Here is a 57,671-nt window from a genome sequence, read left to right on the forward strand (position 1 = left end):
AACCCATGCGAAAGTTGCCATGGTTACGCGTCGTGAAGGCAAATCTACCCGTACCTATGTGCATTTTGGGACAGGTAACTATCATCCGATTACCGCATTGATTTATACAGATTTATCCATGTTTTCCTGCGATCCTGTATTTGCCAATGATGCGGCAGCGTTATTTAATTTTATTACTGGATATGCAAAACCTAAAGACATGCAGGCATTACGCTATGCACCACATACATTGCGTGATCAAATCCATGATAATATTGAAGCTGAAATTAAGAATGCAAAGGCAGGTAAACCTTCTGGTATTTGGTTGAAAGCGAATAGCTTGGTAGATGATCAGATTATTGATGATTTATACCGCGCTAGCCAAGCGGGGGTGAATATTGAGATTATTGCTCGTGGTATTTGTTGTTTGCGCCCAGGTGTACCCGGTTTATCGGAAAATATTAATGTACGTAGTATTGTTGGTCGTTTCTTGGAACATAGTCGGATATTCTGTTTTGCCAATGGCAAGGAGATGCCTTCTCTAGACGCAAAAGTGTATATTTCTTCTGCTGATTTGATGCCGCGAAATTTAAATCGTCGTGTTGAAACAATGGTGCCTATTTTAAACTCGACAGTGAAAAGACAGATTTTAAATCAGGTAATGTATGCTAATCTTGCGGATGAAGAGCAAAGCTGGTTCTTAGCACCGGATGGTTCCTACACCCGTCCTGAGCTTAAAAAGGGAGCTTTCAATGCACATCGTTTCTTTATGACTAATCCAAGTCTATCTGGACGTGGTAAGGCCTTGAAGAAAGATAAAAAGAAATCTCAGCGAGGGTCAAAATCTTCATAGAAGACGTTGGTTCTGAAGAGTATCATAAGGAATAAGAAACAGGATGACCAAGCATCCCTTATGGGCAGAAACCCAGGAAAATAATTCATCTCCAATCGCAGTTGTTGATATTGGGTCAAATTCTATCCGATTAGTGATTTATGAGGGGCGTGTGCGTGCACCCATCCCCGTATTTAACGAAAAGATTTTATGTGGATTGGGACGAGACCTAGATGCAACGGGACGTTTGCATGAAGATGGGGTCGAACGCGCCTTAAGTGCATTGCCTCGTTTCGCAGATATAGCCCGTAGTATGAAGGTTTCCAAGATTACTGTTTTAGCTACAGCTGCGGTCAGAGAAGCGGAAAATGGCCCTGAATTTACCCGTCGGGTGAAAGAGCTTAGTGGCTTGGAAATTAAAACCATCTCAGGCCACGAAGAGGCACGATTATCAGGCTTGGGTGTGGTTTCTGGAATTCCTAAAGCAAACGGCTTTATGGGGGATCTTGGCGGCGGCAGTATTGAATTAGTTGAGCTGAATAAATCTAAAACGGGGCGATTTGAGACGTTACCTCTTGGCCCTATTCGGATGTCGGACAAGTTAAATAGTTCAAAGAATAAGCTCATAAACATAATTGATCCGATGCTTGAGAAAGTGGAATGGTTATCTGAGTTGAAGGGTAAAGAGTTCTATGTGGTTGGTGGTGCTTGGCGTGCTATCGCGAAAATACATATGGAGGAAGTTGATTATCCATTACATGTTTTACATGGATATGAGATGAATGCGGAATATGTGAAAGAATATTGCGATCATATCTTTGCTATGGGGGATAAAGAGCTTGCTAAAAGATATCAAGATAGCACAAGGCGCGTAGAAACATTGCGTTATGCAGCATTGTTAATGCAGCGTGTAATTCGATATGCAAAGCCCAGCAAGCTTGTCTTTTCAGCCAATGGTGTTCGGGAAGGGTGTTTGTTTGATAAATTGAATGAGGAAATGCAGGAAGAAGATCCACTTTTAGCGGCATGCCATCGTATGCCATGGGCGCAAAGTTTTGATCGGGTAGACGGCGAAAAATTGTTTAAATGGATCAATCCTATCTTTGAATCTGATGATAAATCGTGGGAAAAGCGTATTCGTGAAGCTGCATGCCTGCTTTCTGAAATCGGTCGTTTGGAACACCCGGATTATCGTGTGGATCATGCGTTGAACCGGGTGATGCGTTTTCCGATCGTTGGTGTCACACATCAAGAACGTGTTTTCTTGGCGCTGGCTGTTGCAACACGTTATGGAACCGTTATTGGTGCAGCACGTGGATTAAAGACGATTGAACGTCTTTTAAGTAAACGTAATATCAACCGCGCGAATGCGACTGGTTGTGCAATGCGTTTGGGATATGCGTTAACTGGCGGGGTATCCAAACATCTGAAAGATTATGACTTAAGTATTCAGGGGCAAAAACTGATATTAAACGGGCCTACACATAAGTCTTACATGGCGGGTGAAATTGTAGAGAAACGCCTTGAAAATTTAGCAGTAAGTCTTGGTTTAGATCATGAAATTCATATGTCTGGTGTGTCAGTTTTATAGATGAAAAGATAAGGAGACAGAAAGTTATTTGATTTCTGTTTTCGCACTTTCCTTAATCAGTATTGTAGGTTTTCCATCTATCATCCGACTATAGGTTAATTCGCCACGATATGTACCTTTAGGCCAATTCTTACCGTTATTTTTACGTCCGGCGGAAATGAGTTCAAAGGCCAGATCTTTTTCACGAATGGCTTCTTGATCATAAAATGGTTCAGCAGCATCATTGTGATAAATTTTTACATGTACTTTATCACCTTGACGAACCCCAGCAATAAAGGCGTTTAAAATCATTCCTTTTGCCGAAGGGCGTAAACGCGCATTTTCATAAAGTTTATGTTCCATCGCATGAATAGATAAGCGATTGGAAAACATACCAATGCCGACCAGATGTACAGGCTTATATGGTAAATCTACAGCCCAAAGGGATTTATCTTCACCTTGACCGCAGGATGTTTTTACAGAGTCACCGGTAAAAGGATCTAGTCGTTGGTTACCCTTCAGGACTTCAAAATGTAGATGCGGATATTCTGTCAGGCCACTTAAGCCTATTTGTCCCATTGGCATACCTGCTTTGACAATATCGCCGATTTTTACCTTGATGCTATTACGTTTCAGATGCGCATAAACAGTACGATAATTATTCTTATGCTGTAACACTATCATATTGCCGTAACCGCGGTTAAATACTGCTTCTTTGCCAACAAGTTTGGCATTTACATCAGGCATATAATCACGTGTTTCAATGACTTTGCCATCTACGGCAGCCAGAACATCAACCCCTTGTTCTAGTTGAACATAATCATTTAGTCGAAAATCGGTGCCTTTGTGATCGTCATTGGTCAAAGTGCCACAATTATAATCTTTATAATCCGGCCCTTTAACAGCATCTGCATATTTCTGGATGTAGCAGGTTTTATTAAACTCGCAATCCACAGGGATTTGTAGAAAGCCTGTTTGAGCGGAAACAGAATTAAAAAAAGCCCCCATTGTTAAAGCAATGGAAGAAATTGACATTAACTTCAATAGCTTGAAGGAGGGTTTTTTCATATTCTCTTAATCCGGATTAGTCTTCATCATCCTCAATTTCGATGATTTCGATATCTTTCCCTTTGGCAGTGATAGCAAGCTTACCGCTTTTTAATTCCATTGCACGTTTGCCGAAGACTTCCCAACGCCATCCAGACATGGCAGGAATATCAGGATCGTCTTGAGAGGCTAGTTTTTCCAATTCATCAGATGTTGCCACGACACGTGCCGCGATTAAATGACGCTCGCTTTGACGTTTCAATAATACCTTCAACAAATCAGTTAGAGGCCCAATACCATCGGGCAGGCGGGGACGACGTGGCAGACGTGGTAAATCTTCGTCTGGCAAATCTAATGCTGTTGCAATTGCCTTTAAGATACCATTCCCCATCTTACCGTCAGCAAAACCGTCGGAAACCCCGCGGATTTTCTTTAAGGCTTTGACATCTTGGGGCTTTGTGCCTGCGATATCCAATAAAGCTTCATCGCGTAAGATACGATTTTTGGGGATATCACGGGCTTGTGCTTCGCGTTCTCGCCATGCTGCAACTTCGCGTAAAACACCTAGGAAGCGAGGTTCTGTGCCACGAGATTTAATACGACGCCAGCATTCTTCGGGAATAACCGTGTAGGTGGCTGGATCCATCAAATACGCAGTTTCATCATCCACCCAGCTGGTTCTGTTCATCTCAGCAAGTTGTTGCGCGAATTTCTCATATATATCGCGTAGGTGTGTGACATCACTTTGCGCATAAGAAAGTTGTTTTTGGTTCAATGGACGCATGGACCAATCTGTAAAACGTGCAGATTTATCCACCTGACGGTTAAGAACTTTATTTACCAAAGTCTCATAACCAGCTTGGTCACCATGACCTAAAACCATTGCTGCAATTTGTGTGTCAAAAATTGGCTTTGGTACGGAATTCATCTTCTGGAAGAAAATTTCCATATCCTGACGTGCCGCATGAAAAACCTTCAAGATGCTCTCTTTTTGCATCAGATCATAGAAAGGCGCCATATCCAACCCATCTGCAAGCGGGTCGATAACGGCTTCAACTTCTGTGCTGGCAACCTGTATCAGGCATAGCTTTGGCCAATAGGTTTTTTCGCGCAGGAATTCAGTGTCTACGGTGATATAGTCGGCCTCTGCAAGCTTGTTACACAAGGTCAATAAAGGGTCGGATTCTGTAATTGGTGTAATTGTCATGTCTTTGTGAATAGACGAGTCTGTATTAAGAGTCCAAGATAAAGGCGAATAGGGGATGGATTTATGTCATTTTGGTTGACAAATGGCGTAAAACATAGTCTTTCCCGTTGCAGAAAATAAGTTGCCACTTCGGTAACGTTGATAAGATTTTAAGCATCGCATTGTTGGAGATTTCCATGCATCAGTATCGCACGCATACTTGCGGCGCGTTGCGTCAAAGTGACGTAGACGCAGAAGTTCGTCTTTCCGGTTGGGTTCACCGTAAGCGTGACCACGGTAATCTGCTTTTCGTAGACTTGCGCGACCATTATGGTTTGACACAAATCGTGGTGGATACTTCTCATGAAGTATTCCCTATCTTGGAAGGTTTGAGTAACGAATCTACCGTTTGTGTAACTGGTAAGGTTTTGAAACGTTCTGATGAAACCATCAATCCAAACATGGAAACTGGTGAAATCGAAGTTGTTGCAGAAAAAGTAGAAGTTCTTTCCCGTGCAGATCAACTTCCAATGCCTGTAAACAAAGATGCGGGTTATCCAGAAGATATCCGTTTGAAAAACCGTTTCTTGGATTTGCGTCGTGAAGATATGCAAAAGAACATCATTTTGCGTTCTGAAGTTATTTCTTCCGTACGTCGTCGTATGATCGACCAAGGTTTCCGTGAATATCAAACACCGATTTTGACTGCTTCTTCTCCGGAAGGTGCGCGTGACTTCTTGGTGCCATCCCGTTTGCATCCTGGTAAGTTCTATGCGTTGCCACAGGCACCTCAACAGTTCAAACAATTGTTGATGATGGCTGGCTTTGATCGTTATTTCCAAATTGCACCTTGTTTCCGTGATGAAGATGCACGTGCAGATCGTTCTCCGGGTGAGTTTTATCAGCTCGACTTTGAGATGAGCTTTGTAACACAAGAAGACGTATTTGAGGCGATTGAACCTGTCTTACACGACCTATTTGTTGAATTTGCAGATGGTCGTGAAGTAAGCCCAATGCCGTTCAAACGTATTCCTTACAAAGAATCCATGGAAAAATATGGTAACGACAAGCCTGACTTGCGTAACCCATTGATCATCACAAACGTGTCTGACGTATTTGCCGGTTCTGACTTTAAAGTCTTCGCGGGTCTTGTTGAAAAAGGCATGGTGGTAAAAGCGATCCCGGCACCTAACGTATCTGATCGTCCACGTAGTTTCTTTGATAAGTTAAACAGCTGGGCACAGTCTGAAGGTCAAGCTGGCCTTGGTTATATCAACTTCAAGGAAGAAGGTCCTGCTGGTCCAATCGCGAAAAACTTGGATGAAGCACGTCTAGAGAAGATCAAAGAAATCACAGGCGTAAAAGATGGCGACGCTGTCTTCTTCGTCGCTGGTAAAGAAAAAGATGCGGCTGATTTCGCTGGTATCGTTCGTACCAAGCTTGGTAACGATCTTGAATTGATCGACGAAAACAAATTTGATTTCTGCTGGATCGTTGATTTCCCAATGTTCGAATATGACGAAAAATTGGGTAAAGTTGACTTCTCCCACAACCCATTCTCTATGCCACAAGGCGGTATGGATGCGTTGGAAAACCAAGACCCGCTTACAATCAATGCATATCAGTATGACATCGTGTGTAACGGTATTGAGCTGTCTTCTGGTGCGATCCGAAACCATTTACCGGAAGTTATGTATAAAGCGTTTGAAATCGCTGGATACGGTCCAGAGGTTGTTGACGAACGTTTTGGCGGTATGATCAACGCGTTGAAATTGGGGGCCCCTCCGCATGGTGGGTCTGCACCGGGTATCGACCGTATCGTGATGTTGTTGGCAGGCACAGAAAACATCCGCGAAGTCACTGCCTTCCCAATGAACCAAATGGCGCAAGATTTGATGATGGGCGCACCTGCTGCTGTTGACGATCATCAATTGGAAGATGTTCATATCAAAATCCAAATGCCTGTAGAAGCTTTAGATAACTAAGTTTCTAATTAAGATATACAAAACTTCTGGGAGGCCGCATTTATGCTGCCTCCCTTTTTTCTAATTGTTTATTTCTTTCAATCTCGTAAGCATTTAATATAAGTTTATATCGAGATGATAATAGTTGTTTTTCGTTACCTATGAGTTGGTAATCTATTAAACCATAAGATCTTGCGTGTAATACATCAAAAAACCGGAATGAATTTGCAGGGACGTTAGGAAATGCTTCTTGCATAATCCACAAGGCAATTCTAGCACCTTCACTTGAGATCATGGTTCTTGGGCTGAAGCATGAGTAAATTATTTTTTTTTGTTCATTATTTAGTTTAATAGCAAGAAAATCCTCATTTTTTAATTTTATTGGATTTTCTTGACCTAGATGGAAGCTAGTGAACGTATATTTACTTTTATCTTCGGTAAAATCTTCATTTCTCCAACGTCGTTTTTCATCGTACCATTTTAGGAATTGATTTGCGGCCCTATTATAGGGTTCACGTTTTTTATAACTACTTGGAAATTCTTTGAAAAACTCGTTTAGCGCCTTGTTTAAATCTTTATAACCATAAACATGCCTTTTAGCTCTGGACCAAAAAGCTCTGTAGTATGGAATTGGCAAAGGATATTCACATAAACCTTGGAGCGCGTCAGCATGTTTAAATTCCAGCTCAATGTCTTTTTTTATATCAAAGATAAGTTCTTTATCTGAATGTGAATAGAACTTAATTAATTTCCCTAGATTAGGTCTTAGAATACTCATCTCAACTCCCTTCAAATTAGATATAATGGGTATAATGAAAGGAATAGAATAATTTTTGGTAGATGAGTTTTATAATATCAATTTATAATAGAGGTGATTACTCAAATGTAGGGAGAATTGGGTGCATCGTTTAAGTGCAAAAGTTCGTGACAAAATCGCTTGTAAGCTCAACGTAAGTAGATTCAAAGCCGATATTTTATGGGGATTTTTTATTGTTAGCATGAATTTGCTACTTATATACGGGATTGGTCTGGCTAATATGGAAATCTCAAGGCTTTTGTTCTTAGGGTTGGGCTTTTATGTATTCTATTTATTTGTGATTTTTATCATTGGATTTAGCATTTATGGTAGAGATTACATCGAAAGAATAGATACATACGAAGATTGAATTAAGAAATTTAACTCAATCTTTGATTTTATTTGAAAAATAATGATTATCATAAGTAGTGATTTATGATAGTATCAATTTTAAATGGTTGCAAAAATAGATATGGATAGGCTGCTAGAGAGGGGGATTTGTTATGAATCGTCACAAAGCAAAAGTTCGCGATTATATCGCCCGAAGATTGAATACCAGTCGGATGCAGGCAGATATTTTATGGGGCGGCATTCTAATTGGACTTAATTTTTTATTATGTAGCGTCGCAATTGATAATATCAATTACGCCAAATTTGTAGGCTTAACTTTTGGTATTTATGTTGCCTATGTGGCGCTGTTTTTAGCCATAGGTTTTCGCAATTTTGGGCGAAATTACTTTGAAAAAATAAATGCTTATGAAGATGGTTGATTATAAAAAAGCTGCTTCAAATAGAAGCAGCTTTTCTTTATGATGATTTTAAGGTGAGTTCTAAATCACCCCTGCAATCATATTCATCACTCCAAGTACCTGTAATGACGTTATTTTCAAGTTGCGCTTTCGCTTCTCCTCGAACTTGAGATCTTGGATGGACTAGAACCTTTAACTTACCATCTGTAAAGATATAACCGGAGAAATGTACAATCGGTGTAATGGACACCATATCAGGTGTTCCTCTTTTAACTGTGCCTTCGAAATATCCTTCGTTCACTTCCAACTCGACAACAGCTTCCTTGCAAATGCTTGGGCCAGAGGTTGGTGTTAATGTACCAAAGAAACCTCCATTCATTTCAGATGCCACCATCTTAGTGTTTGGCGGTGTACATGCTGTCAAACCTATAAGACTGAAAATAGCAACAAATGAATATAAACTATGCTTCATTAGTTTACGCACCCGCGATGGTCATGCCTTCAATGCGAAGGGTCGGGGCATCAGTACCATAACGGAAGGTCAGATTATTGGCTGGGGTCATTTCAAGGAACATGTCTTTTAGATTACCTGCGATAGTCATCTCATTCACCGGATAGACGATTTCGCCATCTTCAATCCAGAAACCAGCGGCACCTTGGCTGTAATCACCTGTGATCATATTAGCGCCATGTCCCATAATGCTGGTCACATAGAAGCCGGATTTGATATCCTTGATCAATTCTTCCGGGGAAAGCTCGCCTGCTTCGATATAGGTATTTGTTGTAGATGGTGATGGGGCAGAAGCCGCACCGCGGCTGGCATTTCCTGTGGATTCCATACCCAATTGACGGGCTGTGCGTAAATCCATGATCCAAGTCGTTAGCATACCTTCATCAACGATGTTTTTCTGATTGGTCGGTAGGCCTTCTGCATCAAATGCTTTTGATCCATAGCCACGTAAGCGATGCGGGTCTTCTTTCAAGGTGATAGCTTTATTCATCACTTGCGTGTTCAGACTGTCTTTTAAGAAGCTTGTACCACGGGCGATGGAGGACCCATTAATCGCACCAAGCAAGCTTCCCACCATGCGCATGGAAACGCGTGTGTCGAAAATAACGGGTGCTTGGATAGTTGGGCCTTTACGTGGATTGAGCTTCTTAATTGCACGATCCCCGGCAGATTTACCAACTTCGGCTGGGTCGGCCAGATCACTTCCCCAAACCTTTGAAGAATAATCATAATCGGTTTCCATACCTGTGCCTTCACCGGCAATGACGGATACACCAACAGAGCTGCTGGAACTTTTAAAACCTGCGGAAAAACCGTTACTTGCTGCCATAAAGATATCGGCAGAAGACCAGCTTGCAGAGGCACCTTCGGAATTGGTTACACCTTCAACAGCCAATGCTGCATTTTCACAGGTTTTTGCACGTTCTACCAAGGTTTCCGCTGATGGTTCTTCGGGGTCAAAAGTTTCATAATCCGGCACATCTCCCGTGAATAACATGTCCGGATCAGCCAAGCCGATATAAGGATCTTCCGGGACAGTTTTCGCCATGGAAATCGCACGGTCCACTAATTCATCCAAAGCTTTTTCCTTCCAGTCATTGGAAGAAACGATGGCTTGGCTTTTACCAATAATGACGCGAAGGCCAAGATCATGAGCCTCTGATCGCTCTAGACTTTCCATTTTACCAAGGCGTTGTTCATGGCTAAGCGAAATGGCAGTTGCTGCAACTGCATCTGCTGCATCTGCACCTTTAGCTTTCGCTTTTTTCAACATGTCATCAAGGATATTTGCGATGTCTTGGTTTTGGCTCATGGATGGATCCTTAAAGGAAAGATTATGATTATTAATTTGAATTGGTTAGATGCTATGCATGATTGCAATAAAGGTAAAGCCAATGATTGCAATTGCCGAAAAGATTATTTGAAGTCTTGTGCGCCAAATGGTCGTGCGCCAATCTGGAAGATTGTCTGGGTCCTTATAGCTCACTTCGTTTTGTTTCACTTTTCTACGATGCCATTTGGTCCATTTGCCTGAACCTTTCAAGAGCAACGAGATAAAAACCAGACTTCCTAAGAAGAAAAGCAACTCAATCGCACCAAAATTTCTTAAAGTTTCAACAAAAGCATTCATAATTTAAGCGATCATTATTAATGGAAAGCTCTAAGCTTCTTCACGGGCCACAGCACGCCAGCCGATATCGCGACGACAGAAACCATTATCCCAATCAACTTTATCAACGGCTTCATAGGCAATAGTTTGTGCTTCTTTAACAGTGTTTCCACGGCCAACTACGTTTAACACACGACCACCTGTTGCAAGGATTTCACCTGCCTCAGATTTCGCAGTGCCTGCATGGAAGATGGTTGTAGCCTCATTATTCGCAGCGATATCCAGATTTTTAATGACGGTGTTTTTCTCATAAGAACCGGGATAGCCATTGGCTGCCAACACAACATTTAAGGCTGTCATATCATGCCAATCAAGTTCATGCCCTTTTAATTCACCTTTTGCCGCAGCTTCCAGAACCGGCACAAGATCAGATTTAAGGCGCATCATCAAAACCTGACATTCAGGGTCACCAAAGCGTGCATTAAATTCAATAACACGGACACCTGTTTTAGTGATCATCAATCCAGCGAAAATAACGCCAATATAAGGTCGACCCTCTGCAGCTAATCCGTTTGCCAAAGGTTGGATAACTTTTGCCATCACTTCCGCTTCGATCTCAGCAGTTGCAACAGGTGCCGGGGAATATGCCCCCATACCACCTGTATTTGGACCTTTGTCACCATCAAAGACAGCTTTGTGATCCTGGGCAGAAGCCAGTGCCAACGTATTTTTACCATCACATAACGCAAAGAAGGAAAGTTCTTCACCTTCCATAAATTCTTCAACAACGATTTCGGAACCTGCATCACCAAAGACACCACCTGTCATGGTATCATCCACTGCTTGTAAGGCTTCCTCCAATGTCATGGCAACGGTTACACCTTTGCCAGCTGCAAGGCCGTCTGTCTTTACAACGATAGGGGCACCTTGTTCTTGGATATAGGCTTTTGCGTCTTCTGGATTGGTGAAACGTGCATAGGCGGCGGTATCAATACCATATTTGGCACAGATATCTTTCATAAAGCCTTTTGAACCTTCAAGCTCTGCGGCTTTCGCGCTTGGTCCAAAAGCCAAAATGCCCGCATCGTGCAATTTATCTGCAAGGCCAAGTACTAACGGAGCTTCCGGTCCAATAACAACCAAATCAATAGCATTTTCTTTCGAAAAATTGACGATTCCATCTACGTCTTCGGCTTTGATGGCGACGCATTCTGCCACATCTTCGATACCTGCATTGCCGGGTGCACAGTAAAGTTTGTCACATTTTTCGGATTTGGAAATTGCCCAACAAAGTGCATGTTCACGACCACCGGAACCAACCATCAAGATTTTCATGTATCAAAGACTCCCAAAAGGATAAGGCGCTAAAATTATTTGCAGCTTTCTTTAACATGTGAGTCGCGATTTGACCATGATTTAACAACCCTTTTCGCTTGGCGAGAAAGGGGGATCACTTTAGACTGGGTGACATGAGTGATCTTTTTTCAAAACCCGCCGCTAAACCTGTTTCCAATGTGCCTGAATTTTCGGTCACAGAATTAAGTTTTGAGCTGAAAAGAACAGTGGAAGGCGCCTTTTCCCATGTGCGTGTCCGTGGTGAAATTTCTGGCTTTAAGCGGGCGGCATCCGGCCATATGTATATGGCCCTAAAAGATGCAGGCGCGGTCATGGATGCGATTTGCTGGAAAGGCAATGCCAGCCGCTTGGCGGTGCAACCCGAAGATGGGCTTGAAGTTGTCGCAACAGGTAAATTAACCACTTATCCCGGCCGATCAAAATATCAGATCGTCATTGAAACCATGGAAATGGCGGGTGAGGGCGCACTTTTAAAGTTATTAGAAGAGCGTAAGAAAAAGCTTGCTGCTGAAGGTTTGTTTGATCCAGATCGAAAGAAAGAAATCCCGTATTTACCAGAAGTTATCGGTATTGTGACTTCCCCGACAGGTGCTGTTATTCGTGATATCTTACATCGTCTGCAAGATCGTTTTCCACGTCATGTGTTGTTATGGCCAGTAGTGGTACAAGGGGATGGAGCTGCGGAAAAGATTGCAGCTGCGATTGATGGGTTTAATCAAATAAGTATAGATGGTGATGTACCGCGTCCTGATTTATTAATTGTCGCACGTGGTGGTGGTTCCCTTGAAGATTTATGGAGTTTTAACGAGGAAGCCGTTATACGCGCCACAGCAGCTAGTGATATTCCTGTTATTTCGGCGGTAGGGCATGAAACAGATACGACCTTAATCGATTTTGCCTCTGATCGTCGCGCACCTACACCGACAGGGGCCGCAGAAATGGCTGTGCCAGTGCGTGTAGATTTACTTGCGACGGTAAAGGATTTGGAACGTCGCCTTCTATCCGCTCAATACAGAAGCTTGGATATGAAAATGCGCCATCTGGAAGGATTGTCTAGAGGACTTCCTAAGCCGGATGCGTTATTACAAAATGTAACTCAGCGTCTGGATGATGTGGCTGATAAGCTGGATATCGGTTGGCGTTCCCGTCTACAATCTAGTCAACATAAGTTAGACCAATTGTCGGGCCGCTTGCGCAGTCCCGCGCAGCTATTGGATAGCAAAACTGATAAATTAAATTCGATTAATCAGCGCCTTATTCAAGCCACAAAAGCTCTGCAATCTCGAAAATCTGATCGGTTCGAGGCTATGCGCCTTGGGGATCGATTAGATCAAAGTTTTGAGCGTTTACAAGAAAAACAGAAAAGCCGTTTGGATCAATTGGCAATTCGCCTAGAAAATTTAAGCCATAAAAAGGTTTTGGAACGTGGCTTTGCTGTTATTCAGCGCTCTGATGGCAGTTTATTATCGTCGGTGAAAGCAGTTGAAGCGGGTGAAGCAGTAAAAGTGCAATTTGCAGATGGGCATGCAGATGCAGTGTTAGGTGTTGGAAGCTTTACTCAAGCAATGGAAGCTGTACGTCAGCCGGATGTGAAGAAACGTAAAAAGAAAGAAAAGCCAATTGAGGCTGTAGAAGAAAAAGAAACTTTAAAGAAAGCAAAGAAAAAGGATATCACAGATGACCGTCAAGACAGCTTGTTTTAAAGCCGTAACGTCAATTTTTGCAGGTGCGATGCTTTTTGTATCTGTTTCGACGCAAGCAGCGGATCGAACAAAGCTTGATGGTAAGTTTATTCAAGGTGGTATGGTGATTGGTCAGACTGAGAAGGATGCGAAGGTTACTTTTCAAGATCATGAATTACTATTGACTGATGAGGGGCAGTTTGTTTTTGGATTTCACCGTGATGCACCGGAAAGTCAAAGTCTAACGATCACCTATGCTGATGGTAGTTCGGAAACCGTTCCAATGGCGATTGAACAAAGAGACTATAATATTCAACGGATTGATGGTTTGCCCAGCAATCAGGTCTCACCACCTGAAGAAATTATGGTACGCATTCGTGATGATAACCGTCAAATAGGTGAGGCACGTGCCAATATTACTAATGAAAATTGGTATTTAGAAGATTTTATTTGGCCTTCCGTTGGGCCCATTTCAGGTATCTATGGATCTCAACGTATCTTAAATGGTCAACCTCGTCAGCCACATTATGGCATTGATATAGCCTTACCAACAGGATCACCTGTGGTTGCACCTGCATCTGGTATTATTCGCCTTGTTCATGATGATATGTATTTTTCCGGAGGCACGTTATTTCTGGATCATGGGGCAGGTTTGATGTCTGCGTTTTTACATCTCAGCAAAATCCATGTGAAAGAAGGGCAATTTGTAAAACAAGGTGAGTTGATCGCAGATATCGGCGCGACGGGTCGTGTGACAGGGGCGCATCTGGATTGGCGGATAAACTGGTTTGAAAATCGTATCGATCCAGCTTTGCTTGTTCCACCAATGCCAAAGTAAGTTAGTGATCTTATTCAATTGAACTTGAAAGAATTTTTGTCCCCGCGGCACCAAATGCAAGGGCAAAAAAGGCCTCAAACCATCTTTTCAGTTTGTTATAGGTAAGTACCATCGGTTTGCTCGAAAACAATAAGGCATAGGTGATGAAGATGGCAAACCCTTGTGTGCATACTGCACCAATTACAATCAAAATTGTTTCAATTGACGGATTTGCAGGTAAGCCGATTGAAAAAAGGGAGCCAAAAAATAACACGGCTTTTGGATTTGTTAAATGAATAGCCAATCCTTTGGCATAGGCTTTTTTCGGCAAAATATATTTGTTACTAGTTTCAAACGCCTTTGAGGGCGATATAGCAGATCGTGCAGATTTATAGGCAAGATATAATAGATAACTTGCCCCCACATATCTTGCGATATCAAAAGCCCAGGCATTAGCATGCATTAAGGCGCCCAATCCAAGTGCTGCTGAAAATGCCCAGGTTAAGGAACCTGTTGAAATACCAAAGGCAAGCGCTAATCCGGATTTACGACCTGAACTCATTGATGCATTAGCAATGGCAAGTGTGGCAGGGCCGGGGCTTGCCGCGGCGATAACTGAGGCTGCCAGAATGAGTGTAAGGTTTAATTCTTCAGGCATATCTTTTCATTATCCCATCAACATAAAAGGTACTGTCGCAACAATTAAGGTCGCCATGATATAGTTGAAAATACGTAAATGTTTTTCATCTTTCATCCAGCGACGTAATGCTGAACCGAAACTTGTCCAGATCAAGATGCAAGGTACGCCAAAGAATAATACAATCAGTAAAGTTACAGCTGCGTCATTGGCTAGATTGTCCGATTGTAACCCAAATGCAGAAGAAAAAGTAACCGCCATCATCCATGCTTTTGGATTAATCCATTGGAATAGGGCGGCTTCAATGAAGGTAAGCGGTTTTGCTTTACTTTCTAATTTACCCACACCTGCGGCTGTTCCGATACGATAGGCAAGATAGAGTAAATAGGCGCTACCTGCATAGGTCAGGATGCTTTGCAACAATGGGAAAATAGTAAAAAGCTGCCCTAATCCCATGCATGCCATCAACACCATGAATAAAAATCCAAGTGCAACACCTGCTGCATGGGGAACTGTGCGTTGTAAACCAAAGTTTAACCCAGATGCCGCAAGCATCAGATTATTTGGACCCGGTGTGACAGAGGCGACGAAGACAAAATTCGCCAATGGTAACAACGCAACATTTGTAAAACTGCTGAAATCAATAGCCATCATTTGTCTCCTTTTAGCTGTCCTTAATGCATCAATTTGATGTGGAAAGGATCACCGCAAAGCAGATGTTAGTCAATTATGCTGACCATATTTTATTGCACCCATACAATAACTTAGCTGATTTTACAGTTAGTTAGATTTCAACTTTTTTAACGTGCGAAGGAAATTTTGAGTGATTTTTTCTTCGCTTGCATGTTGTCCATTCTTAATCAACTGTCGTCCCGCAACGAAGGTATCGCGGACGAGGTTTTCATTTCCGTTAAAGATGAAGGCATCCAGAATGGTATCACTCTCCAACTCGTATAGATCAGGTTTTTGATCATTAAGAACGAGGAAGTCCGCACGTTTTCCAACTGCTAACTCACCAGAGTTTAGAGCTAAAGCTTGTGCTCCACCCTGTGCAGATTCACACCATAGTTTGCGTCCAACAGAAGCGGTGTTCTCATCGGCACAAACGGTACGTGCTTGATGTATCAAGCGTTGTCCATATTCAAGGAGCCGAATTTCTTCAACAGGAGAACGGCTTACATGGCTATCGCTGCCAACTCCGTAACGCCCATCTTGCTCGAGAAAATCGACCATCGGATAAATACCATCACCAAGATTACCTTCTGTGGTTGGGCAGATGCCCGCAACGGCCTTACTTCTTGCGATGTGGGTGACTTCCTGATCGGTTAGATGAGTGGCATGGATTAAGCACCAACGTTCATCGACAGGTAGTTGATCATATAGCAATTCAACAGGCCGCTTACCTTTAGAAGAAATACAATCATTCACTTCCTTCATTTGTTCAGCGATATGGATATGAATTGGCGCGTTTGGATTATGTTGATGCAGCATATTTTGCATATCTTTCAGCATAGATGTGCTGACTGCGCGCAAGCTATGAGGGGCAACACCCACATGGGTATTATATCTATATTCTTCTTGTGTTGCTGCCTTTTCTGTTTCCATGATGATCTTCATAATCATCTCTGGGTCTGTTTTAAAGCGCGCCTGCGCCGGAGCTAAGTCATTTTCGTCAAAACCTGCATAGGCGTAAAGAACAGGCAGATGGGTCAGGGCAATTCCGGTTGATTTAGCCGCATTTACAATTTGATGGCTATGTTCGGCAAGATTATCATAATGTTTTCCACCTATGGCATGATGCAGGTAATGAAATTCTCCCACACTTGCATAGCCATATTTTAAACATTCAAGATAAAGCTGTGCTGCAATAGCTTGAACGTCCTCAGCGGTGATTCTAGCTAAAAAGCTATACATGATCTCACGCCAACTCCAGAAAGACTCTTTTCCTTTTTCTCGACGTTCACTTAAGCCCGCCATGGCACGTTGAAAAGCATGTGAGTGCAGATTATGCATGGCTGGAATAACCGGACCAGCTGCTGTGCTTTTAGAAACCTTACTAGTTTCTTTATCTATTGAGGTTATGACGCCATTTTGATCCCATGATAGCGTGACATTTTTTGCCCAACCGTCTGAGAGCAAAATTGTTTCGGCAAAGATAGAATTGACAGTCATAAGATGAACCTTTGTAAACATGCGATATAATTTAGTTGTATAGACAAGTTAAATTCGATTGCAAGACAAAATAAAAGCTCCCCCTTCATTTTATAGAAGGTGGGAGCTTCATTGTGTTTCTAGCGACTATTAATGTGCTGGAAACTAGCAGGTATTCTTATCCGAAGGCTTTGCCATCTTCACGACGAATCGCAATGACTGCTGAACGCGGCACAGCATTACCACCTTCTGGGAAATGGCTATCACCTTTTTCACCAGGATGTTGGATGCCAACAAACATTGTAGATTTATCAGCACTCCAGGTTGCACCTGTTACTTCGCATTCTTTTGGACCAACCATGAAACGTTGGATTTCACCTGTTTCAGGGTTACCTACCAACATTTGGTTGTTACCCATGCCAGCAAAGTCGTCCTTGTTACTGTATTTGCCATCTGTTTGGATCCAAAGTTTGCCTTGGCTGTCAAATGTCAAACCATCTGGGGAATTAAACATATTTTCAGATGTGATGTTTTTAGACCCTGCATATGCATCTGAATGAACGGTTGGGTTGCCAGCGATGGCAAATAATGTCCATTTAAAGTCCGCATCTGCATGGTTACCAGAAATTGGTTCCCAACGAACAATTTGACCATAGTTGTTTTTTGCGCGCGGGTTTGGACCACCAACCGGTGTTTCATCACCACCTGCATTTGGTTTAACACCACGGTTTTTGTTATTGGTGAGGCAACAGAAAGCTTCTGCTTTAAGTGGGTTTGCTGCCACCCATTCCGGGCGATCCATTGTTGTTGCACCAACTTTGGAAGCTGCGATACGTGTGTTGATTGCGATTTCTGCTTCGGTCATGCCAGTTGCTTCTGGTGTTAAGGCAACCCATTGACCTGTGAAATCGTCAGCGAATTTAGCGACATATAGTTGGCCTTCTTCCAACAGGTCTGAGTTATTGCCACCTTTAGAATATTTGTTCTTAGATACAAATTTGTATAAGAATTCGCCGCGCTCATCGTCGCCAAGATAAACGACAACATGGTTATCTTTTGAAATAACAACCTCTGCGTTTTCATGTTTGAAGCGGCCTAGAGCAGTACGTTTCTTTGGGGTAGAGGATGGATCAAATGGATCGATCTCAACGATGTAACCTGCACGGTTAGGCTCATTCGGGTTCTTGGAAATGTCGAAACGCTCATCTTGTTTCGCCCAGGCATAACCCCAATCTTTACTTTTAACACCGTAACGCTTCATTTCGGCGCTACGTTCATAGTTTTCATCACTACTGGAGAAATAGCCGTTGAAGTTTTCTTCGCATGCCAAATATGTGCCCCAAGGTGTGCGACCATTACCACAGTTGTTCCATGTACCAAGTGATTTGGTTCCTGTTGGATCTGCTTTGGTTTTCAAGAGGTCATGACCGCGTGCAGGCCCTGTGATTTCCATAGGGGAATCGGCGGTGATACGGCGATTATATTTAGAATCTTTTACAATTTTCCAGTCATCGCCATTTTGCATGATTTCCACAACTGACACGCCATGTGCGTTTTTACCTTTCAAGATGTCATCTTGAGTTTCCGGTAATTTGCTTTCGCGATTCCCATACATGATGCTGCGGTTTGTGTATTCGTTATTTACAACAAGGATGTCTTTACCATCATGTTGGAAAAGGGACATGCCGTCATTATTGTCACCGAAACTACGCGCCTGACTTGCAGCAGTACCACGTGTTGTATGATCAAAGTCAACCGCATCTGACCATAATGGGTCCCCCCAACGAGCGACAACCTGCCATTTAAAACCTTCAGGCACTGTGACTGTATCTGCGGTGGAGATACCAACTGGTTTAAAGCCCATTGCATGATGTGCAGCGTTGGAAGTCGCAGGGGTTAGAGCTGTGCCGCCCATAACAAAAGCCGTTGCGCCAAATGCCAAGCCGCCTTTTAGGAAGTCACGGCGAGATGCTGCCGCTTCTACCACATAGTCAAATCCGGTAACTTCGGGGCCCGGATTGTCAATTTCATCAAATTCATCAAAGGAAAGATCATCGTTTTCGATAATAGACATCTTATAGATCCTGTATAAGTATTTTCGTTAATATCGCATATTTGCGTTTGAGGCATGAAATTAGGCAGAGATTGTTACAATTATGTTCAAGTTTTGTGATATTCAAAATTTTGATTGAAAAAGTAATCAATAAAATTTACTTGTATATACAAGATAATATTTAACGTTAAGGTATCTCAAATGTGGCAGGATTTATGGATTAACATTTCTATCGCAACCATGACTGAAGCACCTGATAATTCAGGTTTTGGTCAAGCATATGGAATGATTGAAGATGGTGCATTTGCTGTTCATCAAGGTAAGATAGTTTTTGCTGGTAAGAAAGATGATCTACCTTCTGAACCGGCAAATCTTGCGGTGAATATTCACGATGGAAATGGGGGATGTGTTACGCCGGGATTGGTCGATTGTCATACTCATCTGGTTTATGGTGGGAATCGGGCCACGGAATTTGAGATGCGTCTTAAAGGGGCTAGCTATGAGGAAATTGCGAAAGCGGGTGGGGGAATTGTATCCACCGTTTCCAATACGCGTGCAGCTTCTGAAGATGAACTTTATCAATCTGCACATAAACGATTATCCAGACTAATGGAAGAAGGCGTTACCACCGTTGAGATTAAGTCTGGATATGGTCTGGATACTGAAAATGAAGCAAAAATGTTGCGTGTTGCCCGAAAGTTAGGTTCGGACTTGCCTGTGGATGTGAAGACAACATTTCTTGGTGCGCATGCTTTACCGGCTGAATTTAAAGATCGTGAAGATGATTATATTTCATTGGTATGTGATGAAATGCTTCCAACCGCCGTTAGTGAAGGGCTTGTTGATTGTGTTGATGCTTTTTGTGAAGGGATAGCTTTTAATCCAGAACAAACGGCGCGTGTTTTTGAAGCTGCTAAGAAACATAACCTTCCGGTAAAACTGCATGCGGATCAACTATCAGATTTGAATGGTGCTGGTCTTGCTGCGCGTTATAAAGCTTTATCTGCGGATCATTTGGAATATACAAATGAAGAGGCTGTGAAAGCGATGGCAACATCTGGCACTGTTGCAGTCCTTTTGCCTGGCGCCTTTTATGTATTGAAAGAAACAAAACTTCCACCAATGGACGCTTTTAGAGAACATAATGTTCCAATTGCCTTAGCAACGGATTCTAATCCGGGTTCTTCCCCGGTTACGTCTATATTATTAATGTTGAGTATGGGTTGTCGTTATTTCGCTTTAACACCAGAAGAAGCTTTTAAAGGTATCACCGTTAATGCAGCGAAAGCACTTGGTGTCTTTGATCAAGTTGGCAGTCTGGATATTGGTAAAGTAGCGGATTTTGTAATCTGGGATATACAGACACCAGCGGAACTCGCTTATAATGTTGGTGTGAACCCAGCTATTGCAATCTACAAAGATGGGGTTCAACGATAACCCTATTATACTCTTGTATTCAGTTTGTTGGCTTGAACTCTAACATCGCCGAAATCAATTCTTTTAAATAAGGCGTGCAGGCGTCAACCTTATCTTGGATGAGGTTAAATGGCGCATCTTCATTCATATATGTGACTTGGGATTGTTCCAATTGTACGGCATGAATGTTGTTGGCTGGAGCCCCATAATGGCGGGTGATATGCCCACCTTTAAATCGGCCATTAAACACATGACTGAAATCTTTATGTGCATTTGCGACTTCTTTTAACTTATTTGCGAGCAAAATATCGCAAGAAGTACCATCTGCAGTACCAAAATTCATATCGGGGAGCTTTCCATCAAAGAATCGTGGCACTTGAGATCGGATGGAATGTGCATCCCACAATAATGCATATCCATGCTTCTCTTTTATAGCAGCTAATGTTGAGGTCAACTTGTTGTGGTATGGGCGCCAATAAAGTTCCACACGACGCTGAATTTCTTTATCATTTGGTAAAAATTGATCCGCAGCATAAAGGTGATCTTTAGCAAAGCTATCAATCGGAGATAACCCTGTCGTATCTTGACCGGGATATAGGTTCTGATTGTCATGAGGTCGATTTAAATCAACCACATAACGGCTATGAGTCGCGTTTAAGATAGACACGCCCATTTCTTTGGCGAAGTCGTATAACTTATGCACATGCCAATCGCTATCTACACTTTCTTTACCTACCTTCGTCATATGGCAGGAAATATCGTCTGGAATGTAGCTACCCGCGTGAGGAGCACTGATGAGAAGAGGGCTGTCGCCTTGATGAAATTCAAATATATTCATAATCTGTGATATAACGAAATTAGGGTCATGAGAAAACGCGATTTTATTTTTTTCTGGCCTGTGAATGCTAAAATATCTTAAGGAAAAAGCAATTGATGACACATCTTAAAAAGGAAGAAGAAAAGATGAGAGATCAGGTTTCCTTGAAGTCTTTAACAGCTTCAGACATGGCCTTGAGTATAGAGTTTTCGACCGGTTTGGAAAGCCGTTTCCACTGGCTTTGGTTACGCGAAAACTGTCATTGTGCTGAATGTCATCACCCACAAACGTGGGAACGCATTGTTGATACATTTAAAATTGATCCCAAAATCAAAGCAGAATCTTATGAATTAACATCCGAAGGCACTGTTCTTTCACTGATATGGCCCGATGGTCATAAGACGGAAATTAAGGCTGGTTGGTTGTTAGATCATGCCTATGATGGTCATCGTGTGAGTAATGGCTTACCTGAAATTAAATATTGGTCCACAGAAAATTTGGGCGAACGTCCTTCTGTTGAAGCTGCTGATGTGATGGATAGCGAAGATGGCCTCAAAGAATTTATTACTCAGCTACGTGTTTATGGTTTCAGTATTGTAAAGAATCTTGCGACGGAAATGGGTAAGGTTGAAGAATTAGCCAAACGTGTTGGTTATTTGCGCGATACTCATTTTGGGATTGATTTCACAGTTGAGTCCAAGCCTGACCCAAATAACGTGGCTTATACATCTGTAGAACTTAAAGCCCACACAGATTTGCCAAATTTGGAATCTCCTCCAGGTATTCAATTCCTGCATTGTTTGCAATTTGAAGCAACCGGTGGCGAGAGTATCTTGGTTGATGGTTTTGCAGTGGCAGATCAACTACGTAAAGAGAACCCGAAAGCTTATGATGATTTAACACGTATTCCTGTGAATTATCGTTTCGTAGATAAAGAGTGGGATTTACGTTGGAACAGCCCGGCAATCCGTCTGGATTACAATGGAGAAATGGAAGAAATCCGCTATCACAATGCATTAACTGCAACACGTGAAGCAGGCTTTGATGACATGACAGCGATCTATGAAGGATTGCGTGCTTATACCGAAGTATTGCGTCGCCCAGAATTTGAATTGAAGTTTAAGTTAGAGCCCGGCGAAGTGATGGTGTTCCATAATCGTCGTGTCTTGCATGGGCGCGGTGAGTTTGACCCAAATAGTGGCCCACGTATGTTGCGTGGATGTTATGTTGATTGCGATCAGGCGTGGAGTAAGCTTCGTGTGTTGCAAGGCATGAACCATTTATAAGTTCAGATAGCAGTTTTCCCAGACTGTAAAATAAAAGGCCGGAAGATTTCTTCCGGCCTTTCTTTATTTGAAACGCGATAAGCTATATTAGATATCTAGTTCACGCACAGGTTTACCTTCGCGTTGACGTGTTTCCCATTGATCATCGATCCAAACAGCAGCATTACTTGGGGAAAGCATGCCTTTACCTTTAATGATATCAGCGGCACGTTCGCCCACCATAATGGTTGGGGAGTTCAAGTTACCGTTCGGAATTGTTGGGAAGATTGAGCTATCCACGACGCGAAGAGATTCAATACCACGCACTTTACATTCACTATCTAATACAGCCATTGGGTCATTATCTGCACCCATTGGACATGTACAAGATGCATGATATGCACTTTCTGCGTTTTCACGAATCCATGCGTCAATCTCATCATCAGACTTGATATCAAAACCTGGTTGGATTTCTTCACCGCGATATTTGTCCATCGCAGGCTGGTTCAGGATTTCACGGCTGAGGCGGATACATGCACGGAAAGCTTCGCGATCATCTTCATGTTCATTATAGTTAAACAACATAGCCGGCTTTTCACGCGGATCAGCAGATTTAGTTTTGATCCAACCACGGCTTTTTGGCTTGTTCGGGCCAACATGAACTTGATATCCGTGACCAGCGAAAGCAGCATTACCATCATAACGCATCGCTGCGGGCAGGAAGTGATACTGAATATCTGGCCATTTGATGCCTGCCTTAGAACGGATAAATGCGCATGATTCAAAATGGTTTGTTGCACCTAAACCAGTTTTACTCAAAATCCAGCGAGTTCCGATTAAACCTTTAGAGAATAGGTTTAGTTTGGAATTCAAGGAAATCGGCTCTTTACACTCATATTGGAAGTAAACTTCCAAGTGATCTTGCATATTGCCGCCAACACCTGCTAGCTCATGTTTAACTTCGATGCCTGCATCCTTTAAAACGTCAGATGGGCCGATACCGGACATCTGTAAGATATGAGGCGAGCCCACAGAACCTGCAGACAGGATAACTTCACGATTTGCGCTAACGGTTTTTACTTGTCCGTTTACAGAATATTCAATACCTGTGGCTTTTTTACCATCCAAGATCACCTTATGGGTGAGGGCATTGGTGATAACCTTCAAGTTAGGACGTTTCATTGCAGGTTTTAGATATGCATTGGCAGTGGACCAACGTACGCCGTTTTTCACGGTCATATCCATACGACAGAAACCTTCTTGACGCTCACCGTTGTAATCAGGTGTTGCGGCATAGCCTGCTTCTTCACCTGCTTTGATAAAGGCTTTATATAGCGGGTTTTTCATATCGTTACCGTTACAGGTATTTAATGGGCCTGTTCCACCACGATATTCATCTTCGCCATAGGCACAATTCTCGGCTTTATGGAAATATGGCAAGCAATTGGCATAAGACCAGTTTTGTGCACCATTTTCTTCCCATTCATCAAAGTCCATCGCATGACCACGCACATACACCATGCCATTGATGGAAGAACCACCACCTAATACTTTACCACGTGGGCAATGCATGCGGCGATTATTCATATATGGTTCTGGCTCTGACTCAAAAAACCAATTGAATTTTTCCATATTCATTGGAATGGACAGGGCTGTTGGCATTTGAACAAAGATACTGTTATCTTTGCCGCCAAATTCCAGAACCAAGACTTTTACACTTGGATCTTCCGTCAAACGGTTTGCCAAGACACAGCCGGCTGAACCTGCGCCGACAATGATATAGTCGAAATTTTCCATGACCTTAACCCTATTTAATGCCATATGCGGCAAGTTGCGTTCTTAAGTAATCTTTTGTCATTTCCCGTGCCTTGGAAGGGCCCATAAGGCTTGGGTGGACAGCACATCTGACCCATAATCCGTCCATCATAACTGCTAGTCCTAACGCGGATTTTCTAGCTTGTTTACGATCAGGGATCAGCTGACAGAAATCATATCTTAGATTACTAAGAAGACGTTTTTCATTAACACGTTGTAGGCGGCGGAACCCTTCGGAGTGAGGGACCTGTGCCCAGAAAGCCAGCCAAGCTGTTAAAGCTTGTTGGCTAAAGAAATCCTCTGCAAAATTTGCATGGATAACGGATTCTATACGTTCAATTGGGGATTTGGATCGACGAAGACCATCAATGGTTACCATCCGTAAATCTTCCAGTAATTGACGCATTGTGGCATCGAGAAGTTCATTTTTACCACCAAAATAGTGATGAATGATACCTGGTGAAACGCCAGCAATTGCCCCGATCTCCTTTACAGTCGTCGCAGCAAAGCCTTGTTGATGAATGGACGTTACCGTCGCTTCAATCAATTGTTTCTTTCTAATTGGTTCCATTCCCACTTTAGGCATGGTATAAAATCTCCCACTTACCAATCTATTTACAATCGTATTTGTTTTTTATTGAACGGTCAATCAAAGAAAAATTGGCCTATTATTTATTTTTTCTAATGCTTAAGAGTTATATGAAAGATTTATTACTTAAGTAGAAAGGCTTTGGGAAGTCAAAAACACACAAGTTTTCTATATATTTACGATGCGTTTATGTACCGCTAGAAAAGTGGATTTCTTGATAACTTTTATTGTGACAAAATAAACCTTTATTTCAATGCTCTGCAAACAAATATGTCGGAAAATTGTTTCAATATGTCGGAAAGTTATAGATTGCGTATCAGTGAGTTCATGTAATTCTGCGAGATAGTCGAAAGATATCTTATGGGAGTAGGTCATGAATTCGTTGTTAGAATCCTTTCAATTGAAGCATCTAACGATTCGTAATCGTATTCTTAGTACAGCACATGCCCCTTCTTTTCAGGAAAATGGTCATCCACGGGACCGGTATCGTTTATATCATGAGGAAAAAGCGAGAGGCGGTGTCGGGCTAACAATGATTGGTGGATCAACGAATATAGCCCCTGATAGCCCATCTGTGTTCGGACAATTATATGCCGGGGATGACAGTATCATTCCCTGGTTTCAAAAGTTGACACATGGAGTGAAAAGTCATGGTGCCGCGATTATGTGCCAGATTACACATATGGGACGGCGAACGGCTTGGGATGATGGGTATTGGTTACCTGTACAGGGGCCATCAGTGGTCAGGGAACGTGCGCATCGTTCAACCCCGAAAGCAATGGAAATCGAAGATGTTGACCGTATCATTTCAAATTTTGCGGAAGCAGCTATTCGTTGCCAGCAAGGTGGATTTGATGGAATAGAATTACTTTCGCATTCGCATTTGCTTGGACAGTTTCTTTCGCCACTAATTAATCAGAGGGATGATGATTACGGAGGCTCATTAGAAAACCGTATGCGTCTCACTTTTCGTGTCCTAGAAGCTGTGCGCGAAGCTGTGGGATCAGACTTTATCGTTGGTATGCGGATAACAGGTGATGAATTAACCGAAGGTGGCTTAGAAGCCGATGAATGTATTGAAATTGCTCAGAAATTAGCTGATACACAGCAAGTGGATTTTTTAAATATATTGGCTGGTGCGCCCTATGATGACCTTGGCCTTGCAGGTTGGGTCGCGCCTATGGGCGTTCCTTCAGCGCCACATTTGAACATTGCTGGTGCTATTCGCAAAACTGTCGATATTCCTGTCTTTCATGCAGGCGGTATTGCGGATATTGCAACCGCAAAACATGCAATTCAAGAAGGCATGGTTGACTTGGTTGGGATGACACGTGCGCAGATGGCCGATCCTCATCTTGTCAGAAAGCTGGCAGAGGGAAAAGAAGATCAAATTCGACCTTGTGTCGGGCTTGGATATTGTGTGGATCGTGTTAATCAGGGGAAGCAGGCGGTGTGTGGTCATAATGCGGCAACAGGACGCGAAGGCTCTCTGCCACATATTATTGAACCATCAAATGAAAAGAAAAAAGTTATTGTTGTTGGTGGCGGTCCTGCGGGGTTGGAGGCGGCACGTGTTGCTGCTGAAAGAGGGCATGATGTCGTCTTATTTGAAGCTGGTGATCAACTTGGTGGTCAATTAAGCCTTGCGGCTAAAGGAAAGACAAGACGGCAAATCTGGGGAATAGCGGATTGGTTGATTAATGAAGTTGGCCGCCTGAAAGTTGAAATACGAACAAATGTATATGCAGAGGCTTCTGATATTATTGCTGAGAACCCGGATTACGTCATTGTGGCGACTGGAGGCTGGCCTGATTTGCCGAATATTGCTGGTCAAAAGTTTATAAATTCAAGTTGGGATATATTGGGCGGTGAAACGCGTGTAGAAGGGAAGGTGCTTCTCTATGATGAGATTGGTGATCACCCCGCAACGGTATGTGCTGATCTGCTGGCCCAGAATGGCTGTGAAGTTATTATAGTAACGCCGGACAGGGCGATAGCGCATGATCTTGGGCCAACCAATTCCGCAGTGGCTTTAAGGGATTTATTTGCACAGAATATACAAGCGGAATGTTTTTATGAAATGATCTCGGTGACGGAGGAAAATCAGAAAAAACAGGTGACATTAAGGCATGTATTAACCGGGCAAATCAAAATTCAACTTGTAGATCATGTTATGATTGAAAACGGCACGAAACCTATGGATATGCTTTATTTTGATCTTAAGGCGCAGTCAAAAAATATGGGGCAATTGGATCATCAGGCGATATTAAATGCTGACTTTCCATTTATGGAAAGAAATCAGGACGGTGATTTCTTCCTAGCCCGTATAGGGGATGCGATTGCGAGCAGGAATATTCATGCCGCCATTTACGATGCTATGAGGGTGTGTGTAACTATCTAAAACACGCAACGTTAACAAGTGGCTCTGTTGATGCTATCATAGAATGAATCCTGACAAAGGATAAGAATATGATTTTAACAGATAGCATATCTCTGTTTCATATGTGGATCACATTTGCCGCAATTGGAATTGTAATTTTACTTTTCATTTATGAAACACTGGCCATAGAAATCACGTCGGTTCTGTGTATAGCTTCACTCATCATTATTTTTCATCTTTTCCCGTTATATGGCCCTGATAATCAGAACCTACTAGATGCTTACGCGTTATTAGCTGGTTTCGCAAATCCAGCCCTTATAACTGTTATTGCGCTTATTATTGTTGGTCGGGCATTGATTCAAACTGGTGCCTTGTCACAACTTGCGACATTCTTCTCACATATTAGTCGAGGAAGAGCTTTTTGGGGATTTGCCTCTATCTTGGTCACAGTTACGGTGATAGCTGCGTTTTTAAATAATACGCCGGTTGTGGTGATTTTTATTCCAATACTTATGTCGATGGCGTCACAATCACCGATGAGTTCGCGTCAAATGTTAATGCCACTAAGTTTTGTGTCAATTCTTGGTGGAATGACAACGCTGATTGGTTCTTCAACCAATCTACTTGTATCGCGATCCCTAAGTGAATTGGATTTAGAACCTCTGCATTTTTTTGAATTCACAGCTTTGGGTGTCATATTGGCTGGGATCGGATTGCTTTATGTAATCTTTATTTTACCAAGACTTTTAGGAAAGCATGGGCATCATTCAGATGGTGAGGATTTCAATGGCAATGGACGGCAATTTATCGCCCATTTAAAACTGGATGATAACTCTCCCTTAGTGGACAAGAAGCCCATATATGGTTTCTTAAAAGAAAGGCCAGATGTCACTGTTTTAATGATTTGGCGTGAAGCGCGCGCAATATTACCGCCTTTTGCAGAAATCTCTCTTCAGGCTGGAGATACATTAGTTATCGGTACTACACGAGATGTTTTAACGGATGCGGGAATGCAGAAATATGGTCTATTGCCCGAAGATGAAGAGGGAAAGCTTGCAAGATATGAATTAAACTATGTGGAGGCAGGGCATCGTGAAGTCGTAGAGGCGATGATACCGCCAGGAAGTCCTCTGATTAATGGTACTTTAAGACGTAGTCATTTTGCATCGCGTTATCGATGTTTAGCTCTTGGTATTCAGAGACGCGCACATATGATTCGAACAAAAATGACAGATATCACATTTCAGGCAGGGGATGTTCTATTACTCTATGGTGCGCCTCACAGAATAAACGAGCTCAGTGATTCAGAAGACCTTGCCCTGTTACAACATTCAGGGGAAGAAATGCCTGTTATGAAGCACGCCCGTCGCAGTTTATTGATTTTTATAGGGTTTGTGGGATTGGCTATTTCTGAATTGGTGCCGATCGTTGTTGCAGCGTTATTGGCGGTATGCCTAATGGTTTTAGTGAAGGCAATCAGGTTACGGACCGCCATTAGAAGTATAGATTTTAAACTTATCTCTATCGTTGCGGTTTCTTTAGCACTAGGAACCTCATTAGAGCTGTCCGGAGGGGCAGTATATATTGCGGAGAATGTGTTGATCCATCACCTGAATGGGATGGATGCTGCAGTTATGCTCAGCGCTTTTTTCTTCATTGTTATGGTATTTACTAATTTAATAAGCAATAACGCTTGCGCTGTATTATTCACGCCCATTGGGGTGCATTTGGCTTTGGCAACGGGTATTGATCCACATATCTTTGCTATAGCCACTTTATTTGCAGCTAATTGTTCTTTCTGTTCCCCAATAGGATATCAAACCAATTTACTCGTCATGGGGCCAGGTCGATATAAGTTTAGTGATTTTCTGAAACTCGGAACACCGCTTGCTTTAACGATATGGGTGGCTTTCTCTTTTATTGCGCCGATTTATTACGGCTTATAAGAACGGCTTACTTGAGTTTCACTTCAAATTGTTCTTTGGCCCAACCATGCACATTATCTTTAGCTCGTATATACACTTTTTCTAAATGGGTTGGGATGGCAATAGAGCCTGAGGAACGGGTGAAAGGCTGTTCATTCACATGAGGATGCGCCAGAATACGCGTGCCTAGAATATTTCCTTCCGCGTCAATAACTTGCCATTCATCCGCATAATGATCCCATCCAGTATCGTTGTGACTTACAGTAACAGAAAAACGATAACTGTTTTCACCTGTAGGCTTTAAGACAACATTTTCAATTTTAACTTCACCTGCGAAAGCAACCATGCTGCTAAAGAGTAGGGAGCCAACTGTTGCGATAGAAAGTTTAGATAGGTTCATAGTAATCTCGTATTTCCATTCGTGAATTTGCGAAGAAGTATATCAATCTTTTAAAGAATAGGAATCCCGAAAAACCATAAGTCGCTTCACAAAATTGCGAGCAAGAGAAACTCTATCATCTTGAGTTCTTTTAAAATTTTATATATGTAATTTCATATATAGATATTTAGAAGGTGCAATATGGTATCTGCGAAAACAAGAAAAGTTCTATTCCTCTGTACTGGAAATTCTGCGCGTTCGCAGGTGGCTGAGGCCTTGTTTCGATCTTTGGCAGGAGATGGGTTTATCGTTGAATCTGCAGGTATGAATCCCTCCCATGTAGATCAGCGGGTATTTGATGTTCTTTCAGGCTTTGAAGTTTCTTCTGCTGGCCTTGTGAGTAAATCGGTAGAGACGCTTAATTTAGAGAGCTTTGATTTTATTATTACGCTTTGTGATCGTGCAAAAATGGAATGTGCAACATACCCTGACCATAGCGATCTTATTCATTGGGATATAGAAGACCCTAAACCTAAGGAAGGTTTGAAACCTTTTGTGGATCTATTTACCGATTTAAAGGACCGTATTTCATTATTCCTGCTTCTGAATGGCGAAGGTGAGCACACTGTCGAAGGACCCATAGAGTTATTCAAAGTATTAAGTGATCCTCTAAGGCTAAAAGTATTTATGTTGCTGGAGGATGAAGGGGCCTTAACTGTCAGTGATTTAACCAATGTGTTAGGGATGAGCCAACCAAAGGTTTCTCGACATTTAGCTTTGTTGCGCGATAGTGGTTTTCTATCTGTTCAAAAGGAAGGATTGTGGGTTTTTTATAAGTTTACAGAAAATCTTCCTGTTTGGGTGCGTCATGTAATTTCAACAATTCGCAACGGAAACCCTGGTATTATCAACACTGAAAAGCAACTGTTAAACAAGTTGGAAAATCGAAAACTCTCAAATAGCAAATAAACGTGATTAGGTTATTTCTATTATCAATCAGAGTTAATAAAATTTTAATATATGTTTTATCATATATATGTATTTACATATATAGTTTTGAGGCGTATATAACTGCGAAATTGAATCTTGTTTGATAAACTTTTGAGGATTGAATTATGGCTATTAAGCTTGGGATTAATGGATTTGGACGTATTGGCCGTTTAGTTCTGAGAGCTGCTTTTGATTGGGATGACATTGAAATCGTGCAAATCAATGATGTGGCGGGGGATGCAAAAACATTAGCACATCTACTTGAATTTGATTCTGTTCAAGGTCGCTGGGGTAAGGATTCCATCTCATTCGAAGATAAGGCCATTATTGTGCGTGGTCATAAAATCAGGACCACGCAAGAGAAAGAAATCTCAGCGGTGGATTGGTCTGAATGTGATGTAGTTCTTGAAGCAACGGGTAAACATAAAAAGTCTTCGATTTTGCAAGCTTATCTTGATCAAGGTGTGAAGCGTGTCGTGGTTTCAGCTCCGGTAAAGGAAGAGGGCGTTCTTGAGGCCGTTGTCGGGGTGAATGATCATCTCTTTGATCCAGCTGCCCATAAGATTGTGACAGCAGCATCCTGTACGACAAATTGTATTGCACCTGTCGTAAAAGTTATTCGTGAAAAGCTTGGAATTGAGCAAGTAAGCTTCACGACCATTCATGATTTAACGAATACCCAGACAATTTTGGATGCGCCTCATAAAGACCTGCGTCGTGCCCGTGCTTGTGGGATGAGCTTAATTCCAACTACGACAGGATCTGCAACTGCGATTGTGGAAATTTTTCCGGAACTGAAAGGTAAGATCGATGGCCATGCCGTGAGGGTACCTCTCGCAAATGCATCTTTGACCGATATTATCTTTGATGTGAAGCGCGACACCGATGTAGAAGAAGTAAATGCGTTGTTGAAAGAGGCTTCTGTCGGAGAGTTAAATGGTATTCTTGGATATGAGGAACGACCATTAGTGTCTATCGATTACACAGGAGATCAACGTTCTAGTATTGTAGATGCGTTATCAACAATGGTTGTAAATAAACGTATGGTTAAGATTTATGCTTGGTATGATAATGAGATGGGCTATGCCACACGTACAGCTGAATTGATCCAAAAGGTTGGCTCTGTTTAGGTAATTCGTTTAGATAGGTAAGATGATGTTCGGCAATCTCTCCAAAGATATCCGTCAATATATTCTGGTGACCTTTAATTACTGGAATTTTACGTTGACGGATGGGGCCTTACGAATGTTGGTGGTTTTGCATTTTCACCAGATTGGCTACAGCCCGCTAGAGATCGCTTCTCTATTCTTATTCTATGAGATCTTTGGAGTCATAACCAACTTGATTGGAGGTTGGTTAGGTGCGCGTATTGGTTTGAATAGGACTATGAACCTTGGGCTTGCCTTGCAAGTGTTTGCCTTGCTTATGCTTGCCGTTCCGACACCTTATCTCACTGTGATTTGGGTGATGTTTGCGCAAGCACTTTCTGGTATTGCAAAAGACCTCAATAAAATGAGTGCGAAAAGTGCTATTAAGACATTAGTGCCAACTGGTGAGAAAGGAACACTTTTCAAATGGGTTGCAATCCTCACAGGGTCAAAAAATGCACTTAAGGGGATAGGCTTCTTCCTAGGTGGTGTTTTACTGACCATCATTGGTTTTAAAGGGGCTGTTGTTTTTATGGCAGCTATCTTGTTTTTAGTTCTGATCTTAAGTTTGATTTTTCTTAATCGGGATATGGGGAAAGCCAAAAATAAGGTGAAATTTACGCAGATTTTCTCAAAATCAGAATCTGTGAATATATTGTCAGCTGCTCGTATGTTCTTATTTGGCAGTCGTGACGTATGGTTCGTAGTCGCGCTGCCTATTTTCCTTGGTCAGGTTTTTGGCTGGGATCATTATTGGGTTGGCGGATTTCTAGCTATCTGGGTTATTGGATACGGAATAGTACAAGCATTCGCACCAAATATAACTGGGCGTAATCGTGGTTTTACACCGGATGGCCAAAGTGCCATGAAATGGGCTTTGGTGCTGACATCCGTTACAATAGCTGTCGCATGGGCAATTCAATCTGGATTTGAGATGCAATATTCAATCGTTATAGGTTTACTTGTTTTTGGTGCAGTTTTTGCGGTGAACTCTTCTTTGCATTCCTATTTGATTGTAGATTATGCCAAAGCGGATGGCGTCTCCATGGATGTGGGGTTCTATTATATGGCAAATGCGATGGGGCGTTTGACGGGGACGATTTTATCTGGTTGGGTTTATCAGATCTATGGAATGGCGGCTTGTCTTTGGGTGTCTGTGGCTTTTTTAACTATAACCACACTTATTTCTATTCGTTTGCCAAAACATGAAACTGCATAAAATGAAATAGTTATATGATCCTGCATTGATGTTTGTTGTATTCTTCCTTATTTATTCAATAGGGAAAAATATAAGGTGACAAAATGACAATTCGTGCTGCACTTATCATCATCGGAAATGAGATTCTTTCTGGTCGTACGCAAGATGTAAATCTGGCTTATCTGGCGACAAAACTGAATGAGATTGGTGTGCGTCTGGCGGAAACCCGTGTAATACCAGATATTGAAGAAGAAATTGTCGAAGCTGTTAATCATTTACGTGCTAAATATGACTATGTTTTCACGACAGGCGGTATTGGCCCGACACATGATGATATTACAGCAGCTTGTGTTGCGAAGGCTTTTGATTTGCCTCTGACGCAACATCCAGAAGCCTTGAAGACCCTCACTGCGCATTATGCAGCGCTGGACGTTGAGTTAAACGAGGCGCGTCTTCGTATGACAATGACACCAGAAGGCGCTGGGTTGATTGATAATCCGGTCTCCGCAGCACCAGGTTTTAAAGTCGAAAATGTACATGTGATGGCGGGTGTTCCCAAAATTATGCAAGCGATGCTTGATGGCATTTTACCGACCTTACAAGGGGGAGAGGTTATGAAATCTCAAACCATTCTGTGTTCTCGCCCAGAGGGGGAAATTGCAGAAGGTCTTGGTAAGATCCAAAACGAGTATCCGGAATTGGATTTAGGAAGTTATCCGGCCTATGCCTCAAATGGTTTCAGGTTATCCCTTGTTTTACGTGGAACCGACCAAACGATGATTGATATGGCAACTGCAGAAGTTATAGCTTTGATCGAATCGTTGGATGGCAAATCAGAAATTGTAAAAAGTTGATTCTTTGCTTATAAGCTTTGCCGACATTCTAGCCATTTAAGCATCTCTGCCTTTAAATCGCCTAATTCTTGCCCATCTTTTGATGTGTTTTCTGCTCATGCTGTTTCATGAAGAATAGGAACCACTATGGAAATCTGTTTGTTTACAATGAGAAAAATTAAAATAAATCGCGGTGACGCAATCGGTGGGGCTCTGCCACTATCCGTCATGAAGGCTTCCAGCATGTCAGAGATGAAACCTAGTTTTAATCGCCGGACAAGAAGGCGCCGTGGCATGCATAAAAACAGTTTTCGCTATTATCTGATCATGTTTTTGATCTTTGGTTTAGTGGCCGGATTAATAGCAGCTTTATTAACAGAAGGGCCAAAACTCTAAGCTCTTAAAGTTATTGCGTAACCGAGAAGAAAAAAACTTAAAAAAAATGAAAAATAAGCCAAAATCGGGCTTGCTCTTAGGGGCGCACATGTATAGTGTCCACCTCGTCGCGCTAGGGCACACAGGATTAGTTCTACCCCCTGTAATTTATAAGCCCAGTCTCTGCGGGCGTGGCGGAATTGGTAGACGCAGCAGACTTAAAATCTGCCGATCTTTTTGATCGTGCCGGTTCAAGTCCGGCCGCCCGCACCATATCTTTATAAAAAATTTTATATTTTCAAATGATTAGATTCTGATCTGTCCCGCGAAAATTTGACGTGTGGGACACATTACCACTTAATTTCACTTAAAGTCTTTGTGCCTTCTGATCAATTTGCGTTGCTTGCTATTTTGTTAAAAAAGTTGCGGCTGATTGACTATCAAGCTGCAACTTTTCTGAATAAGCATGTGGGCAATACTATCAGCTACAAGTACCTTTTACAGCCAGTTTTAATTTACTGATATCTTGCTTACCTTTTTCTTCGTCAATAAGCTCAAGATCTGCGCCATGTACAAATAATCCTGGTTTAATATATTGGCGAATGAAATATAGCATTTGGTCTTTCGCATTTATGATGAGATCATTTGGTGAAAATTCAGATTCCGTAGAAATTTCATATTCTTTATCAGCGTCGACTTCTTCATAGAAAAAGATATCAGGTGCAGTTTCACCAATACATTTTCCATCAATCCAAACATCCTTTTTTAAGCCTCCTCCAAAAAAGCCTTTGCGATAGATGTAAAGTCCAGCTTTGCCTTCAGGCGGTGTTTTAAGCTGTTTTACTTGTTGTGATTTTTCTCCACTTTCCAGTGGAACTGACGCACAGCCTGTAACAAAAAAAGCAAAGATTATGGCAAAAAAGCCGATTTTTTTGAACATTGTTTCCCCTCAATTTTTTACACTTATAATTGAGCGGGGCTATCAGGTAATATTTTTAAGGTAAAGCAACTTATTTAGCCTTAATCAATTGAGATGAATTTTTACAACTTGATATAATAGTGACTAAAAGATTTTTGAAAAAATGATCTAAAAAAAGAAACCCCGCCCAAAGGAGGGCGGGGAAGTGTGATCAGGATCGAAGTCTCAAAATATTCAAAAAATACCTACGGAGACCCTGAAAGACCAAGAGGAGCAAGTCGATAGCGACTTTGTCTGATCTTTCTGATTTTTGTTATACACGAGTTCATATATGATGCAACTAATAATTATTATTAATTGTAAAATATTTTATTTTTATCAGGATGGTCAGTGAGCTTTGAAAGAAATGCCATACTTTCAAGAGCTCATGTCATTCGTTTAGATGAATTTAGGTCTTAGATTACTGAACTAAAACCCATTCGGAATACTTAATACAAGGTAGTAAGGCAACATTACGCGGGCGTGTTTCTGAACCGCCAGCAGCTGAAGTGTCCAAATCATCATCATATCTATAGTTAGAGCCAAAAGGCCAGCTTGTGCCACTGCCGTTTATGCTACCATATTTATGAGTGTGGGATTTAAATTCGTCTGCTTGGAAGGATCCAAATGTTCTATTGTTGTCAATTGCACGGCCATTATCCCAACCACGAATAAATTCGCCACGTAAGTCGGGTAGATTGAATGTTGTTGACCCATCGCCATTACCGAAAGTTTCACCAATTACATCAAAGAGGGCTGAATAGGTTGTGCGGGAAACAGCGTCACCGTTACATTCTAGAAAACCGGATGGTGCGGTGTCTGCCGCGTGCCAGATAACTGTGCCAATAGGATTGCCAAGGGGGGGTGAGATCGATGTGTTTGTCAAAATGCTCTCTTTCTAATTAAAATATATATGATTAATAAGAACATATATTGAACAAGAATATTGAAATTTCAATAAGCACATATTCCTTTGTAGTGATTGAATTCCTTTTAAGAACGAACTTATGGGAATGTATGAGGTGGGAAAATATTTTGCTGTATAGGAGGGAATATCTGAGGCTTCATTTCCTATTTCAGGAATATGAACTTGTTGCATCATTTTACGATCTTAATTTAATCATGATATTAGGTTTTACTTCGATAATGCAAATATGGGGAATGCTATGATTAAGGGAAGATGTGAATGCGGCAAGGTAAGTTTTCAAACAGAAAAGGTTAGAGAAACAGTAACGGTTTGCCATTGCAGTCAATGCCGCCGTATGAGTGGCCATCTTTGGGCTTCAACCCATGCGGCTTCGTATGATGATTTGAATTTCCATACAGATGAAGGCCTTGAATGGTATGTGTCGTCAGATTTTGCAAAGCGCGGTTTTTGTAAATTCTGCGGGTCCAGCTTGTTTTATCGTATGAATGATGAGGAAGGTGTTGGTATCGCTGCCGGTTGTTTGGACAATCCCACGAATATACAAATCAACAAACATATCTTTGTCAAAGATAAAGGCGATTACTACGAAATCTCCGATGATTTGGAGCAGCTTGAGACGCATTAAATCGTATCAAAACTAAAGTTTTTAAATTGTGCATGATTTATGTACCACCATGGTGGTACTCATAGCTGGTTACTTATTTTTGTATATTTAGCTAAGTTGGGGGAGGGTGCTATTGAATCGCCTAGTTTTTGTTTAGGAGAATGTGATGCGCAAATTAACTTTATTACTCACCCAAATGGTATTTGCTTTTTCTTTCGGGGTTGGGATGGCGATGGCGAATGATACAATAACAAAACGTGTGCCCGCGGAATGGGAAGAACAGGAAGCAACCTGGTTACAATGGCCGGGCACTTATGAAAAATCATATGAGGAAGCTTATGCTCAGATCAGTAAGGTGATTGTTGAGTATCAAAAGCTTCATATCTTGGTGCCTGATGAAGATATTGAATATGATGCACGTCGTGCTTTGACTGACGCGGGGGCGAATCCGGACCATCAGAATATTACATGGCATTTTGTACCAACGGATAGTGCCTGGATGCGGGATAATGGACCAACTTATGTGATTGAAAATGGTGAAATGCGCCTTCAAAACTGGGAGTTTGACGCATGGGGAGGGGCATGGGGACCCGAAGTGACCTATGACAATGATAATGAGGTGCCTTACTATTTGGGAGAATATCTAAATCTACCCGTGGATCATGTGGATATCGTGCATGAACGCGGCAATCTGGAATTTAATGGCGTGGATACAGTTTTGTTGAATTGGAGCACACTTGGTGACCCAAGACGTAATCCGGGCTATACTAAAGAAGAAGCTATTGCAGATTTAAAACATCAATTTGGGGTGTCCAAGGTTATTATGACTGAAGGCGTCGTCGAAGGTGACCTTACCAATGGTCATATTGATGGGATTGCGCGTTTTATTAACGAAACCACGGTGGTGATCCCTGAATGTACGGAATATTCTATCTGCCGACCCAATGATGCCACCTCTAAGATCTATGATAAAACCGCAAAACTTGTGGAAGAAGAGGGCTTTACGGTTATTCGTGATCCCATCGAAGGCACGGGCAGCTATAAAGGCGAAGAGTTTGACGCGGTTTATATGAACTGGTTGCTTGGGAATGGTTTTGTTATTGCAGTTGGTTTTGGCAATCCGGAAGTAGATGCCTTGGCGAAAGAGCGTCTGGAAAGCTATTTCCCAGGCCGTGATGTCTATATTATCGAAATGTTAAAATCATGGTATGCAGGTGGCGGAGTCCATTGCCATACAAATGATCAGCCTGCCATGTCGGTGATTAAAGGATAAAGATATTTAAGGAACGGTTTAGTGGCTAAACCGTTCCTTAAAACTATTGAGCCAATTCATACAAATGGTGACGGCTTGCTCACCGTTATAGAAATCACTATCAAGACAGAGTTCTAGCCAAAGACCATCGGTCAGTCCCATCAATTCGATTGTGGCGAATTTGATATCCTGATCATTCACATTCAAATTCTTAAAAGTCGCATAATTGGTTAGGAGCTGGGCAAAGATTTTGCGTACTTCATGATTGGCTTCATGATGTTGTTTCTGCATCCGTTCATCTGTTTGCTGGATGCTCCAAAAAGCAACCCAAGCGCCTAGCATTTCTTTGGATACCCATTCACTATTAAGCAGGATTTCAAAGGAATCTTTTAGAACCTGTTCGGCATCCAATTCATCATTGCCAATAAGATCGTGAAAGCTGTCATACAATTTTTTGGTTAGATATTCATAGGCCGAGGCAACTAAGTCTTCTTTACCATCAAAATAATGGCGTAAAAGCCCTGGTGATACACCAGCTTGTGCACAGATTGCCCGCACAGACGTTGCCCGCTGCCCCAAGGTTGATAGGCAATGTAATGTGGCTTCCATCAATGAAAGGCGGCGCGCATCCGCATCCAAGCGAGAAAACTTTGGTTCTCGTTTTTCTGTATCTGTCATGATCTTCCCTTAAATCCATCCCCCAATGTTTTAAATACCTTAGCTGATTTGCATTGGCTTTCAAATTTATTTGCAAAAATATTAATTATACATTTGTAAAATAACTTGACGCTTAAATATGACTTCGGCTACAAGATCCAACAGATGTTATGGAGGAGTTATCGAAATGGCGATCAGTAATTTTGCATCTGTGAATAGAGACGAGACAGCTTTAAACCTTGCATGGGCAAATGGAAAAGAAGCGCGTTTTCCTTTCTTTTGGCTACGTGACCATTGCCCGGAACCGGAAAGTTTAAATGTAGATACGTGGCAGCGCGAAGTAGACACGTTTTCTATTCCCCTAGATATTGATGCATCTTCCTATGAATTGGATGAAGCGGGTGAAACACTTTCTGTAACATGGTCGAATGATGGGTTTAAAAGCCGTTTTCCAACAGATTTATTGTATATCGCTGCATTCGGAGAGCAACATCAGGCCGATCCGATCCTTTGGGATAAGGCGTCATTACAATCAAATATTCAAACGCATCAATTTAAAGATGTGATGAATACGGAAGAAGGCTTGGACTCCTATTTGAAAACACTGGAAGAACGCGGTTTTGCTATCGTTGAAGGCATGGAAAATAATATGGAATGCACCCGCCAAATGGCGGAACGTATTGCATATATCCGTGAAAGTATCTTTGGAGGCCTTTGGGATTTCAAAGCGGATCAGGCGCATAGTGATACTGCCTATTCCACTGTTGGAATTGGCCCACATACAGATAGTACTTACAGCCATGATGCGCCGGGCCTACAGATGCTTCATTGTATTGAATATAAAGCCGAAGGCGGGTTAAGTGTCTTTGCGGATGGTTTTAAAGTGGCAGAAGTGATCAAAAATGAAGATCAGGAATTATTTGATGCGTTAACCACGATGAATGTGACAGGCCGATATCTGGAGCCAGGGGTTAATTTGCAATCTAGCCGCCCGGTTGTCCGTTTGGATGAGCGTGGTAACTATAAACAGGTTAGCTATAACAATTTTGATCGTGCACCGGTATTGATGGAAGAAAAGAAAATGAAGCTTTTCTATCGTGCGATCCGTCGTTTCAATGAATTCGTTAATGATCCAGAAATGCAGGTAACTTTCCAACTGGTAGAAGGTAAAGCTGTGATTTTTGACAATTGGCGTGTCTTACATGCGCGCACCTCTTTTGCCGGTATTCGCCATATGGCTGGTGCTTATTTTAATCATGAGGATTTTGAAAGTAAGATTAGGGTCTTACGTCAAAAATAACTTCAAAATTTTGTATTCTCCCTTAGGCCGGTATCGTAAGATATCGGCTTTTTCTTTACTTAGAAAAATAGTCTTTCTAGGCTTTTCTAATATAAAAAAGAGGAGCTTGGGAAATGACAGATGTACCTCATGAAGATGAATATGGTGAGGCATTGTTAGAGATGCTTCAGATTATCTGGGGTGAAGGCTTTTTATCACCGGGCGGGGCAGATGCAATTAATCGGATACTTGAAGGATGTGATTTGCGTGGCTTGAAAGTATTGGATATCGGGTCAGGTTTGGGTGGTGTTGATTGTTTGCTGGCCGACAAATATGGGGCTAAAGTAACGGGTATTGATATTGAAGAAGATATTGTGTCCCGATCAAAAGCATATATTGAACAAAGAGGCCTAGCTGATCAGATAGAGGTTAGGCTTGTAACTCCTGGCGCTCTACCTTTTGAAGATAATCATTTTGATGTGGTTTTTGGGAAAGATGCCTGGCTTTACGTGGAAGACAAAGAAGGGTTCTTTAAGGAAATCTTTCGGGTGTTGAAGCCCGGTGGGCGGGTGATTTGTGGTGACTGGTTAGGGGGCTATGAAGTTCGAGGGAAAGATTTTGATTATTTCCTAGAGTTGGAAGGTATTTCCTATCATTTGGTTACGATTGAGGAAAATGCCGATATTCTTAGAAATGCAGGTTTTTCAGATATTTGGACGAAATCTATTTGGGAAGAATATCGTGAGGAAGCCAAAACCGAATATCACTTGATGCAAACTGAGTTATATCAAGTGATGACCGAAAAATTAGGCCCTAAGGAAAGGGACCATTTTATCGAAAATTGGCGAATGCTTTGTGTGGTTCTGGATCAAGGCCACCTGCGACCAGCCTTAGCACGTGCGCAAAAACCGGTGTAAGTGTGAGCTTCATCACTGTTAAGCTCTTTGTAACCTGTTAAAAAGTATGGATTAAGCTCTTTGTAAAATCAGAAGATTTGTGCTAGAGTGAGATATTGAGAGAAATAGTCGTTTCGCGGTGAGAGGCAAACGACGTTGTTATTGGAGAGAGCGGGTTATGACAGAAGTCACACAAACCGCAGCGGTGAAGAATTCGCTGCAGTCCGTCCAACGGACAACCGCCCTAGCCGGTAGAGCCCAAGAGAACTTGACTACTGGCAGGAGAGTAAATGACGTTAACGACAATCCTTTGGCCTTTTTTATTGCCAAGGCGTTAACAGACACAGCAAACACACTAACTGGATATAAATCGGGCGTTGATCAGGCAGTCAGCTCTGTTTCTGTTGCTAATGTTGGCATTGAAACGATTGAGAATTTTGCCGATCAAATGAAAGGTCTTGTTGAAGCTGCGCGTTCAGCCAGCCCATCTGAACAACGGGCCTTAAGTGCCCAATTTGCGGAACTTGGAAATCAAATTTCACAAATTGCACAAGACGCCTCATATCTAGGGCAAAATTTATTATCTGGTAATAATACTGCAGAAGTTCGCTTTGATTCACGTGAAGACAGTCAGTTGACAGTTGATGGCTTCAACTTGAATGGTGCGGGTATTGATACAGATAATGGATTGTTTTCAGTAGCCGCCTATCAAGCTGATGGTAGTTTTGATGCCGATGCATTTGGTTTAACTGGTGGTACCTTTACATCAATTGCAGGAAATCCTTCTGCGTTTAGTGATATCATTAATACAATTGATTCTGGTATTGATCGTTTGCGTGGGCAGGCGGCGCAATTGGGATCAAATGTAGCGATCTTGCAAGAGCGTATTAATTATACGGAAAACCAAGTAAATGTACTGGAAACAGGTGCAGATAAGTTAACCTTAGCTGATTTAAACGAAGAAGCGGCAACTTTGGTTGCAGCAAATACCCGTAGTCAGTTGGGGATCAACTCTATCGCTTTGGCGGGACAACAATCTCGTAATATTCTGGAACTGCTTGGACAAGGTTGATTAGACAGTTATCAATGAAGTAAGTGAGGGCAGAAAAACACTTTTCTGCCCTTATTCTTTTATGGATTGTTATTGATCTAGGTTTAATCTTTGACCGATTTGATAATCATGATCTCGAACTTCTTGAGGAACCATACTGCCACCTGTAGCCCACATGATATGTGTGGCATTTTTCATATGTGGTTCCAATCCATGTGTTGATATGTATTTTGCCCCATTTTTTAAGATGTGAGTAATGCCGGGCAGTCCAGCTAATGCAGAAGGTTCTAGTTCAATATCTTCTTTGTCTTTCATGAGGGTAAGATAACGATACAAGTTGTTATCTGTAACAGTGTAAACGCCACTTAATAACAAATCCATTAGCTGCCCAACGAAGGCCGAAGGACGACCAACAGCAAGGCCATCAGCACAAGTCTTATTCGCAATTCCAAAATCTTGAACACTGATACTGTCATGCAAGCCAGTATACATTCCTAAAAACATGCAGGCCGATTGTGTTGGTTCTGCAAAAAAGCAATGTACGTTATCGCCAAAACATTCTTTAAGACCAAAAGCGACACCTCCCGGGCCACCACCGACACCACAAGGTAGATAAACAAATAAAGGATGTTCCTCATCAACAATGATGTTTTTTTCTTTCAGTTGTATCTTTAAGCGTTGTCCCGCAACGCTATACCCTAAGAAGAGATCTTTGGAATTTTCATCATCTATGAAATAGCTATATTCATCTGCAGCGGCAGAATTGCGACCTTCTTCGACGGCTTTACCATAGTCACCTTCATGCTCAATAACGGATACGCCTTTTGATCGTAATAGCTCTTTCTTCCATTGTTTTGCGTCCGCTGACATATGAACAACCACCTTGAAACCCAGTTGTGCGCCCATAATACCGATACTTAAGCCTAGATTCCCTGTGGATCCAACAAGGATTGTGTAGCGAGCAAATATCCTTTTAAATTCTTCGTTATCAAGCTTTGTATAATTATCATCTAAATCCAAAATACCTTCACGCATAGCGATGGTCTCAGCAAATTTTAGAACCTCATAGATGCCTCCACGGGCTTTTATAGAGCCAGATATCGGGAGTTCACTATCGGCCTTCATAAAGAGGCGCCCGGGCAATTCCTGTCCAACCAAATTTGATAGAGCATCTTTTATGTGCTTGATTTCGATGATCGGTGATTCAATCTGCCCGTTTGATTTTTCCGTTTGAGGGAAAACTTTAGAGATATATGGATGAAAGCGATCCAGTCGATCTGCAGCATCCTGTATGTCTTGAGGGTTTAGTGGAATCGACTTTGATGCATCATTCTGTGATAAGAGTTTGGGATTAAACCAGATAAACTCTTTTTCTTCCTCTAAATCTTTAATAAGAGGGAAGTCTTTATGCCAATCTTCTCGGCTTTTATTTAAAATTAAATCCTGCATTCTTAATTCACATGAAATTTATCGTTTAATAATATTTATTGTTTAATATAAATATATAAGGAAAAAATTTGTGACAAACGAAAGGTTCTTATATTCGAATGAATAGAATTAATTCGAAATTTTCAACATTGAATGCATCCACTCTTTCTGGATTGCATTGTTTTACCACCGCTGCACGATTGCTAAGTTTTACTAAAACTGCAGAGGAGTTGAATTTAACTCAAAGTGCGATTAGTCATCGAATTAAAAAGTTGGAGGAACAAGTTGGGTTCAAGTTGTTTTTGAGATTTAATCGACGCTTACAATTGACGGATGACGGTCAACAATTGTTGAAGATCGTTGATGGAACTTTCGTTTCTTTAGAAAATGCATTGCGGGATATGCAAAATCAAGAAGCTAGTGGGCAATTGACATTATCTTGTCCTCCAAGTTTTGCCTTGAATTGGCTGACACCGAAACTAGGTGATTTTCAACAAAAATTTCCGAATCTAAGGCTTCATCTTGAAACAAATATTCGCTTGCTAGATTTTTACAGGGAGAGTGTTGATATCGCGATATATTATGGAAGAGGGGAGTATCCGAATCTTCATAGTTCTATCTTGATGGGGGAGACATTGTTGCCTGTTTGCAGTCCTGAATATGCAGCAGAAAGAGGTTTACAGGATACCCCTGGTAACTTGAAAGGTTGTTTCTTCTTGCATGACGCAGATGCCTGGCCTGAAGCTGGGCCTTATTCAGAATGGCAGGCTTGGTGTGACACATTCAATCAAACAGGATTGGATTTATCACATGGATATACTTTTAAACGCTCAGATTTAGCAATTTCCACTGCAATTCACGGACGAGGGGTGGCAATTGGTCGCTTAAACCTATTGCAAGATAAATTAAGGAGTGGGGAGTTGGTAGCACCGTTTGATATGCAAATGCCTGCCAGAGAACAATATCATATAGTTTGTCATGCGGATCGATTTGATCAGCCATTGATTCGCATTATGACGAATTGGCTGCAAGGGTATGCTGTTAAATGAAAAAGCCCGCTACATATATAAAAGTATGCAGCGGGCCTGAAAGTTGATCCTTAAATTAAGAATCTATTTTATATCGGTTAAAATTAACCGTTTATGATTTATCTGCGAAATAAGCACGTGTCATTTTGAAGACAACCGGGCTTAATACCAAGATCGCAATCAAGTTTGGCAATGCCATCATCGCATTCAATGTGTCAGATACCAACCATACGAAATCTAGGCTTAGAACCGCACCAACAGGTACAGCCAAGATCCATAAGATACGGTAAGGTACAATGAATTTCACACCGAGAAGATATTCTACGCAACGTTCGCCGTAGAAAGACCAGCCCAAAATGGTTGTGAATGCGAAAAGCGCCAAAGCAATTGCAACGATATAGTTACCAACGCCAGGTAGCGCATCAGCGAAAGCAGCAGAGGTTAGAGCTGCACCAGATTCACCAGAAGTCCAAAGACCGGAAGTTACGATTACCAAACCAGTCACGGAACATACGATGATTGTATCAAGGAATGTACCTAACATAGCAATCAAGCCTTGGCGAACTGGATCTTTTGTTTGTGCAGAAGCATGCGCGATTGGCGCAGAACCTAGGCCCGCTTCGTTTGAGAATACACCACGTGCCACACCGAAACGAATAGCTGCCCAAACAGCTGCACCAGCGAAACCACCTTGTGCTGCATGACCTGTAAATGCGCTTTCGATCACAAGTGCGAATGCTGCACCCAATTGATCAGCGTTAATTGCCAATACAACCAAGCCCGCGATGATGTATGCAACAGCCATCAAAGGAACCAAAGCACCAGCAACAGAACCGATACGTTTAATACCACCGATCAACACCAAACCAACAAGAACCATCAAGATGATACCTGTTACCAATGGAGATACGCTGAAGTTTGTTTCGATAACTGCTGCAATAGAGTTAGATTGTACACCGTTACCAATACCGAAACCTGCGATTGCGCCGAAGATTGCAAATGCAGCGCCTAACCAGCCCCAGCTTTTACCCATACCATTTTTGATGTAATACATTGGGCCACCAACATGGTTGCCTTCTTCGTCTACTTCACGGTAGTGAACAGCCAATACTGCTTCTGAATATTTTGTAGCCATACCAACTAGGGCTGTCATCCACATCCAGAATAATGCACCAGGGCCACCTAGGAATACAGCTGTTGCAACACCTGCAATGTTACCTGTACCAACGGTCGCTGCCATTGCAGTCATTAACGCTTGATATGGAGGTACTTCACCCTCTGATTCTTCACCTTCTTTGGCATGTACACCGCCAGCAAGAAGTTTAAAACCGGTACCTAGTTTCAGGATTGGCATCAATTTTAGGCCAAGGCTCATAAAGAAACCAACACCAAGAATGAGGATAAGCATAGGCCAACCCCAAACAATCCCGTTTATCTCACCTATTACGGAAGTCAAAAATTCCATCAAATGCTCCTTTGCATCATGTGAATTAGATATTAATTACCCGTGAGATATAACCAGCTTATAGGAGACGACTTCACGTTTATGGCTGGCGATATCCTGTAAAACAGAAATCACGAATAAAGCTTAATATCCCGGTTCCACATTTTTCGTCATAGGAGGTAATGATTCCCCTGATGATATACGACTTTAACTTCAAAGCCCTCAGAGCTTTATGAAAGACGAGCGGACCCCACACCGGAATTTTGTGAGGGTCTTTTAGGGTATTTTCAAAAAATATTCAATAGTCTTTTAAGGATATTCTTTGGGAAAATGCCTTTTTTGTGCGGGTTTGGATGCATGTTGCTGTTAAAAATGATGAAAAGAATATTGCCTATATGATTTGATTTTATGTTGATATTTGAGAATTTGGTCGCGTTTGAACAAGTGAAAAATTTAGGGAAACTGCGGAAGTTGCTGAACATAGTACGCGCAAACAATAGAAAGTGTCGTCAAGCTTTAAGTCTTGAAATTTTCAGCAGTATATTTATGGGAGCAGTTGGCGAAGCGTGTCGGTATTGCATGTGAATTTAGCACCACATGGGGTAGTTATCCGACAAGACGTGACGACAAAATATAAAAAACTCATCTAATATATTCTATAGTGTGGAGACGGTAATCTATGGCAGATTTTCACAAAAAAGCGAAAGTCGTTATTATTGGGCAGGGCGGCATCGTAGGTGCTTCTGTTGTTCACCATTTGATTGAACGCGGTTGGGACAACATTATCGGTATCGATAAATCTGCAATTCCAACAGATATTGGTTCTACAGGCCATGCGTCTGACTTCTGCTTCATGACAGCTCATGATCAGATGACAACTTATACAACCAAATATTCCATCGACTTCTTTGAAGCACGCGGTCGTTACGAGCGTATTGGTGGTATCGAAGTTGCACGTGTCGGTGATGATGAACGTATGGGCGAATTGGAGCGTCGCGTATCTTCTGGTCGTGCGCATGGCAGTAACGTTCGTATGATCACACCTGCCGAAGCGAAAGAAATGATGCCTTTGATCGAAGAAGATCAAATCCAAGGCGCGCTTTATGATCCTGATGCTGGTCTTGTTGTACCACGTTCCCAAACTGTTTCCGGCGAAATGATTTTTGAAGCTGAAGCAACAGGTAAATTAGAAACAATTCCAAACTGTTCTTGCACAGGTTTAGATATCGAAGATGGCCGTATCAAAGGTGTTCACACCGAAAAAGGTTACATCGAAGCTGAGTATGTTGTGGTTTGTGCGGGCCTATGGGGTCGTTTGATCTCTGAAATGGCTGGTGAAGACATTCCTGTGATGCCAGTTGACCATCCATTGACATTCTTCGGACCATATAATGAATTCGAAGGCACAGGCAAAGAAATCGGTTACCCACTTCTTCGTGACCAAGGTAACTCTGCTTACTTACGTGACACAGGTGCTGCGGGTACAACAGAAGGCGGACAAATCGAATGGGGTTACTATGAGGAAAAAGAACCTCGTTTGGTACACCCACGCGATATTCTTGAAAAAGAACAAGCTCGTTTGTCCCCATCTCAACGCGACTTGGAAATGGAGCAAGTTATTGAGCCATTGGAACGTGCAATGGAATTGACACCAATTCTTGCTGAATTGGGTTACAATGAAAAGCACTCCTTTAACGGTTTGTTGCAGGTAACTGCTGACGGTGGTCCATCTATTGGTGAATCTCCGAAAGTTCGTGGCTTGTGGTATGGTGTATCTGTTTGGGTTAAAGACGGCCCAGGTACAGGTAAAATCATTGCTGACTGGATGACTGACGGCCGCACAGAGATTGACCACGCGCCAATCGATTACGCACGTTATTATGATATCCAAAAATCTGAACAATATATCTATGATCGTTGCTTCGAAAGCGCGTTTAAGATTTATAACCCACCTGTTCACACACGTGAGCCATATTCCAAAGGTCGTAACTTGCGTACTGCTCCTTACTACCTACGTGAAAAAGAGCTTGGCGCTCATTTCATGGAGATCGCAGGTTGGGAACGTGCACATGGTTATTCTTGCAATGACCATTTGTTAGAGAAATACGCTGATCGTATTCCAGAGCGTTTGCATGAATGGGACAACCGTCACTTCTGGCGTGTATCCAATGCTGAGCATCTAGAGCTTTCTGAAAATGTCGGTATGGTGAACCTTTCTCACTTTGCGATTTATGACATTACAGGCAGTAACGCAGCTGACTTGATGGAATATGTATCTTCTTCCAAAGTTGCTGGGGATACAGCGGTTGGTAAAGGTGTTTACACCAACTTCCTTGATGATACAGGGGGCGTAATTGCCGACTTAACTGTTCTTCGTTTGGGTGAAAATCGTTTCCAAATGATTGACGGTGGTGATGCTGGTAACCGTGATGCGACTTACTTGCGTCGTATGGCTCAAGACAAAAACTGGGATGTTTTTGTTGAAGACCGCACAGACCATTATGGCTGTATCGGTGTTTGGGGTCCTAACGCACGTGAAACATTGAAGAAATTGGCTGACAACCCTGCTGGTCTTGATATCGAAAACTTCGGTTTCGGTGCATGTAAAGATTTCACTTTACGTGGTATTCCGGTTAAAGGTTTCCGTATCTCCTACGTTGGTGAGCAAGGTTGGGAGCTTCACTTCTCTATGTCTTATGGTTTGGCATTGTGGGATATGTTCCGCGAAGTTGGTATTACACCAATCGGCGTTGAAACATATGCAAACAGCCGTCGTCTAGAGAAAAGCTTACGTTTGCAAAATGCGGACTTGTTGTCTCATTACAACTTGTTGGAAGCTGGTTTGGCACGTCCAAAAGTTAAAGCTGCTGACTTCCGTGGTAAGGATGCAAATATTTCCCAACGTGAACTTGAACATCAAATTGCAATGTTATGTACAATGACTGTAACAGACAATGTTGACCAAGACGGTGTTGCGCGTTTCATGATGGGTAACTGCCCAATCATCGACCCACGCACAAACGAAGTGTTGATTGACTCTAAAGGTCGTCGTTCTTTCACAACAAGTTTGGCTTATGGTCCATCTGTTGGTAAAAACATTGCTTTGGGTTATTTGCCGCAAGATTACTGTGAAGAAGGCCGCGAACTAGAAATCGAATACTTCAACCAGAAGTTCCCGATTAAAGTTGAGGCTGTTGGTATGAAGTCTCTATACGACCCAACCAACGCACGTATGAAATCTTAATCTAAGATTTTATCGAAAGATCAAAAACCCCGGAAGTTTGACTTCCGGGGTTTTCTTTTATGTCTCTTATTTCAAGCTAAAGGATTAAAGGCGAGTTTTCACATAACGGCCCGGTGCGTCTTCAATCGCTTTTAATTTACCTGCGCCGGGAATGCGTGCGTCCACCTTCTTCCCAGCTTTACGCGAAATCCATTTCTGCCATTCCGGCCACCATGAACCTGCAGCTTGCTTGGATTTGGAAAACCAATTTTCTGGTTCCTCAATTTTATTACGTGGATCATAGGACCAATAGCCGTATTTCTCTTTTTCACCTGGCGGGTTGATAACACCTGCAATATGACCAGATCCAGCCAAGACAAATTTTACAGGACCGGAAAAGGCATTCACAATTGAATAGGTTGCCTGCCATGGGGCGATATGATCATCTTTTGTGGATAGAATAAAACAAGGTGTTTTGACCTTTCCAAGATCAATATTTTCGCCTGCCAAGGTGAGGCAGTTTGGTTTTACTAAGTTATTTTCCAAATACATATTGCGTAAATAATAACTATGCATTTTTTCCGGCATGCGCGTGCTATCAGAATTCCAATAAAGAAGATCAAACGGGAAGGGTTGTTTACCCATCAGATAGTTATTGATGACAAAAGACCAGATGAGATCGTTTGGGCGTAACATATTGAATGTCATTGCCATTTCACTACCATCTAGATAGCCATTTTCTTCCATGGAAGCTTCGATATTGGAAATTTGTTCTTCATCGATAAAGACCTTTAACTCTCCCGCATTTTCAAAATCGGTAAGGGTTGTAAAAAAGGTCGCACTTGCAATGCGGTTGTCTGCTTTTGCAGCCATATATGCAAGGGTTGCTGATAGAAGGGTGCCACCAATACAATACCCAATTGAATTAATGGATTTTTCGCCCGTAGCTTTCTCAATCGCGTCTAATGCAGCAAGTGGACCTTGAAGCATATAATCTTCAAATCCTTTATCACGTAAACTGCTATCTGGATTTACCCATGATATAATAAAGACAGTATGGCCTTGCTCCACGGCATATTTGATAAATGATTTCTTGGGGCCAAGATCAAGAATATAAAACTTGTTGATCCAGGGAGGCACAATCAACAATGGTTTCGTGAAGACGCTATCAGTCTTTGGGCTATACTGAATCAATTGCATTAAGTCATTTTCAAAAACAACTTTACCCTCAGTCGTCGCTAGATTTTCACCAACCGAGAAGGCATCTGGATCGGTCATGGAAATTTTAAGTTTTCCTGTTTCCTTATCCAAATCAGAGACAAGGTTGTCAAATCCACGAATAAGATTTTCGCCGTTGGTTTCCAATGTTTCTTTAAGGACAGTAGGATTTGTTGCCCAAAAGTTTGTCGGTGAAATTGCATCTGTTACTTGATGGGTAAAAAACTCTATTTTTTGAGCATCATGATCATCTACTCCTTCAACTGTTTCTGCAGTTTTATGCATCCAATCAGCAGTAAGAAGGTAGGATTGTTTTAGCAGGTTAAAAATTGCGTTCTCGTTCCAACTTGGATCGGAAAACCTGCGATCACCTGCTTCCGGTTCAATGATTGAGATCGGATTGCCAAGATTACCGTCTTCACTCACCATCAATTGTTCGGCAGTCTGTTGCCAAAGATTTAGCATGTTTTGCCAATATTCAGTTTGTGTTTTTATGAGAGTTTCTGGATTTTGCATCATATTTTGTGTCCAACTCAAAAAGGCTGTCCCCAAATTGAAAGGGTCAGCTGTCTCTTGATATTGAGGAGATGCTTTATCCATATTAGTTTGACCGGTTTCGATCATCTCTTTCATGGTCGTATGGCTATGTTCCAACAATTTTGACCAGTTAGCGGCCCAAATTTGTGGATCAAACTTTTCTTCCATATCTGGAAACAAGGTGGCTAGATAATCACTTATGTAATTAGTGTCGGTTTCATCTTTATCTGCCATTATAAAATTCCCTAAAATATCCCTGCAGTTATTAGCTGTATCAAAGTCGGATTATGTTCATTGAAACATGCTCGTTTTTGAAACTCAATCGTTGAAATAAAGATTTTATCTTTTTGATCTTAATCAGATAATGTTTAGGTTTTTTTAAATTTCATCAATCCGTTATTGCCCCCGCAATCTGTGTTATCTATGATACGCAACAATTGAAATTTGATACCTCCTTTTTGGCTCGGTGGGAAACGATGAAAAAAATCCAGATTCTGGCTGTTTCAACAGCTATTTTATTATCATTGAATGCATGTACGAACACGACGCAGGATGTTGTGGAAGGTGTGTCTGGTGGCTGGTTTAGCGATTCCACCGAAGAGGAGGATCAATCTATTCCTGGTGAGGATGAAGAATTTCCTGCCGTTGGAACTGTGCCAGAACGCCCTGAAGAACCTGAGTTAAAACGTGATTTTGATGCGTTACAATCTGGATTAGTTGCGGATAATCAAAATGCGCAATATAGTGATCAAGTCATTCGGTCACAATCTATTCCAACAAATGAAACACCTATTCAGGCACCTCAACCAGTGCAAGCAGATGTATCTGCACCTGCGGCGCCGCCTGTTGCAAGCAGTGAAACTGTCGCTAAATCGGCGACAACAACAACCGCACCATTGCCAGTTGCGGCGGCCCCGAAGCCAGCACCAACTCCGGCTGAGCCAAAGATTACTTCTACAACTAATAATGCTGTAGCTGTTCCGGCCACGACAACAGGACAGTCGATATCAAATGTTGCACAAGTTGCACCTAAGCCAGTTGAGCCTGCACCAGCACCGGTTCCTGCAACTCCGGCACCGGCAGTTGAAACAGCCACAGAACAAGTTGTTGTTCGACCTAATGTTAGCGCACAAAGCACAGATGCGGGTGCAGTTGTTGATGTGCCAAATGTTCAGGCATCTGAAGAAGCTGTTGCTGCAATCTCCGCTAATCGTGCAGAAGAAGCGGCAAGTAATGGTACACATATCGCAACACTTTATTATTCTATTGGCAATGCGGTTTTAAGTGCGAATGATAAAGCCGTACTAGGTCAAGTAGCTGATTTATATGTGCAAAATGGTGCGACTGGTGTTGCGATTATTGGCCATGCGTCCATTCCTGTGTCGCCGCGTGTCACAAATCCTGCGCTTGTGAACTATAAAGTATCATTAGATCGTGCTGTAAATGTGACTGAGACATTGAAGGCGTTAGGTGTGCCCGCAGATATGATCCTAATGGATGCCCGTGGTGCGAATGACCCGGCCCGTTTAGGTGATACTGATCTGGATCATGCCTATAACCGACGTGCCGAAATCTATTTCTTAAACTAATAATTCCTACTTAAACTTAAAATCGAGGTGAAAAAGAGACGATGATTGAAGAATTCCATCGCATTAAAAGGCTGCCCCCATATGTATTTGCTGAAGTAAATGCTATGAAAGCCGCGGCCCGAGCGAGAGGGGAAGATATCATTGACTTCGGGATGGGTAATCCTGATAGCCCGACACCTCAGCATATTGTCGATAAGCTGGTTGAAGCGATTCAAGACCCGCGCACACATCGTTATTCTGTAAGTCGCGGTATTCCGGGATTGCGTAAAGCATTGGCAGGATATTATGCACGTCGATTTAATGTGGAACTTGATCCTGAAAGCGAAGTGATTGTAACGCTTGGTTCGAAAGAGGGATTGGCCAATTTAGCACAAGCGATTACCAGTCCGGGTGATGTAATTCTTTCTCCTAACCCGACTTATCCGATTCATACATTCGGTTTTATTATTGCTGGTGGCGTCATTCGTCATATGCCTGCGGGCGGTGGCGAAGCGAATTTTCAAGAAAATTTCATGCGTGAATTGGATCGCGCTGTTAAACATTCTATTCCGAAACCTTTGGCTGTGGTATTGAACTTCCCACAAAACCCGACGGCACATTGTGTCGGGTTGGATTTTTATGCAGAGGTTGTTGATTTCTGTAAATTCCACGGCATTTATATTTTGTCCGATATTGCCTATTCCGAAATTTATTTCGGTGATACGCCGCCGCCATCCGTTTTGGAAGTGAAGGGCGCGCGCGATATTGCCATTGAATTTACATCTCTTTCTAAGACTTATTCAATGCCGGGTTGGCGTGTAGGATTCGCAGCAGGGAATAAAAAGCTTGTAGCGGCTCTGGGACGTGTAAAGTCTTATGTTGATTATGGTGCTTTTACACCAATTCAGGTGGCTGCGACAGCAGCATTGAACGGACCACAAGATTGCGTGGATGAAGTTCGTGCCTTATATAAAGAGCGCCGTGATGTCTTAATTGATGGATTGGCAAAAATTGGTTGGGATGTTCCATCGCCCGAAGCATCTATGTTTGCCTGGGCACCACTTCCAGATAAGTATAAGGAAATGGGATCCTTGGAATTTTCTAAGCTGCTGCTTGAAAAAGCAGGCGTTGCTGTGGCTCCTGGTGTGGGCTTTGGCGAATATGGCGATGGTCATGTTAGATTTGGTTTGGTTGAAAATACTCAACGAATCCGGCAAGCCATTCGCAACATGAAAGATCTGTTAACAGATTAAAATAAAATCGTATGGTCTTTTTGTAAAAATAGCGGAATTTATAACCTTAGTTAAAAAGAGAAAAATCACATGAGTAAAGATGGCAAACCAGTGAAAATCGCAATTGCAGGCTTAGGTACTGTAGGGGCGGGCACCGTTAATTTGTTGGCTGAGCAAGCTGACGTTTTAACAACACGTTCTGGTCGTCAACTTACGGTAACCGCAGTATCTGCACGTGATCGCAATCGCGATCGTGGATGTGATCTTTCTGGTTTTGCTTGGTATGATGATGCTGTTGAAATGGCACGTGAAGCAGATGCAGATATTTATGTAGAACTTATTGGCGGCTCTGACGGACCAGCAAAAGCAGCTGTAGAAGCTGCCTTGAATTCTGGTAAACATGTGGTGACAGCCAACAAGGCATTGATGGCGCATCATGGATTTGAGCTTGCACAATCGGCTGAAGAAAAAAATGTTGGCTTGACCTATGAGGCTGCTGTAGCTGGTGGTATTCCTGTAATTAAATCCATCCGTGAAGGATTAGCAGGGAACAAGATTTCATCTTTGCATGGTATCTTAAACGGCACTTGTAACTATATCCTAACCACAATGCGTGAAACTGGACGTGATTTTGCGGATGTATTATCTGAGGCGCAAGAACTTGGTTATGCGGAAGCTGATCCTAGCTTTGATATTGATGGTGTGGATGCTGCACATAAATTGGCGTTACTTGCTTCGTTATCCTTTGGAACCAAGGTAGATTTTGATGGCATGCATGTAGAAGGCATTCGTCATGTCTCTGCAACTGATATCCAATATGCATCTGAACTTGGTTATAAAATCAAACTTCTAGGTATCGCAGAAAATGGCGATAATGGTATTTTCCAACGCGTGCATCCTGTGATGGTGCCTGCAGATAAGCCAATCGCAGGTGTAGAAGGTGTTTATAACGCTGTTGTAACTGAGGGCGATTTTGTTGGCACAACAGTTTTACAAGGTCGTGGGGCTGGTGCAGGACCAACAGCATCAGCAGTTGTTGCAGACATTGTTGATATTGCTACAGGTCGTATTGCACCTGCATTTGGAATTGCGGCGGGTGATTTAGTTGAAAAAGCTACTTTGAGCATGGATAATCATAGTGGGTCTTGCTACATCCGTCTTCAGGTGATCGATAAGCCAGGCGTGATGGCAGATGTTACACGTATTCTCAAAGAGGAAGATGCATCTATCGAAGCAATGTTACAACGCGGTCGCGCACCAGGTTCAGCAGTTTCTGTTGTGATGACCATTCATGAAACCAATGAAGCGGCAGTGAGCCGTGCTTTGGCAAAGATGGAAGCATTGGATGAAGTTCAAGGGAAACCTTGCATGATCCGCATTGAAAAATTCACAGAAAACTAAACCTTTAAAGTTTTTGGTAAATATATGCACAAAAAGCATGAAATCTTGGAAGACTTCATGTATAGACTGCTCAGAATTTAAAAACTGAGCATCAGGTTTAAGGAAAATTTAAAATGGCTATTACAGAACGTAACCTTGCATTGGAAGCTTGCCGCGTGACAGAAGCAGCAGCTTTGGCATCCTCTCGTTGGATTGGTAAAGGGGACGAGAAGGCAGCGGACCAAGCGGCTGTTGACGCAATGCGTACAGCATTAAACGCGATGGATATCCAAGGTACAGTTGTAATTGGTGAAGGTGAACGTGACGAAGCACCTATGCTTTATATCGGCGAAGAAGTTGGTACAGGCACAGGCCCGAAAGTTGATATCTCACTTGACCCATTGGAAGGTACAACAATTACTGCAAAAGGTGGCCCAAACGCTTTGGCTGTGATTGCAATGGCCGAAGAAGGTGGCTTTTTGAATGCACCTGACACCTATATGCAAAAAATCGCTGTAGGTGGCGGATTGCCAGACGGTATCGTTGATATTGATGCAACACCAGAAGAAAATTTGCGTAATCTTGCAAAAGCAAAAGATAAAGAGATGGAAGAGATGTTAGTCTGCATCTTGGACCGTCCGCGTCATGCAGAGATCATCGAACAGGTTCGTGCATGTGGTGCGCGTATTATGTTGATTGGTGATGGTGACGTGTCTGGTGTCATTTCTACATCTGATCCGTCTACAGGTGTTGATATGTATATCGGTTCTGGTGGTGCACCGGAAGGTGTTTTAGCTGCAGCAGCGTTACGTTGCATTGGTGGTCAAATTCAAGGTCGTTTGTTATTCCGTAACGATGATGAAAAAGCACGTGCTGCAAAATGGGGCATTACTGATCTTGATCGTGTTTACAAAATGGAAGATATGGCAAAAGGGGATGTTATGTTCTCTGCTACTGGTGTGACAGATGGGTCCATGTTGCAAGGCGTACGTGTATTACCACATAAAGCAATCACACAAACACTTATCATGCGTTCCAAATCCGGCACAGTTCGTAAGATTGAAGCTGAACATAACTTCTCCCGTAAAACATGGGTGAAGTGGTAAGCCATGACTGTGAATTCCCCGTTATTAGGTGTTGAAAAATCAATTTCCGGTCAACGTTGGGAATTACGTGAAGGTAATGAACGAGAATCGCTGGCTTTATGCCAGCGTTTTTCTTTGCCAGATATTGTGGGTCGTATTCTATCAGCCCGTGGCATTGGTCTAGATCAGGCTGAAGATTTTCTAAATCCATCTCTTAAAACTCAGTTACCTGATCCGTCTCATCTTGTTGATATGGATAAGGCTATCAGCCATCTTGTAAAAGAAATCCAGTCTGGTAACAGAATCGCAGTATTTGGTGATTATGATGTGGATGGTGCAACTTCAAGCGCTGTATTGAAGCGTTACTTTAATATGCTTGGTCTTGATATGGGGGTTTATATCCCTGACCGGATGTCGGAAGGCTATGGGCCAAATTTGCCTGCTTTGTTGAAATTGAAAGAGCAGGGATATTCTACCGTTATTACCGTTGATTGCGGTATTACAGCTTTTGATGTTTTAGGCGAAGCGTCAAAGTCTGGGCTTAACATGGTGGTTATGGATCATCATGCTGCCGAAGCGCATCTACCGGATGCGATTGCTGTTGTAAATCCAAACCGACTCGATGATGCGAGTCCACATGGACATATGGCTGCTGTAGGCGTTGTTTTCTTGCTGGTCGTTGGGTTAAATCGTGCTTTACGTGATGTCGGTTTCTTTGATGATAAGAAAGAACCCGATATTCGTTTACTACTAGATTTGGTCGCTCTTGGAACCGTTTGTGATGTGGTGCCCCTTAAAGGGGTAAATCGTGCTTTTGTCTCACAAGGTCTTAAGGTTATGGCGGGTCGTCGTAACACTGGCATGAAGGCTTTAGCAGATGTTTCCGCCGTGGATGGCCCACCAAGTGCCTATCATTTAGGTTTTCAAATGGGGCCGCGCGTAAATGCAGGTGGGCGTGTCGGGGAAGCAGCCCTCGGTAGCCGTTTGCTTGCAAGTGACACGCCGCAAGAAGCCCTTTCGATTGCGCGACAACTAGACGGCTTTAATGCAGAACGCAAAGAAATTGAAGCTGCATGTTTAGAACAAGCCATTGAAATGGTTGAGCGTGAAGGGCGTGAAAAAGACAGCTTAATTTATGTGGCATCTGAAGGCTGGCATGCAGGGGTGATTGGGATCGTGGCAAGCCGGCTAAAGGAACGTTATGGCGCCCCGGCTTGTGTTGTTGCAATTGAGAATGGTGTGGGAAAAGGATCTGGGCGATCTGTTGAAGGTGTGGATCTTGGAGCGCATGTAATTGCAGCGCATCAAGCGGAGCTACTTGTGAATGGTGGCGGTCACAAAATGGCTGCAGGATTTACCGTTACTGAAGCTTTGAGTGAAGAGTTTCGCGACTATTTAAATGAAAGAATTTCCAAACAAGTTGCCGAAATGGAAATGCTACCAACCCTAACAGTCGATGGTTGTCTACAGGCAAGTGGAGCAACGATTGATTTGGTAAAGAAACTGGATCAGCTAGCCCCATTTGGAGCTGGAAATGCGACCCCAAAATTTGTTCTGGAAAACGTAAAAATTATCAAGCCACGTATTGTCGGTACAGATCATGTAAGTTGTCAGGTAAGTAGCTCTGGCGGTGGAAATTGGATCAAAGCTATTGCTTTCCGATGTGCTGATCAAAATTTAGGTGATTTACTTCTATCTGCAAATAACGGCTTACCTGTACACTTGGCGGGACGTTTGCAAATAGACAGTTGGCAGGGGCGCGATTCAGTTCAAATTATAATTGAAGACGCGGCACCTGCCTAACTTAATAGTTTACTATTTCATCCCGGAAACA

General features: G+C 42.3%; 50 protein-coding genes and 1 tRNA gene (2 of these 51 cut by a window edge). 29 read left to right on the forward strand and 22 right to left on the reverse strand.

Annotated elements, in window-relative coordinates; translation table 11 throughout:
* Both ACOQOA_RS17565 and ACOQOA_RS17570 read left to right on the forward strand, forming a co-directional pair.
* A protein-coding gene (locus ACOQOA_RS17565) for an RNA degradosome polyphosphate kinase (RefSeq protein WP_420550121.1) crosses the window boundary here: on the forward strand, positions 1 to 832 show its final stretch. 1,340 nt of this gene lie to the left of the window's left edge; 832 of the gene's 2,172 nt are visible here — the last part of the coding sequence; its start codon lies off the left edge, out of view; its stop codon occupies positions 830 to 832.
* A gap of 43 nt (positions 833 to 875) precedes the next feature.
* Positions 876 to 2,402 carry a Ppx/GppA family phosphatase gene (locus ACOQOA_RS17570; protein WP_420549896.1) on the forward strand — a complete coding sequence of 509 codons (1,527 nt, stop codon included), beginning with the start codon at positions 876 to 878 and terminating at the stop codon, positions 2,400 to 2,402.
* 24 nt (positions 2,403 to 2,426) lie between these two features.
* Here the strand turns inward: ACOQOA_RS17570 and ACOQOA_RS17575 are convergent, their stop codons facing one another.
* Both ACOQOA_RS17575 and rnd read right to left on the reverse strand, forming a co-directional pair.
* Positions 2,427 to 3,416 carry a M23 family metallopeptidase gene (locus tag ACOQOA_RS17575; protein WP_420549897.1) on the reverse strand — a complete coding sequence of 330 codons (990 nt, stop codon included), beginning with the start codon at positions 3,414 to 3,416 and terminating at the stop codon, positions 2,427 to 2,429.
* A 49-nt stretch (positions 3,417 to 3,465) separates the two neighbouring features.
* A complete protein-coding gene (gene rnd / locus ACOQOA_RS17580; protein ID WP_420549898.1) occupies positions 3,466 to 4,635 on the reverse strand; it encodes a ribonuclease D in 1,170 nt (389 codons plus the stop codon).
* Positions 4,636 to 4,811: 176 nt separating this feature from the next.
* Between rnd and aspS the strand changes: the two genes are divergently transcribed.
* Positions 4,812 to 6,599, forward strand: a complete 1,788-nt coding sequence (aspS, locus tag ACOQOA_RS17585) for an aspartate--tRNA ligase (RefSeq protein ID WP_420549899.1) — start codon at positions 4,812 to 4,814, stop codon at positions 6,597 to 6,599.
* Positions 6,600 to 6,639: 40 nt separating this feature from the next.
* Here aspS and ACOQOA_RS17590 read toward each other — a convergent pair whose 3' ends face one another.
* Complete coding sequence (locus ACOQOA_RS17590) at positions 6,640 to 7,356, reverse strand: hypothetical protein (protein WP_420549900.1); 717 nt, start codon at positions 7,354 to 7,356, stop codon at positions 6,640 to 6,642.
* Positions 7,357 to 7,477: 121 nt separating this feature from the next.
* On the opposite strand from ACOQOA_RS17590, the gene ACOQOA_RS17595 reads away from it, so the two are divergent.
* Together ACOQOA_RS17595 and ACOQOA_RS17600 are read left to right on the forward strand one after the other, a co-directional pair.
* Entirely contained in the window at positions 7,478 to 7,744 is a 267-nt protein-coding gene (locus tag ACOQOA_RS17595; RefSeq protein WP_420549901.1) for a hypothetical protein, read from the forward strand.
* A 133-nt stretch (positions 7,745 to 7,877) separates the two neighbouring features.
* The gene (locus ACOQOA_RS17600) at positions 7,878 to 8,144 is read left to right on the forward strand and encodes a hypothetical protein (RefSeq protein WP_420549902.1); all 267 of its coding nucleotides are present in this window, start codon (positions 7,878 to 7,880) and stop codon (positions 8,142 to 8,144) included.
* 37 nt (positions 8,145 to 8,181) lie between these two features.
* Here the strand turns inward: ACOQOA_RS17600 and ACOQOA_RS17605 are convergent, their stop codons facing one another.
* Genes ACOQOA_RS17605 through purD form a run of 4 tightly spaced genes read right to left on the reverse strand, consistent with a single transcriptional unit; the run spans position 8,182 to position 11,578 of the window.
* Positions 8,182 to 8,595 carry a hypothetical protein gene (locus tag ACOQOA_RS17605; protein ID WP_420549903.1) on the reverse strand — a complete coding sequence of 138 codons (414 nt, stop codon included), beginning with the start codon at positions 8,593 to 8,595 and terminating at the stop codon, positions 8,182 to 8,184.
* A gap of 4 nt (positions 8,596 to 8,599) precedes the next feature.
* Entirely contained in the window at positions 8,600 to 9,946 is a 1,347-nt protein-coding gene (locus ACOQOA_RS17610; RefSeq protein ID WP_420549904.1) for a TldD/PmbA family protein, read from the reverse strand.
* Between the two features lie 45 nt (positions 9,947 to 9,991).
* Positions 9,992 to 10,264 carry a hypothetical protein gene (locus tag ACOQOA_RS17615; protein ID WP_420549905.1) on the reverse strand — a complete coding sequence of 91 codons (273 nt, stop codon included), beginning with the start codon at positions 10,262 to 10,264 and terminating at the stop codon, positions 9,992 to 9,994.
* A gap of 30 nt (positions 10,265 to 10,294) precedes the next feature.
* A complete protein-coding gene (purD, locus tag ACOQOA_RS17620; RefSeq protein WP_420549906.1) occupies positions 10,295 to 11,578 on the reverse strand; it encodes a phosphoribosylamine--glycine ligase in 1,284 nt (427 codons plus the stop codon).
* A gap of 134 nt (positions 11,579 to 11,712) precedes the next feature.
* Here purD and xseA point away from each other — a divergent pair, with 134 nt between their 5' ends.
* Positions 11,713 to 13,302, forward strand: coding sequence for an exodeoxyribonuclease VII large subunit (gene xseA / locus ACOQOA_RS17625; protein ID WP_420549907.1), 1,590 nt, complete (start codon positions 11,713 to 11,715; stop codon positions 13,300 to 13,302).
* Positions 13,277 to 14,119: a M23 family metallopeptidase gene (locus ACOQOA_RS17630; protein WP_420549908.1), complete on the forward strand. Its 843-nt coding sequence runs from the start codon at positions 13,277 to 13,279 to the stop codon at positions 14,117 to 14,119. The genes xseA and ACOQOA_RS17630 overlap by 26 nt, the downstream gene beginning before the upstream one ends.
* A 10-nt stretch (positions 14,120 to 14,129) precedes the next feature.
* On the opposite strand, the gene ACOQOA_RS17635 is transcribed toward ACOQOA_RS17630, so the two are convergent.
* The 4 genes from ACOQOA_RS17635 to ACOQOA_RS17650 form a co-directional block, all read right to left on the reverse strand.
* Positions 14,130 to 14,756 (reverse strand): LysE family translocator, encoded by a 627-nt coding sequence (locus tag ACOQOA_RS17635; RefSeq protein ID WP_420549909.1) that lies wholly within the window; start codon positions 14,754 to 14,756, stop codon positions 14,130 to 14,132.
* 9 nt (positions 14,757 to 14,765) lie between these two features.
* Positions 14,766 to 15,389 carry a LysE family translocator gene (locus ACOQOA_RS17640; protein ID WP_420549910.1) on the reverse strand — a complete coding sequence of 208 codons (624 nt, stop codon included), beginning with the start codon at positions 15,387 to 15,389 and terminating at the stop codon, positions 14,766 to 14,768.
* A 126-nt stretch (positions 15,390 to 15,515) separates the two neighbouring features.
* Positions 15,516 to 16,907, reverse strand: coding sequence for a formimidoylglutamate deiminase (locus ACOQOA_RS17645; RefSeq protein WP_420549911.1), 1,392 nt, complete (start codon positions 16,905 to 16,907; stop codon positions 15,516 to 15,518).
* A 157-nt stretch (positions 16,908 to 17,064) separates the two neighbouring features.
* A complete protein-coding gene (locus tag ACOQOA_RS17650; RefSeq protein ID WP_420549912.1) occupies positions 17,065 to 18,960 on the reverse strand; it encodes a PhoX family protein in 1,896 nt (631 codons plus the stop codon).
* Between the two features lie 180 nt (positions 18,961 to 19,140).
* Here ACOQOA_RS17650 and hutI point away from each other — a divergent pair, with 180 nt between their 5' ends.
* Positions 19,141 to 20,376, forward strand: a complete 1,236-nt coding sequence (gene hutI / locus ACOQOA_RS17655) for an imidazolonepropionase (RefSeq protein ID WP_420549913.1) — start codon at positions 19,141 to 19,143, stop codon at positions 20,374 to 20,376.
* 19 nt (positions 20,377 to 20,395) lie between these two features.
* On the opposite strand, the gene hutG is transcribed toward hutI, so the two are convergent.
* Positions 20,396 to 21,193: an N-formylglutamate deformylase gene (gene hutG / locus ACOQOA_RS17660; protein WP_420549914.1), complete on the reverse strand. Its 798-nt coding sequence runs from the start codon at positions 21,191 to 21,193 to the stop codon at positions 20,396 to 20,398.
* 95 nt (positions 21,194 to 21,288) lie between these two features.
* On the opposite strand from hutG, the gene ACOQOA_RS17665 reads away from it, so the two are divergent.
* Entirely contained in the window at positions 21,289 to 22,458 is a 1,170-nt protein-coding gene (locus ACOQOA_RS17665) for a TauD/TfdA family dioxygenase (RefSeq protein WP_420549915.1), read from the forward strand.
* Positions 22,459 to 22,545: 87 nt separating this feature from the next.
* On the opposite strand, the gene betA is transcribed toward ACOQOA_RS17665, so the two are convergent.
* Positions 22,546 to 24,234, reverse strand: coding sequence for a choline dehydrogenase (gene betA, locus ACOQOA_RS17670; protein ID WP_420549916.1), 1,689 nt, complete (start codon positions 24,232 to 24,234; stop codon positions 22,546 to 22,548).
* Positions 24,235 to 24,244: 10 nt separating this feature from the next.
* Entirely contained in the window at positions 24,245 to 24,838 is a 594-nt protein-coding gene (gene betI / locus ACOQOA_RS17675; protein ID WP_420549917.1) for a choline-responsive transcriptional repressor BetI, read from the reverse strand.
* A gap of 376 nt (positions 24,839 to 25,214) precedes the next feature.
* On the opposite strand from betI, the gene ACOQOA_RS17680 reads away from it, so the two are divergent.
* Both ACOQOA_RS17680 and ACOQOA_RS17685 read left to right on the forward strand, forming a co-directional pair.
* Positions 25,215 to 27,242 (forward strand): FAD-dependent oxidoreductase, encoded by a 2,028-nt coding sequence (locus ACOQOA_RS17680; protein WP_420549918.1) that lies wholly within the window; start codon positions 25,215 to 25,217, stop codon positions 27,240 to 27,242.
* Positions 27,243 to 27,310: 68 nt separating this feature from the next.
* Positions 27,311 to 29,167 (forward strand): SLC13 family permease, encoded by a 1,857-nt coding sequence (locus ACOQOA_RS17685; RefSeq protein ID WP_420549919.1) that lies wholly within the window; start codon positions 27,311 to 27,313, stop codon positions 29,165 to 29,167.
* Between the two features lie 7 nt (positions 29,168 to 29,174).
* Here ACOQOA_RS17685 and ACOQOA_RS17690 read toward each other — a convergent pair whose 3' ends face one another.
* Positions 29,175 to 29,546, reverse strand: coding sequence for a hypothetical protein (locus ACOQOA_RS17690; RefSeq protein WP_420549920.1), 372 nt, complete (start codon positions 29,544 to 29,546; stop codon positions 29,175 to 29,177).
* 180 nt (positions 29,547 to 29,726) lie between these two features.
* On the opposite strand from ACOQOA_RS17690, the gene ACOQOA_RS17695 reads away from it, so the two are divergent.
* The 6 genes from ACOQOA_RS17695 (at position 29,727) to ACOQOA_RS17720 (ending at position 34,342) form a co-directional block, all read left to right on the forward strand.
* Positions 29,727 to 30,494: a metalloregulator ArsR/SmtB family transcription factor gene (locus ACOQOA_RS17695; protein ID WP_420549921.1), complete on the forward strand. Its 768-nt coding sequence runs from the start codon at positions 29,727 to 29,729 to the stop codon at positions 30,492 to 30,494.
* 146 nt (positions 30,495 to 30,640) lie between these two features.
* Positions 30,641 to 31,645, forward strand: coding sequence for an ArsJ-associated glyceraldehyde-3-phosphate dehydrogenase (locus ACOQOA_RS17700; RefSeq protein ID WP_420549922.1), 1,005 nt, complete (start codon positions 30,641 to 30,643; stop codon positions 31,643 to 31,645).
* 22 nt (positions 31,646 to 31,667) lie between these two features.
* Positions 31,668 to 32,882 carry an organoarsenical effux MFS transporter ArsJ gene (gene arsJ, locus ACOQOA_RS17705; protein ID WP_420549923.1) on the forward strand — a complete coding sequence of 405 codons (1,215 nt, stop codon included), beginning with the start codon at positions 31,668 to 31,670 and terminating at the stop codon, positions 32,880 to 32,882.
* Positions 32,883 to 32,965: 83 nt separating this feature from the next.
* Positions 32,966 to 33,715: a competence/damage-inducible protein A gene (locus ACOQOA_RS17710; RefSeq protein ID WP_420549924.1), complete on the forward strand. Its 750-nt coding sequence runs from the start codon at positions 32,966 to 32,968 to the stop codon at positions 33,713 to 33,715.
* A gap of 126 nt (positions 33,716 to 33,841) precedes the next feature.
* The gene (locus ACOQOA_RS17715; RefSeq protein WP_420549925.1) at positions 33,842 to 34,090 is read left to right on the forward strand and encodes a hypothetical protein; all 249 of its coding nucleotides are present in this window, start codon (positions 33,842 to 33,844) and stop codon (positions 34,088 to 34,090) included.
* Between the two features lie 164 nt (positions 34,091 to 34,254).
* Positions 34,255 to 34,342: transfer RNA gene (locus ACOQOA_RS17720), tRNA-Leu, on the forward strand.
* A 208-nt stretch (positions 34,343 to 34,550) separates the two neighbouring features.
* Here the strand turns inward: ACOQOA_RS17720 and ACOQOA_RS17725 are convergent.
* Together ACOQOA_RS17725 and ACOQOA_RS17730 are read right to left on the reverse strand one after the other, a co-directional pair.
* A complete protein-coding gene (locus ACOQOA_RS17725) occupies positions 34,551 to 35,009 on the reverse strand; it encodes a DUF2846 domain-containing protein (RefSeq protein WP_420549926.1) in 459 nt (152 codons plus the stop codon).
* Positions 35,010 to 35,448: 439 nt separating this feature from the next.
* The gene (locus ACOQOA_RS17730) at positions 35,449 to 35,913 is read right to left on the reverse strand and encodes a phage tail protein (protein ID WP_420549927.1); all 465 of its coding nucleotides are present in this window, start codon (positions 35,911 to 35,913) and stop codon (positions 35,449 to 35,451) included.
* A gap of 280 nt (positions 35,914 to 36,193) precedes the next feature.
* Between ACOQOA_RS17730 and ACOQOA_RS17735 the strand changes: the two genes are divergently transcribed.
* A complete protein-coding gene (locus ACOQOA_RS17735; RefSeq protein ID WP_420549928.1) occupies positions 36,194 to 36,580 on the forward strand; it encodes a GFA family protein in 387 nt (128 codons plus the stop codon).
* A 145-nt stretch (positions 36,581 to 36,725) separates the two neighbouring features.
* The gene (locus tag ACOQOA_RS17740) at positions 36,726 to 37,832 is read left to right on the forward strand and encodes an agmatine deiminase family protein (RefSeq protein ID WP_420549929.1); all 1,107 of its coding nucleotides are present in this window, start codon (positions 36,726 to 36,728) and stop codon (positions 37,830 to 37,832) included.
* Between the two features lie 18 nt (positions 37,833 to 37,850).
* On the opposite strand, the gene ACOQOA_RS17745 is transcribed toward ACOQOA_RS17740, so the two are convergent.
* Positions 37,851 to 38,489, reverse strand: a complete 639-nt coding sequence (locus ACOQOA_RS17745; protein ID WP_155153304.1) for a TetR/AcrR family transcriptional regulator — start codon at positions 38,487 to 38,489, stop codon at positions 37,851 to 37,853.
* 166 nt (positions 38,490 to 38,655) lie between these two features.
* On the opposite strand from ACOQOA_RS17745, the gene ACOQOA_RS17750 reads away from it, so the two are divergent.
* From ACOQOA_RS17750 to ACOQOA_RS17760, 3 genes are all read left to right on the forward strand, one after another.
* Positions 38,656 to 39,768 (forward strand): trimethyllysine dioxygenase, encoded by a 1,113-nt coding sequence (locus tag ACOQOA_RS17750; protein WP_420549930.1) that lies wholly within the window; start codon positions 38,656 to 38,658, stop codon positions 39,766 to 39,768.
* Between the two features lie 113 nt (positions 39,769 to 39,881).
* The gene (locus tag ACOQOA_RS17755) at positions 39,882 to 40,664 is read left to right on the forward strand and encodes a class I SAM-dependent methyltransferase (RefSeq protein ID WP_420549931.1); all 783 of its coding nucleotides are present in this window, start codon (positions 39,882 to 39,884) and stop codon (positions 40,662 to 40,664) included.
* 157 nt (positions 40,665 to 40,821) lie between these two features.
* Positions 40,822 to 41,715: a flagellin gene (locus ACOQOA_RS17760; protein ID WP_420549932.1), complete on the forward strand. Its 894-nt coding sequence runs from the start codon at positions 40,822 to 40,824 to the stop codon at positions 41,713 to 41,715.
* A gap of 69 nt (positions 41,716 to 41,784) precedes the next feature.
* On the opposite strand, the gene ACOQOA_RS17765 is transcribed toward ACOQOA_RS17760, so the two are convergent.
* Positions 41,785 to 43,143 carry a D-serine ammonia-lyase gene (locus ACOQOA_RS17765; RefSeq protein WP_420549933.1) on the reverse strand — a complete coding sequence of 453 codons (1,359 nt, stop codon included), beginning with the start codon at positions 43,141 to 43,143 and terminating at the stop codon, positions 41,785 to 41,787.
* Positions 43,144 to 43,241: 98 nt separating this feature from the next.
* Between ACOQOA_RS17765 and dsdC the strand changes: the two genes are divergently transcribed.
* Positions 43,242 to 44,171, forward strand: coding sequence for a DNA-binding transcriptional regulator DsdC (gene dsdC, locus ACOQOA_RS17770; protein WP_420549934.1), 930 nt, complete (start codon positions 43,242 to 43,244; stop codon positions 44,169 to 44,171).
* A gap of 91 nt (positions 44,172 to 44,262) precedes the next feature.
* Here the strand turns inward: dsdC and ACOQOA_RS17775 are convergent, their stop codons facing one another.
* The gene (locus ACOQOA_RS17775) at positions 44,263 to 45,615 is read right to left on the reverse strand and encodes an alanine/glycine:cation symporter family protein (RefSeq protein ID WP_420549935.1); all 1,353 of its coding nucleotides are present in this window, start codon (positions 45,613 to 45,615) and stop codon (positions 44,263 to 44,265) included.
* Between the two features lie 658 nt (positions 45,616 to 46,273).
* Here ACOQOA_RS17775 and ACOQOA_RS17780 point away from each other — a divergent pair.
* On the forward strand, positions 46,274 to 48,838 hold the full coding sequence (locus tag ACOQOA_RS17780; RefSeq protein ID WP_420549936.1) for a GcvT family protein: 2,565 nt from the start codon (positions 46,274 to 46,276) through the stop codon (positions 48,836 to 48,838).
* An 84-nt stretch (positions 48,839 to 48,922) separates the two neighbouring features.
* Here ACOQOA_RS17780 and ACOQOA_RS17785 read toward each other — a convergent pair whose 3' ends face one another.
* Complete coding sequence (locus ACOQOA_RS17785) at positions 48,923 to 50,806, reverse strand: PHA/PHB synthase family protein (RefSeq protein WP_420549937.1); 1,884 nt, start codon at positions 50,804 to 50,806, stop codon at positions 48,923 to 48,925.
* Positions 50,807 to 51,048: 242 nt separating this feature from the next.
* Between ACOQOA_RS17785 and ACOQOA_RS17790 the strand changes: the two genes are divergently transcribed.
* The 5 genes from ACOQOA_RS17790 (at position 51,049) to recJ (ending at position 57,640) form a co-directional block, all read left to right on the forward strand.
* The gene (locus tag ACOQOA_RS17790) at positions 51,049 to 52,161 is read left to right on the forward strand and encodes an OmpA family protein (RefSeq protein ID WP_420549938.1); all 1,113 of its coding nucleotides are present in this window, start codon (positions 51,049 to 51,051) and stop codon (positions 52,159 to 52,161) included.
* Positions 52,162 to 52,202: 41 nt separating this feature from the next.
* A complete protein-coding gene (locus ACOQOA_RS17795) occupies positions 52,203 to 53,393 on the forward strand; it encodes an LL-diaminopimelate aminotransferase (protein ID WP_420549939.1) in 1,191 nt (396 codons plus the stop codon).
* Between the two features lie 69 nt (positions 53,394 to 53,462).
* Positions 53,463 to 54,773, forward strand: a complete 1,311-nt coding sequence (locus ACOQOA_RS17800) for a homoserine dehydrogenase (protein WP_420549940.1) — start codon at positions 53,463 to 53,465, stop codon at positions 54,771 to 54,773.
* A 113-nt stretch (positions 54,774 to 54,886) separates the two neighbouring features.
* Positions 54,887 to 55,858: a class II fructose-bisphosphatase gene (gene glpX, locus ACOQOA_RS17805; protein WP_420549941.1), complete on the forward strand. Its 972-nt coding sequence runs from the start codon at positions 54,887 to 54,889 to the stop codon at positions 55,856 to 55,858.
* Positions 55,859 to 55,861: 3 nt separating this feature from the next.
* Complete coding sequence (gene recJ, locus ACOQOA_RS17810; RefSeq protein ID WP_420549942.1) at positions 55,862 to 57,640, forward strand: single-stranded-DNA-specific exonuclease RecJ; 1,779 nt, start codon at positions 55,862 to 55,864, stop codon at positions 57,638 to 57,640.
* A 12-nt stretch (positions 57,641 to 57,652) separates the two neighbouring features.
* On the opposite strand, the gene ACOQOA_RS17815 is transcribed toward recJ, so the two are convergent.
* Positions 57,653 to 57,671: the 3' end of a flagellar hook-basal body complex protein gene (locus ACOQOA_RS17815; protein WP_420549943.1), read on the reverse strand. 1,247 nt of this gene lie beyond the right edge of the window; the window shows 19 of its 1,266 coding nt (coding positions 1,248–1,266); the start codon falls outside the window, past its right edge; the stop codon is at positions 57,653 to 57,655.

It is taken from the genome of Curvivirga sp. (assembly GCF_965219885.1).
Lineage (GTDB): Bacteria > Pseudomonadota > Alphaproteobacteria > UBA8366 > Aestuariispiraceae > Curvivirga.

What these genes read in the sequence shown, in the direction of transcription:
- ACOQOA_RS17785 (WP_420549937.1), bottom strand. Translation starts at nt 50,806, where the DNA reads ATGGCAGATAAAGATGAAACCGACACTAATTACATAAGTGATTATCTA.
- rnd (WP_420549898.1), bottom strand. Translation starts at nt 4,635, where the DNA reads ATGACAATTACACCAATTACAGAATCCGACCCTTTATTGACCTTGTGT.
- ACOQOA_RS17610 (WP_420549904.1), bottom strand. Translation starts at nt 9,946, where the DNA reads ATGAGCCAAAACCAAGACATCGCAAATATCCTTGATGACATGTTGAAA.
- ACOQOA_RS17570 (WP_420549896.1), top strand. Translation starts at nt 876, where the DNA reads ATGACCAAGCATCCCTTATGGGCAGAAACCCAGGAAAATAATTCATCT.
- ACOQOA_RS17700 (WP_420549922.1), top strand. Translation starts at nt 30,641, where the DNA reads ATGGCTATTAAGCTTGGGATTAATGGATTTGGACGTATTGGCCGTTTA.
- ACOQOA_RS17715 (WP_420549925.1), top strand. Translation starts at nt 33,842, where the DNA reads ATGGAAATCTGTTTGTTTACAATGAGAAAAATTAAAATAAATCGCGGT.
- xseA (WP_420549907.1), top strand. Translation starts at nt 11,713, where the DNA reads ATGAGTGATCTTTTTTCAAAACCCGCCGCTAAACCTGTTTCCAATGTG.
- betA (WP_420549916.1), bottom strand. Translation starts at nt 24,234, where the DNA reads ATGGAAAATTTCGACTATATCATTGTCGGCGCAGGTTCAGCCGGCTGT.
- hutG (WP_420549914.1), bottom strand. Translation starts at nt 21,193, where the DNA reads ATGAATATATTTGAATTTCATCAAGGCGACAGCCCTCTTCTCATCAGT.
- ACOQOA_RS17630 (WP_420549908.1), top strand. Translation starts at nt 13,277, where the DNA reads ATGACCGTCAAGACAGCTTGTTTTAAAGCCGTAACGTCAATTTTTGCA.
- ACOQOA_RS17735 (WP_420549928.1), top strand. Translation starts at nt 36,194, where the DNA reads ATGATTAAGGGAAGATGTGAATGCGGCAAGGTAAGTTTTCAAACAGAA.
- ACOQOA_RS17685 (WP_420549919.1), top strand. Translation starts at nt 27,311, where the DNA reads ATGATTTTAACAGATAGCATATCTCTGTTTCATATGTGGATCACATTT.
- purD (WP_420549906.1), bottom strand. Translation starts at nt 11,578, where the DNA reads ATGAAAATCTTGATGGTTGGTTCCGGTGGTCGTGAACATGCACTTTGT.
- ACOQOA_RS17635 (WP_420549909.1), bottom strand. Translation starts at nt 14,756, where the DNA reads ATGCCTGAAGAATTAAACCTTACACTCATTCTGGCAGCCTCAGTTATC.
- ACOQOA_RS17690 (WP_420549920.1), bottom strand. Translation starts at nt 29,546, where the DNA reads ATGAACCTATCTAAACTTTCTATCGCAACAGTTGGCTCCCTACTCTTT.
- ACOQOA_RS17710 (WP_420549924.1), top strand. Translation starts at nt 32,966, where the DNA reads ATGACAATTCGTGCTGCACTTATCATCATCGGAAATGAGATTCTTTCT.
- ACOQOA_RS17680 (WP_420549918.1), top strand. Translation starts at nt 25,215, where the DNA reads ATGAATTCGTTGTTAGAATCCTTTCAATTGAAGCATCTAACGATTCGT.
- ACOQOA_RS17765 (WP_420549933.1), bottom strand. Translation starts at nt 43,143, where the DNA reads ATGCAGGATTTAATTTTAAATAAAAGCCGAGAAGATTGGCATAAAGAC.
- arsJ (WP_420549923.1), top strand. Translation starts at nt 31,668, where the DNA reads ATGATGTTCGGCAATCTCTCCAAAGATATCCGTCAATATATTCTGGTG.
- ACOQOA_RS17795 (WP_420549939.1), top strand. Translation starts at nt 52,203, where the DNA reads ATGATTGAAGAATTCCATCGCATTAAAAGGCTGCCCCCATATGTATTT.
- ACOQOA_RS17745 (WP_155153304.1), bottom strand. Translation starts at nt 38,489, where the DNA reads ATGACAGATACAGAAAAACGAGAACCAAAGTTTTCTCGCTTGGATGCG.
- ACOQOA_RS17640 (WP_420549910.1), bottom strand. Translation starts at nt 15,389, where the DNA reads ATGATGGCTATTGATTTCAGCAGTTTTACAAATGTTGCGTTGTTACCA.
- recJ (WP_420549942.1), top strand. Translation starts at nt 55,862, where the DNA reads ATGACTGTGAATTCCCCGTTATTAGGTGTTGAAAAATCAATTTCCGGT.
- glpX (WP_420549941.1), top strand. Translation starts at nt 54,887, where the DNA reads ATGGCTATTACAGAACGTAACCTTGCATTGGAAGCTTGCCGCGTGACA.
- ACOQOA_RS17615 (WP_420549905.1), bottom strand. Translation starts at nt 10,264, where the DNA reads ATGAATGCTTTTGTTGAAACTTTAAGAAATTTTGGTGCGATTGAGTTG.
- ACOQOA_RS17590 (WP_420549900.1), bottom strand. Translation starts at nt 7,356, where the DNA reads ATGAGTATTCTAAGACCTAATCTAGGGAAATTAATTAAGTTCTATTCA.
- ACOQOA_RS17650 (WP_420549912.1), bottom strand. Translation starts at nt 18,960, where the DNA reads ATGTCTATTATCGAAAACGATGATCTTTCCTTTGATGAATTTGATGAA.
- ACOQOA_RS17800 (WP_420549940.1), top strand. Translation starts at nt 53,463, where the DNA reads ATGAGTAAAGATGGCAAACCAGTGAAAATCGCAATTGCAGGCTTAGGT.
- ACOQOA_RS17645 (WP_420549911.1), bottom strand. Translation starts at nt 16,907, where the DNA reads ATGACTGTCAATTCTATCTTTGCCGAAACAATTTTGCTCTCAGACGGT.
- ACOQOA_RS17750 (WP_420549930.1), top strand. Translation starts at nt 38,656, where the DNA reads ATGGCGATCAGTAATTTTGCATCTGTGAATAGAGACGAGACAGCTTTA.
- dsdC (WP_420549934.1), top strand. Translation starts at nt 43,242, where the DNA reads ATGAATAGAATTAATTCGAAATTTTCAACATTGAATGCATCCACTCTT.
- aspS (WP_420549899.1), top strand. Translation starts at nt 4,812, where the DNA reads ATGCATCAGTATCGCACGCATACTTGCGGCGCGTTGCGTCAAAGTGAC.
- ACOQOA_RS17755 (WP_420549931.1), top strand. Translation starts at nt 39,882, where the DNA reads ATGACAGATGTACCTCATGAAGATGAATATGGTGAGGCATTGTTAGAG.
- ACOQOA_RS17575 (WP_420549897.1), bottom strand. Translation starts at nt 3,416, where the DNA reads ATGTCAATTTCTTCCATTGCTTTAACAATGGGGGCTTTTTTTAATTCT.
- ACOQOA_RS17600 (WP_420549902.1), top strand. Translation starts at nt 7,878, where the DNA reads ATGAATCGTCACAAAGCAAAAGTTCGCGATTATATCGCCCGAAGATTG.
- ACOQOA_RS17780 (WP_420549936.1), top strand. Translation starts at nt 46,274, where the DNA reads ATGGCAGATTTTCACAAAAAAGCGAAAGTCGTTATTATTGGGCAGGGC.
- betI (WP_420549917.1), bottom strand. Translation starts at nt 24,838, where the DNA reads ATGCCTAAAGTGGGAATGGAACCAATTAGAAAGAAACAATTGATTGAA.
- ACOQOA_RS17725 (WP_420549926.1), bottom strand. Translation starts at nt 35,009, where the DNA reads ATGTTCAAAAAAATCGGCTTTTTTGCCATAATCTTTGCTTTTTTTGTT.
- ACOQOA_RS17790 (WP_420549938.1), top strand. Translation starts at nt 51,049, where the DNA reads ATGAAAAAAATCCAGATTCTGGCTGTTTCAACAGCTATTTTATTATCA.
- ACOQOA_RS17605 (WP_420549903.1), bottom strand. Translation starts at nt 8,595, where the DNA reads ATGAAGCATAGTTTATATTCATTTGTTGCTATTTTCAGTCTTATAGGT.
- ACOQOA_RS17760 (WP_420549932.1), top strand. Translation starts at nt 40,822, where the DNA reads ATGACAGAAGTCACACAAACCGCAGCGGTGAAGAATTCGCTGCAGTCC.
- ACOQOA_RS17740 (WP_420549929.1), top strand. Translation starts at nt 36,726, where the DNA reads ATGCGCAAATTAACTTTATTACTCACCCAAATGGTATTTGCTTTTTCT.
- ACOQOA_RS17665 (WP_420549915.1), top strand. Translation starts at nt 21,289, where the DNA reads ATGACACATCTTAAAAAGGAAGAAGAAAAGATGAGAGATCAGGTTTCC.
- ACOQOA_RS17775 (WP_420549935.1), bottom strand. Translation starts at nt 45,615, where the DNA reads ATGGAATTTTTGACTTCCGTAATAGGTGAGATAAACGGGATTGTTTGG.
- hutI (WP_420549913.1), top strand. Translation starts at nt 19,141, where the DNA reads ATGTGGCAGGATTTATGGATTAACATTTCTATCGCAACCATGACTGAA.
- ACOQOA_RS17695 (WP_420549921.1), top strand. Translation starts at nt 29,727, where the DNA reads ATGGTATCTGCGAAAACAAGAAAAGTTCTATTCCTCTGTACTGGAAAT.